This is a genomic window from Paenibacillus sp. N3/727, from assembly GCF_022637315.1.
In the GTDB taxonomy this organism is placed as follows: Bacteria; Bacillota; Bacilli; order Paenibacillales; family Paenibacillaceae; genus Paenibacillus_AQ; species Paenibacillus_AQ uliginis.
Window position 1 is genome coordinate 2,088,701 of the sequence record NZ_CP093336.1, and the last position, 56,684, is coordinate 2,145,384.

General features: G+C 42.7%; 63 protein-coding genes, 1 tRNA gene and 2 pseudogenes (1 of these 66 cut by a window edge). 43 read left to right on the plus strand and 23 right to left on the minus strand.

What is annotated here, in order from left to right:
- The 9 genes from MNQ98_RS09140 to MNQ98_RS09180 form a co-directional block, all read left to right on the plus strand.
- Positions 1-1,724: the 3' portion of an alpha-mannosidase gene (locus tag MNQ98_RS09140; RefSeq protein WP_241932889.1), read on the plus strand. Its footprint begins 1,003 nt before the window's first position; only the last 1,724 of its 2,727 coding nucleotides appear in the window; its start codon lies off the left edge, out of view; the stop codon is at positions 1,722-1,724.
- 154 nt (positions 1,725-1,878) lie between these two features.
- The gene (locus MNQ98_RS09145) at positions 1,879-2,739 is read left to right on the plus strand and encodes an SPFH domain-containing protein (RefSeq protein ID WP_241932890.1); all 861 of its coding nucleotides are present in this window, start codon (positions 1,879-1,881) and stop codon (positions 2,737-2,739) included.
- A gap of 11 nt (positions 2,740-2,750) precedes the next feature.
- Positions 2,751-2,912, plus strand: coding sequence for a type II toxin-antitoxin system antitoxin (locus MNQ98_RS09150; RefSeq protein ID WP_241932891.1), 162 nt, complete (start codon positions 2,751-2,753; stop codon positions 2,910-2,912).
- A 451-nt stretch (positions 2,913-3,363) separates the two neighbouring features.
- Positions 3,364-4,539 carry a Gfo/Idh/MocA family protein gene (locus tag MNQ98_RS09155; protein WP_241932892.1) on the plus strand — a complete coding sequence of 392 codons (1,176 nt, stop codon included), beginning with the start codon at positions 3,364-3,366 and terminating at the stop codon, positions 4,537-4,539.
- A 224-nt stretch (positions 4,540-4,763) separates the two neighbouring features.
- The gene (locus MNQ98_RS09160) at positions 4,764-5,813 is read left to right on the plus strand and encodes an SIS domain-containing protein (protein ID WP_347272246.1); all 1,050 of its coding nucleotides are present in this window, start codon (positions 4,764-4,766) and stop codon (positions 5,811-5,813) included.
- A gap of 70 nt (positions 5,814-5,883) precedes the next feature.
- Positions 5,884-6,669: a DeoR/GlpR family DNA-binding transcription regulator gene (locus tag MNQ98_RS09165; protein WP_241932893.1), complete on the plus strand. Its 786-nt coding sequence runs from the start codon at positions 5,884-5,886 to the stop codon at positions 6,667-6,669.
- An 18-nt stretch (positions 6,670-6,687) separates the two neighbouring features.
- A complete protein-coding gene (locus tag MNQ98_RS09170; protein WP_241932894.1) occupies positions 6,688-7,659 on the plus strand; it encodes an ROK family protein in 972 nt (323 codons plus the stop codon).
- 26 nt (positions 7,660-7,685) lie between these two features.
- The gene (fba, locus tag MNQ98_RS09175) at positions 7,686-8,555 is read left to right on the plus strand and encodes a class II fructose-1,6-bisphosphate aldolase (RefSeq protein ID WP_241932895.1); all 870 of its coding nucleotides are present in this window, start codon (positions 7,686-7,688) and stop codon (positions 8,553-8,555) included.
- Positions 8,552-9,538: a 1-phosphofructokinase family hexose kinase gene (locus MNQ98_RS09180; protein WP_241932896.1), complete on the plus strand. Its 987-nt coding sequence runs from the start codon at positions 8,552-8,554 to the stop codon at positions 9,536-9,538. The genes fba and MNQ98_RS09180 overlap by 4 nt, the downstream gene beginning before the upstream one ends.
- Positions 9,539-9,792: 254 nt before the next feature.
- On the opposite strand, the gene MNQ98_RS09185 is transcribed toward MNQ98_RS09180, so the two are convergent.
- The 4 genes from MNQ98_RS09185 to MNQ98_RS09200 all read right to left on the minus strand — a co-directional run bounded on the left by MNQ98_RS09185 (position 9,793) and on the right by MNQ98_RS09200 (position 12,596).
- Complete coding sequence (locus MNQ98_RS09185) at positions 9,793-10,290, minus strand: L,D-transpeptidase (RefSeq protein WP_241932897.1); 498 nt, start codon at positions 10,288-10,290, stop codon at positions 9,793-9,795.
- 330 nt (positions 10,291-10,620) lie between these two features.
- Complete coding sequence (locus tag MNQ98_RS09190; protein WP_241932898.1) at positions 10,621-10,776, minus strand: hypothetical protein; 156 nt, start codon at positions 10,774-10,776, stop codon at positions 10,621-10,623.
- Positions 10,777-11,008: 232 nt separating this feature from the next.
- A complete protein-coding gene (locus MNQ98_RS09195; protein ID WP_241932899.1) occupies positions 11,009-11,893 on the minus strand; it encodes an alpha/beta fold hydrolase in 885 nt (294 codons plus the stop codon).
- Positions 11,894-11,906: 13 nt separating this feature from the next.
- On the minus strand, positions 11,907-12,596 hold the full coding sequence (locus tag MNQ98_RS09200; protein ID WP_241932900.1) for a TetR/AcrR family transcriptional regulator: 690 nt from the start codon (positions 12,594-12,596) through the stop codon (positions 11,907-11,909).
- A gap of 560 nt (positions 12,597-13,156) precedes the next feature.
- Between MNQ98_RS09200 and MNQ98_RS09205 the strand changes: the two genes are divergently transcribed.
- Positions 13,157-14,518, plus strand: a complete 1,362-nt coding sequence (locus MNQ98_RS09205; protein ID WP_241932901.1) for a copper amine oxidase N-terminal domain-containing protein — start codon at positions 13,157-13,159, stop codon at positions 14,516-14,518.
- 332 nt (positions 14,519-14,850) lie between these two features.
- Here the strand turns inward: MNQ98_RS09205 and MNQ98_RS09210 are convergent, their stop codons facing one another.
- Complete coding sequence (locus MNQ98_RS09210; protein WP_481856735.1) at positions 14,851-15,132, minus strand: DUF2642 domain-containing protein; 282 nt, start codon at positions 15,130-15,132, stop codon at positions 14,851-14,853.
- A gap of 80 nt (positions 15,133-15,212) precedes the next feature.
- Here MNQ98_RS09210 and MNQ98_RS09215 point away from each other — a divergent pair.
- From MNQ98_RS09215 to MNQ98_RS09235, 5 genes and pseudogenes are all read left to right on the plus strand, one after another.
- Positions 15,213-15,305, plus strand: a pseudogene (locus MNQ98_RS09215) (ran-binding protein 10); the annotation flags it as partial.
- A gap of 267 nt (positions 15,306-15,572) precedes the next feature.
- A pseudogene (locus tag MNQ98_RS29830) lies at positions 15,573-15,664 on the plus strand (ATP-binding cassette domain-containing protein); the annotation flags it as partial.
- Between the two features lie 100 nt (positions 15,665-15,764).
- The gene (locus MNQ98_RS09225) at positions 15,765-16,934 is read left to right on the plus strand and encodes a serine hydrolase domain-containing protein (RefSeq protein WP_241932902.1); all 1,170 of its coding nucleotides are present in this window, start codon (positions 15,765-15,767) and stop codon (positions 16,932-16,934) included.
- Positions 16,935-17,136: 202 nt separating this feature from the next.
- Complete coding sequence (locus tag MNQ98_RS09230; protein ID WP_241932903.1) at positions 17,137-17,469, plus strand: PadR family transcriptional regulator; 333 nt, start codon at positions 17,137-17,139, stop codon at positions 17,467-17,469.
- 4 nt (positions 17,470-17,473) lie between these two features.
- Positions 17,474-18,031, plus strand: a complete 558-nt coding sequence (locus MNQ98_RS09235) for a DUF1700 domain-containing protein (RefSeq protein ID WP_241932904.1) — start codon at positions 17,474-17,476, stop codon at positions 18,029-18,031.
- A gap of 221 nt (positions 18,032-18,252) precedes the next feature.
- Here the strand turns inward: MNQ98_RS09235 and MNQ98_RS09240 are convergent, their stop codons facing one another.
- From MNQ98_RS09240 to MNQ98_RS09250, 3 genes are read right to left on the minus strand one after another with little or no spacing between them, the layout of a single operon-like run.
- Entirely contained in the window at positions 18,253-18,561 is a 309-nt protein-coding gene (locus MNQ98_RS09240; RefSeq protein WP_481856736.1) for a cysteine-rich VLP domain-containing protein, read from the minus strand.
- A complete protein-coding gene (locus MNQ98_RS09245; RefSeq protein WP_241932905.1) occupies positions 18,558-18,758 on the minus strand; it encodes a transposon-transfer assisting family protein in 201 nt (66 codons plus the stop codon). The genes MNQ98_RS09240 and MNQ98_RS09245 overlap by 4 nt, the downstream gene beginning before the upstream one ends.
- A 2-nt stretch (positions 18,759-18,760) precedes the next feature.
- Positions 18,761-18,949, minus strand: a complete 189-nt coding sequence (locus MNQ98_RS09250) for a hypothetical protein (RefSeq protein WP_241932906.1) — start codon at positions 18,947-18,949, stop codon at positions 18,761-18,763.
- A gap of 1,091 nt (positions 18,950-20,040) precedes the next feature.
- Here MNQ98_RS09250 and MNQ98_RS09255 point away from each other — a divergent pair.
- From MNQ98_RS09255 to MNQ98_RS09300, 10 genes are all read left to right on the plus strand, one after another.
- On the plus strand, positions 20,041-20,655 hold the full coding sequence (locus MNQ98_RS09255) for a helix-turn-helix domain-containing protein (protein WP_241932907.1): 615 nt from the start codon (positions 20,041-20,043) through the stop codon (positions 20,653-20,655).
- Between the two features lie 319 nt (positions 20,656-20,974).
- Positions 20,975-22,288 (plus strand): NtaA/DmoA family FMN-dependent monooxygenase, encoded by a 1,314-nt coding sequence (locus MNQ98_RS09260; protein ID WP_241932908.1) that lies wholly within the window; start codon positions 20,975-20,977, stop codon positions 22,286-22,288.
- A gap of 125 nt (positions 22,289-22,413) precedes the next feature.
- Complete coding sequence (locus MNQ98_RS09265) at positions 22,414-23,844, plus strand: DHA2 family efflux MFS transporter permease subunit (RefSeq protein ID WP_241932909.1); 1,431 nt, start codon at positions 22,414-22,416, stop codon at positions 23,842-23,844.
- 390 nt (positions 23,845-24,234) lie between these two features.
- Positions 24,235-24,540 carry a hypothetical protein gene (locus MNQ98_RS09270; RefSeq protein ID WP_241932910.1) on the plus strand — a complete coding sequence of 102 codons (306 nt, stop codon included), beginning with the start codon at positions 24,235-24,237 and terminating at the stop codon, positions 24,538-24,540.
- Positions 24,541-24,563: 23 nt separating this feature from the next.
- Positions 24,564-25,193 (plus strand): hypothetical protein, encoded by a 630-nt coding sequence (locus MNQ98_RS09275; protein ID WP_241932911.1) that lies wholly within the window; start codon positions 24,564-24,566, stop codon positions 25,191-25,193.
- Entirely contained in the window at positions 25,183-25,725 is a 543-nt protein-coding gene (locus MNQ98_RS09280) for an accessory gene regulator ArgB-like protein (protein ID WP_241932912.1), read from the plus strand. The genes MNQ98_RS09275 and MNQ98_RS09280 overlap by 11 nt, the downstream gene beginning before the upstream one ends.
- Positions 25,709-25,849, plus strand: a complete 141-nt coding sequence (locus MNQ98_RS09285; protein WP_241932913.1) for a cyclic lactone autoinducer peptide — start codon at positions 25,709-25,711, stop codon at positions 25,847-25,849. The genes MNQ98_RS09280 and MNQ98_RS09285 overlap by 17 nt, the downstream gene beginning before the upstream one ends.
- An 824-nt stretch (positions 25,850-26,673) precedes the next feature.
- The gene (locus MNQ98_RS09290) at positions 26,674-27,390 is read left to right on the plus strand and encodes a LytR/AlgR family response regulator transcription factor (protein ID WP_241932914.1); all 717 of its coding nucleotides are present in this window, start codon (positions 26,674-26,676) and stop codon (positions 27,388-27,390) included.
- Entirely contained in the window at positions 27,387-28,691 is a 1,305-nt protein-coding gene (locus MNQ98_RS09295; RefSeq protein ID WP_241932915.1) for an ATP-binding protein, read from the plus strand. The genes MNQ98_RS09290 and MNQ98_RS09295 overlap by 4 nt, the downstream gene beginning before the upstream one ends.
- A 109-nt stretch (positions 28,692-28,800) precedes the next feature.
- Positions 28,801-29,538 (plus strand): hypothetical protein, encoded by a 738-nt coding sequence (locus tag MNQ98_RS09300; RefSeq protein WP_241932916.1) that lies wholly within the window; start codon positions 28,801-28,803, stop codon positions 29,536-29,538.
- A 501-nt stretch (positions 29,539-30,039) separates the two neighbouring features.
- Here MNQ98_RS09300 and MNQ98_RS09305 read toward each other — a convergent pair.
- The gene (locus MNQ98_RS09305) at positions 30,040-30,765 is read right to left on the minus strand and encodes a stalk domain-containing protein (RefSeq protein WP_241932917.1); all 726 of its coding nucleotides are present in this window, start codon (positions 30,763-30,765) and stop codon (positions 30,040-30,042) included.
- 400 nt (positions 30,766-31,165) lie between these two features.
- Here MNQ98_RS09305 and MNQ98_RS09310 point away from each other — a divergent pair, with 400 nt between their 5' ends.
- Positions 31,166-31,897, plus strand: a complete 732-nt coding sequence (locus MNQ98_RS09310) for an N-acetylmuramoyl-L-alanine amidase (RefSeq protein ID WP_241932918.1) — start codon at positions 31,166-31,168, stop codon at positions 31,895-31,897.
- Positions 31,898-32,386: 489 nt separating this feature from the next.
- Here the strand turns inward: MNQ98_RS09310 and MNQ98_RS09315 are convergent, their stop codons facing one another.
- The 6 genes from MNQ98_RS09315 to MNQ98_RS09340 form a co-directional block, all read right to left on the minus strand.
- Positions 32,387-32,980, minus strand: coding sequence for a DUF6414 family protein (locus MNQ98_RS09315; RefSeq protein WP_241932919.1), 594 nt, complete (start codon positions 32,978-32,980; stop codon positions 32,387-32,389).
- A 792-nt stretch (positions 32,981-33,772) separates the two neighbouring features.
- Positions 33,773-34,816, minus strand: coding sequence for a hypothetical protein (locus MNQ98_RS09320; protein WP_241932920.1), 1,044 nt, complete (start codon positions 34,814-34,816; stop codon positions 33,773-33,775).
- A gap of 99 nt (positions 34,817-34,915) precedes the next feature.
- Positions 34,916-35,095: a hypothetical protein gene (locus MNQ98_RS09325; protein ID WP_241932921.1), complete on the minus strand. Its 180-nt coding sequence runs from the start codon at positions 35,093-35,095 to the stop codon at positions 34,916-34,918.
- Positions 35,096-35,131: 36 nt separating this feature from the next.
- A complete protein-coding gene (locus MNQ98_RS09330) occupies positions 35,132-35,362 on the minus strand; it encodes a hypothetical protein (RefSeq protein ID WP_241932922.1) in 231 nt (76 codons plus the stop codon).
- Positions 35,363-35,613: 251 nt separating this feature from the next.
- Positions 35,614-35,829 carry a hypothetical protein gene (locus MNQ98_RS09335; RefSeq protein WP_241932923.1) on the minus strand — a complete coding sequence of 72 codons (216 nt, stop codon included), beginning with the start codon at positions 35,827-35,829 and terminating at the stop codon, positions 35,614-35,616.
- A gap of 202 nt (positions 35,830-36,031) precedes the next feature.
- Complete coding sequence (locus MNQ98_RS09340) at positions 36,032-36,463, minus strand: hypothetical protein (RefSeq protein WP_241932924.1); 432 nt, start codon at positions 36,461-36,463, stop codon at positions 36,032-36,034.
- 388 nt (positions 36,464-36,851) lie between these two features.
- Between MNQ98_RS09340 and MNQ98_RS09345 the strand changes: the two genes are divergently transcribed.
- The 4 genes from MNQ98_RS09345 (at position 36,852) to MNQ98_RS29610 (ending at position 38,065) form a co-directional block, all read left to right on the plus strand.
- Positions 36,852-37,034: a hypothetical protein gene (locus MNQ98_RS09345; protein ID WP_241932925.1), complete on the plus strand. Its 183-nt coding sequence runs from the start codon at positions 36,852-36,854 to the stop codon at positions 37,032-37,034.
- 248 nt (positions 37,035-37,282) lie between these two features.
- The gene (locus tag MNQ98_RS09350) at positions 37,283-37,672 is read left to right on the plus strand and encodes a helix-turn-helix domain-containing protein (protein ID WP_241932926.1); all 390 of its coding nucleotides are present in this window, start codon (positions 37,283-37,285) and stop codon (positions 37,670-37,672) included.
- Between the two features lie 4 nt (positions 37,673-37,676).
- A complete protein-coding gene (locus MNQ98_RS09355) occupies positions 37,677-37,946 on the plus strand; it encodes a hypothetical protein (RefSeq protein ID WP_241932927.1) in 270 nt (89 codons plus the stop codon).
- A complete protein-coding gene (locus MNQ98_RS29610) occupies positions 37,943-38,065 on the plus strand; it encodes a hypothetical protein (RefSeq protein ID WP_277883736.1) in 123 nt (40 codons plus the stop codon). Before MNQ98_RS09355 ends, MNQ98_RS29610 begins: the two co-directional genes overlap by 4 nt.
- A gap of 161 nt (positions 38,066-38,226) precedes the next feature.
- Here the strand turns inward: MNQ98_RS29610 and MNQ98_RS09360 are convergent.
- Positions 38,227-38,299: transfer RNA gene (locus MNQ98_RS09360), tRNA-Val, on the minus strand.
- A gap of 140 nt (positions 38,300-38,439) precedes the next feature.
- Between MNQ98_RS09360 and MNQ98_RS09365 the strand changes: the two genes are divergently transcribed.
- Positions 38,440-38,706, plus strand: coding sequence for a hypothetical protein (locus MNQ98_RS09365; RefSeq protein WP_241932928.1), 267 nt, complete (start codon positions 38,440-38,442; stop codon positions 38,704-38,706).
- A gap of 320 nt (positions 38,707-39,026) precedes the next feature.
- The gene (locus MNQ98_RS09370; RefSeq protein ID WP_241933884.1) at positions 39,027-39,473 is read left to right on the plus strand and encodes a GNAT family N-acetyltransferase; all 447 of its coding nucleotides are present in this window, start codon (positions 39,027-39,029) and stop codon (positions 39,471-39,473) included.
- Between the two features lie 78 nt (positions 39,474-39,551).
- Here MNQ98_RS09370 and MNQ98_RS09375 read toward each other — a convergent pair whose 3' ends face one another.
- Complete coding sequence (locus MNQ98_RS09375) at positions 39,552-39,788, minus strand: DUF3892 domain-containing protein (protein ID WP_241932929.1); 237 nt, start codon at positions 39,786-39,788, stop codon at positions 39,552-39,554.
- A gap of 85 nt (positions 39,789-39,873) precedes the next feature.
- Complete coding sequence (locus MNQ98_RS09380; protein ID WP_241932930.1) at positions 39,874-40,611, minus strand: MBL fold metallo-hydrolase; 738 nt, start codon at positions 40,609-40,611, stop codon at positions 39,874-39,876.
- 213 nt (positions 40,612-40,824) lie between these two features.
- On the opposite strand from MNQ98_RS09380, the gene MNQ98_RS09385 reads away from it, so the two are divergent.
- Both MNQ98_RS09385 and MNQ98_RS09390 read left to right on the plus strand, forming a co-directional pair.
- Positions 40,825-41,379 (plus strand): copper amine oxidase N-terminal domain-containing protein, encoded by a 555-nt coding sequence (locus MNQ98_RS09385; RefSeq protein ID WP_241933885.1) that lies wholly within the window; start codon positions 40,825-40,827, stop codon positions 41,377-41,379.
- 87 nt (positions 41,380-41,466) lie between these two features.
- On the plus strand, positions 41,467-41,790 hold the full coding sequence (locus MNQ98_RS09390; RefSeq protein WP_208914850.1) for a DUF1292 domain-containing protein: 324 nt from the start codon (positions 41,467-41,469) through the stop codon (positions 41,788-41,790).
- Positions 41,791-41,852: 62 nt separating this feature from the next.
- Here the strand turns inward: MNQ98_RS09390 and MNQ98_RS09395 are convergent, their stop codons facing one another.
- Entirely contained in the window at positions 41,853-43,331 is a 1,479-nt protein-coding gene (locus MNQ98_RS09395; RefSeq protein ID WP_241932931.1) for an aminotransferase class I/II-fold pyridoxal phosphate-dependent enzyme, read from the minus strand.
- 187 nt (positions 43,332-43,518) lie between these two features.
- Between MNQ98_RS09395 and MNQ98_RS09400 the strand changes: the two genes are divergently transcribed.
- Positions 43,519-44,808 (plus strand): MFS transporter, encoded by a 1,290-nt coding sequence (locus tag MNQ98_RS09400; RefSeq protein ID WP_241932932.1) that lies wholly within the window; start codon positions 43,519-43,521, stop codon positions 44,806-44,808.
- Positions 44,809-44,895: 87 nt separating this feature from the next.
- On the opposite strand, the gene MNQ98_RS09405 is transcribed toward MNQ98_RS09400, so the two are convergent.
- The gene (locus MNQ98_RS09405; RefSeq protein WP_241932933.1) at positions 44,896-45,519 is read right to left on the minus strand and encodes a YktB family protein; all 624 of its coding nucleotides are present in this window, start codon (positions 45,517-45,519) and stop codon (positions 44,896-44,898) included.
- Positions 45,520-45,887: 368 nt separating this feature from the next.
- On the opposite strand from MNQ98_RS09405, the gene MNQ98_RS09410 reads away from it, so the two are divergent.
- Together MNQ98_RS09410 and gndA are read left to right on the plus strand one after the other, a co-directional pair.
- Positions 45,888-46,484, plus strand: a complete 597-nt coding sequence (locus tag MNQ98_RS09410; RefSeq protein ID WP_241932934.1) for a hypothetical protein — start codon at positions 45,888-45,890, stop codon at positions 46,482-46,484.
- A 202-nt stretch (positions 46,485-46,686) separates the two neighbouring features.
- The gene (gndA, locus tag MNQ98_RS09415; RefSeq protein WP_241932935.1) at positions 46,687-48,096 is read left to right on the plus strand and encodes an NADP-dependent phosphogluconate dehydrogenase; all 1,410 of its coding nucleotides are present in this window, start codon (positions 46,687-46,689) and stop codon (positions 48,094-48,096) included.
- On the opposite strand, the gene MNQ98_RS09420 is transcribed toward gndA, so the two are convergent.
- Positions 48,080-48,388: a hypothetical protein gene (locus tag MNQ98_RS09420; protein ID WP_241932936.1), complete on the minus strand. Its 309-nt coding sequence runs from the start codon at positions 48,386-48,388 to the stop codon at positions 48,080-48,082. The genes gndA and MNQ98_RS09420 overlap by 17 nt on opposite strands.
- 180 nt (positions 48,389-48,568) lie before the next feature.
- Here MNQ98_RS09420 and MNQ98_RS09425 point away from each other — a divergent pair, with 180 nt between their 5' ends.
- Positions 48,569-49,102: a shikimate kinase gene (locus MNQ98_RS09425; protein WP_241932937.1), complete on the plus strand. Its 534-nt coding sequence runs from the start codon at positions 48,569-48,571 to the stop codon at positions 49,100-49,102.
- A 90-nt stretch (positions 49,103-49,192) separates the two neighbouring features.
- On the opposite strand, the gene MNQ98_RS09430 is transcribed toward MNQ98_RS09425, so the two are convergent.
- Positions 49,193-49,501, minus strand: coding sequence for a rhodanese-like domain-containing protein (locus MNQ98_RS09430; RefSeq protein WP_241932938.1), 309 nt, complete (start codon positions 49,499-49,501; stop codon positions 49,193-49,195).
- 143 nt (positions 49,502-49,644) lie between these two features.
- Here MNQ98_RS09430 and aroA point away from each other — a divergent pair, with 143 nt between their 5' ends.
- From aroA to ptsP, 4 genes are all read left to right on the plus strand, one after another.
- Positions 49,645-50,937: a 3-phosphoshikimate 1-carboxyvinyltransferase gene (aroA, locus tag MNQ98_RS09435; protein WP_241932939.1), complete on the plus strand. Its 1,293-nt coding sequence runs from the start codon at positions 49,645-49,647 to the stop codon at positions 50,935-50,937.
- A gap of 51 nt (positions 50,938-50,988) precedes the next feature.
- Positions 50,989-51,411 carry a CoA-binding protein gene (locus MNQ98_RS09440; protein WP_241932940.1) on the plus strand — a complete coding sequence of 141 codons (423 nt, stop codon included), beginning with the start codon at positions 50,989-50,991 and terminating at the stop codon, positions 51,409-51,411.
- 123 nt (positions 51,412-51,534) lie between these two features.
- Positions 51,535-53,418 (plus strand): glucose PTS transporter subunit IIA, encoded by a 1,884-nt coding sequence (locus MNQ98_RS09445; RefSeq protein ID WP_241932941.1) that lies wholly within the window; start codon positions 51,535-51,537, stop codon positions 53,416-53,418.
- A complete protein-coding gene (gene ptsP, locus MNQ98_RS09450) occupies positions 53,415-55,178 on the plus strand; it encodes a phosphoenolpyruvate--protein phosphotransferase (RefSeq protein WP_241932942.1) in 1,764 nt (587 codons plus the stop codon). The genes MNQ98_RS09445 and ptsP overlap by 4 nt, the downstream gene beginning before the upstream one ends.
- A 162-nt stretch (positions 55,179-55,340) precedes the next feature.
- On the opposite strand, the gene MNQ98_RS09455 is transcribed toward ptsP, so the two are convergent.
- Complete coding sequence (locus MNQ98_RS09455) at positions 55,341-55,874, minus strand: type 1 glutamine amidotransferase domain-containing protein (protein WP_241932943.1); 534 nt, start codon at positions 55,872-55,874, stop codon at positions 55,341-55,343.
- Between the two features lie 299 nt (positions 55,875-56,173).
- On the opposite strand from MNQ98_RS09455, the gene MNQ98_RS09460 reads away from it, so the two are divergent.
- On the plus strand, positions 56,174-56,620 hold the full coding sequence (locus MNQ98_RS09460; protein ID WP_241932944.1) for a hypothetical protein: 447 nt from the start codon (positions 56,174-56,176) through the stop codon (positions 56,618-56,620).
- The last annotated feature ends 64 nt before the right edge of the window (positions 56,621-56,684 follow it).

The following is a 56,684-nucleotide window of genomic DNA, read 5'->3' on the forward strand; positions in this document are numbered from 1 at the left end:
ATCATCTGTTCACGTATGCTTGGAAGACGCTGATGCAGAACCACCCGCATGATAGTATTTGCGGCTGCAGCGTTGACGAGGTGCACCGCGAGATGGTAACTCGTTTCGATAAGAGCCGCCATGTGGCTGAAAGCATTGTGGATGACAGCAAGAAGGCAATCGCTGAAGCTGTCGATACAACGTCTTTTGCTAAATGGGGGGAGAGCGCCGTTCCTTTTGTCGTATTCAACACTACAGGATGGAAGCGTAGCGGTACGGTAACCGTAGAACTGGACGCTGAACGTTTATACTTCCGCGATGGATATTCTCTGGAAGAGACGAGCCGCCGAATGAAAGAAGTTGACCTGTCCGGACGTGCCGTTGTGGATAGCGAAGGAAACAGCGTGGCATTTACGATGGAAGATCTGGGACTCCAGTTCGGATATGATCTGCCGGATGACAAATTCCGTCAGCCTTATATGTGCCGTAGAGTGAAGCTGACTTTGGAAGCTAAAGACTTGTCTGCACTCGGAATTAAAACCTATGCGTTTGTGAAGGGCGATGTAAAGCCAGCTGTCCCTGCGTCTTTGCTCACTGGAGACAGAGTACTGGAGAACGGAATTCTGAAAGTGGAGCTTACATCAGACGGTTCCTTCACTTTGACAGACAAGAGAAGCGGACAAGTCTTCCGCGATCTCGGCGTGTATGAAAACACCGGAGATATCGGTAACGAATACATGTTCAAGCAGCCAGAAGGTGAAGAAACTCTGACAACCAAGGGTCTTGACGCCAAGATCCGTATTGTGGAGGATACACCGTATCGTGCAACTCTGGAAGTGACTCATGAGTGGGAAATACCGGTATCAGCTGACGAGAAGCTTGATGAAGAGCAGATCGAGCTGATCTATTATCCACAGCGTAAAGCTCAGCGGTCAAGTGAGACAGTCATGCTGTCGATCCGTACACTAATTTCCTTGAACCGGGAAGGCAAAGGCATCGAACTGGAAGCAACTTTCAACAATCAGGCTAAAGATCATCGTCTACGGGCATTGTTCCCAACGGATATGGAAACTTCTGTTCATCATGCTGATTCCATGTTCGAAATCGTATCACGAAATAATGTTCCTGCTAAAGAATGGGAGAACCCTAGCAATACAGCACATCAACAAGCATTTGTTGATGTGAGCGGGGAAGGTGCCGGACTTACGGTGGCTAACCTTGGATTGAATGAATATGAAGTTTTGCGCGATGGTCGAAATACGATTGCGGTAACGATGCTGCGTGCTGTTGGCGAGCTTGGTGACTGGGGTTACTTCCCGACACCGGAAGCTCAGTGCCTGGGTGTTCATACCGTTCGTATGGAAATTATTCCGCACAATGGGGATGGAATTGCTTCCGGTGCATATGCAGAAGCTTATCAGTTCCAGATTCCATGGACCGCGTGCCAGACTGGTGTTCATGAAGGAAAGGTATCGCCTAATGGTGCAGCGTTTGAATGGGAAAACGAAGAGCTTGCATTCTCGTCGCTTAAAATCAGCCGTAAATCCGGGGATCTGATGCTCCGCTGGTTTAATATGGGTGCAGCTCCTGCTGAACTGACACTGCAGTCCAAACTTACTGGGGCACAGGCTTACAAGACGACAATTCTGGAAGAAACAGGAGCTCTCCAGCCGTTTAATGATCGTGGAGAATTTTCACTTCCTGTGAAGCCTTATGAAATCTTGACCATCGGTGTGAAAGCTTAAAGGTTATGAACTTATAAAAGAATAGATCACTACTTGACTAAAGTCCGATTCCTGCATTTCTTGCGGGAATCGGACTTTGTTTATTCCTATTGCCAATAATTATATCATCATGATATAATTGTGATATCACATTGATATATAGGGGGAGTCAAACATGCAAGAAAAACCAGCATTAAAGGTAAACGGCTATCTCGGTATTATTGTATCGTTACTGCTTATCGGTCTGGCTGTATTCCAGTTCATTTCCACGGATTCTGTTGGTCCAGCCCTGATAATTCCAGTTCTCTTGATTATTGCAGCTATGCTGATTCTTTCAGGCATAACCATTGTTCAACCGAATGAGGCCAAAGTTCTTACTTTATTCGGAACCTATGTAGGTGTAATAAGAGAGCAGGGGCTATGGGTAGCTATTCCCTTAACCATTAAATCCAGAGTTTCTCTTCGAGTCATCAACTTTAACAGTGAAAAGCTAAAGGTCAATGATCTAGAGGGGAATCCGATTGAAATTGCTGCTGTTGTTGTCTATAAAGTTTCGGACAGCGCAAAAGCAACATTTGATGTAGAGGATTACGAAGAATTTGTTCAGATTCAAAGCGAGACAGGTATTCGCCACATTGCCAGTCAATATGCCTATGATCATTTTGAGAAAGAAACGGATATGTCATTGCGTAAAAATAGTGATGAAATCGCTGACTTTTTAGCGCAAGATCTTCAGAGCCGTCTGGCAGTTGCCGGAGTTGATGTCATTGAGGCTCGTATTATGCACCTTGCCTACGCTTCTGAAGTAGCATCTGCTATGCTGCAGAGACAACAGGCACAGGCTGTATTGTCTGCACGTAAAGTTATTGTAGATGGTGCTGTCGGTTTGGTAAAAAGCGCAATCGAGCAATTAGCGGATGAAGGCGTTGTCGAGCTGGATGATGATAAAAAGGCACAAATGGTAAATAATCTGATGGTTGCCATTGTGTCGGAAAAAGGAACGCAGCCTGTTATTAACACAGGAAGTATCCATTAGGACCTCGTTATATGGCAAAACGAAAAGCTTATCCGCTAAGAATCGATCCCAACCTTTATGATGCTCTTGAAAAATGGGCTGATGATGAGCTGCGAAGCGTTAATGCTCAAATTGAGATTCTTTTGAAAGAAGCAGTGAAGAAATCAGGAAGATGGAAAAAAGATAAAGAGTGAAATGAATGGATAAATGCGTAGAGTTATAGGTGGACTCACAAAAGGTAAAAATGAGTAACCATATAGATTGAACTAAGGAAATAGAAAACTTCAACGAAGAAGGCAGAATTATTCTGGAGAAACGGAGTGGTCGCCTTTGTCCCCGGATTTCAACAATGATATAAATACATCAAAGAAATCTGGGGGCAACAGCGATTGGAAGAATAATCTGTATTCGTAGTGATGCTCGGGCTGAGAATCTTTAGTTCAACTTATATAGAAGGATAGATTCAGCAGATTATTTTCTCTGCTTGCGTCTATCCTTTTTATAATCTCCATTTATTCATACAATTCCTCCAAATAATTGATTCTTTTTGTCAATAATATGATTGAAAAAATCATAATTATGATTTAAAATATCATCGAAACGCTGAGTTCATGATCGTGAAATCACAAAATGAGGTGAGGACTAGTGAATCAGGTTAGAGTAGGTGTGATTGGTGTAGGAGGCAGAAGCTCCATTGTGGAATACTGGCATCAGCCCGGTGGAAAGTCCATTGTAACGGGTGCAGCAGACATTTCTTTGGAAGCACTTTCAAAATTTCGAGAGACGGTTAATCCGGATGCTTTTGTTACGACGGACTACCATGAGCTGTTATCACGAGAGGACATTGACGCAGTGGTTATTCTTTCGCCGGATTACCTACATGAAGAGCAAGCTATTGCCGCATTTCGGGCAGGAAAACATGTATACTGCGATAAACCGCTGGCTATTACTCCGGAAGGGTGTGATCGCATCCTGGACGAATGGAAACAGTCGGGAAAACATCTCATGATCGGGTTCAATATGCGGTACATGAGCATGTACCAGACGATGAAGGAGATAATTGATTCAGGGGTAATCGGTGATATCAAAGCGGTTTGGGTGAGGCATTTTGTCGGGTTGGGCGGATATTATTATTATCATGACTGGCACGGCACAAGGGCAAATACAACTTCACTGCTTCTACAGAAAGCTTCGCATGACATTGATGTCATTCACTGGATCACAGGCAAGTATACGAGAAAGGTGTCTGCATTCGGCAGCCTGGATTACTACGGTGGAAATATGCCTGATGATCTGTATTGTCCTGAATGTGATCGGCAAAAGACCTGTCCTGACGTGAGTCTGGATCGGCTGACCCAATGCGCTTTCCGCGAAGAAATCGATGTTGAAGATAATAATATGGTCATTATGGAGTTGGAGGGCGGCATCAAAGCTTCATATTTGCAGTGCCATTTTACACCGGACTATTCCCGCAATTATACCTTTATTGGAACAAAGGGCCGGATCGAGAACGATGATGTGAATGATAAAATCCATGTCAAAACCAGAAAGTCAGGCTCCTGGCATGAAATGAGCGACATTACCTACGAGATGAAGAAAATGCCCGGAACTCATTCAGGCGCCGACCCGCGGATTTGTGAAGATTTTATTAACCTCGTGTTGGATAACAAGCAGCCTTTAGCTAGCCCGTTTGACGGCAGAATGAGTGTTGCGGTAGGCTGCGCGGCTACGGAATCCATTCGTGCAGGAGGGAAAGTCGTCCAAATCGATCAAGGTAAACATCGTCCGGCCACAGAGCATCAGGAAAAGCTTCCGATCTGAGGGATGATGTACCTGCACTAAATATCCATAAGCTTTTACTTCATACTTCAATATTTCGTAGCTATTAGATAAATGTTACCGAGCGACCGCTTTCTGTTATCGATTCAGGAAACGGTCGTTTTTTAATTCATCAGATTTGAAAAAACCATTCATAATAGTGATTGAAAAAATCATAATATTGATTTAATATATCATTATAACGATGCGAGGGGAGACGTTCTTTTATGATGAAAGGAAAGTTGACTTACCCGGAGATTGGACAACAGGCTGAAGCGATGGCAGCTGCATGGGAGCAGCTAGCCAGACAACAGGATTGGGTTGAGAAATATATTGGCAATCCTGCATACGAAGAAGTTATATTTATTGGTTCGGGTTCATCCTATTATCAGGCCCAGACGATGGCAGCGACTTTCCGTTATTGGATCGCAAGACCGGCGAGCGCATTTCCTTCCTCGGAAATTTTCTTGTTCAGGGACCAGTCTTCGGCAAAACAAGGTAAAAAATTGCTTGTCGGCGTATCGCGTTCCGGTGAATCTACTGAAGTAATTTTGGCCATTGGCTCGGTTAAAGGTCTCGAAAACTGGGATACTTGCGGAATCACTTGTTATGAAGACAGTGGTATGGCTAAGCAAACGGAATGTCTCGTATCACCGTTCGGTAAAGAAAAAAGCACAGTCATGACGAAATCATTTGTAAGTATGACATTTATGATGCAAGCGGCTATAGCAGCAGCTGCAGGCGGCGGTTACTCAAATGAAATTAGAACGGTGATGGATCAGGCCGGGACAAAAATAGCAGAAGCCGATGCTTTTGCCAAAGGGCTGATCGAGAACAACGATTTTATTAAAACGATATACCTCGGCATGGGCAGTTATTTTGGTATTGCGCAAGAGGCATGCCTCAAACTGAAGGAAATGTCTTATACTTGGACTGAAAGCTACGGCACCCTTGAATTCAGACACGGTCCAAAATCGATTATCGAACAGGGCTCGCTCGTTGTATTACTGCTCTCGGAGACGGCAAGATCTTATGAGTTGAAAGTCGCTGAGGAGATGAAGGTTTACGGGGCTTACGTACTCGTAATTACAGCCTGCGCGGGCGACGACACCGCTTTCGCGGACGCCGTGTTTGAGATTGGGGCAACTGATGTGAGCGATGAAGCTCGTGCCGTTATGTATTTGCCGCTTCTTCAATATATCGGCTTCTGGACAGCTGTTAACAAAGACGTTGATCCTGATGAACCACGTAATTTGACGCAAGTAGTCAAGATTTAACAAGCGTTCGCCAGGCTGAAATAGTTGAAGCGGCACTTCAAAATCCCCAGCTAGGAGGAAATAATAGCAAATGGCACGTATCGGAATGAAAGCAGAACGACAAAACCAAATCCTGAGTGCGCTGGAGATGAAGGGAGAAATGTCACTTCAAGAGCTGATGACGGCGTTTAATTGTTCGGAGGCTACAGTTAGAAGGGATCTTGAGGAATTGGAGCAAAGCGGAAACGTCATCAGACGTGTCGGCGGCGGAGCAATGTATGTGAAGCCGGCTTCGGTATACGAGGTTCCGTTCATTGAGAAGCAGCACGTATTATACCCGGAAAAATTGGAGATCGCCCGATTGGCGGCTTCATTAGTTCAAGAAGGAGATGTCATCGGATTAACCGGGGGCACAACCACTTTCCTGATTTCCCAGCAGTTAAAACATAGAAAAAATATTACGGTCGTTACTAATGCCGTAAATATTGCGATGGAGCTGTCCGAGAACAGCGACCTTCAGGTGGTTCTGACCGGCGGTGTACTGCGCAACAAAAGCTTTGAACTATGCGGCCCGCTGGCAGAGCAGACCGTCAATGCTGTCAACATCAACACGATGTTTATGGGGATTGACGGGTTTACAACTTCCGGTGTGAGTACTTACTCGGAGCTGGAAGCGAACATAGCACGCATGCTTATGCGCCGTGCGGATAAAACGATTGCGGTATTCGATCATACCAAAATCGGCCGTGCTTCCTTGTTTACGGTGGCCCAGCTAGAAGAGCTATATGGCTGTATCACGGATGAGCAACCGTCTGACGCATTGGTCAAAGCTTTAAAGGAAGCCGGAACTTCACTATATGTAGCCGAGAGCGAATAATCCTTAGGAGGAGAAACGATGAGTTTCTGGATCGGTGTAGATGTCGGAGGAACAAACATTGTTTGCGGTATCGTGGATGAGAAAGGTGAAGTGCTGGACTCTATAAAAAAGCCTACACAGGCTTTTCTCGGCACTTCGTCCGTTCTGGATCATATGGCTCAAATGGTTTCCGAAGTTACTGCCAGAGCAGGACTCTTCGGTAAGGTGGCCGGCATCGGCATCGGTATTCCGGGATTGGTGAACCCTTGGGATGGGATTGCTCTGTATTCCGCCAATTTGAATTGGCGTGATGTTCCCTTGAGTTCGGAATTGTCCAGGCGCACATCTTTGCCGGTTTATATCGATAATGATGTGCGGATGTATGTTTATGGTGAAGCGGTGTATGGTGCGGGCTTGGGTGTTGATTACGTCCTTGGACTGACCGTGGGAACCGGAATCGCATCGGCTATGGTCAGTCGGGGACAGCTTTATTACGGGTACCGTGATCTAGCCGGCGAAATTGGTCACGGAACGATGGACGGCGAATCCGCTCCATGCGGGTGCGGCTTTGATGGCTGTTTGGAAGCAGCCGCCTCAGCCTCCGGCATGGTGCGTGAGGCCAAACGTTTTATAGCCGAGGAGAGACCGACCCTATTGTCACAGTGGTTTCCTGGAGACGATCTACAACGCCTATCGGCGGCCGATATTTCGAAAGCGATGGATGCGGGAGATTCCTTGGCTTCCGATATTATGAATCACGCCGGAGAACTTCTTGGTAAAGCGCTTGTACCAGCCGTGCATATACTCAGTCCGCAGGTGATTATTATTGGCGGTGGCGGGGCAATGGCTGGAGAAAGACTGCTAACACCGCTGCGTCAAACATTAATGTCACGGTTGCTGCCGGATTTCAGGCACCACGTCACCATCAAGACAGCAGTGCTTGGAGATGATGCCGGCGTGATCGGAAGTGCCATGCAGGCGAAGCAGCGTCATGAGATAAAGCAATCATAATCTTTGATCTTGGGGAGGATTTTACAATGACCATTATATCATCTACGCCATTATTAGAGGCTGCTCGCAGTGGGGGATACTGCATCGGCGCTTTCAACGTACACACACTGGAAATGCTTCAGGCTGTTGTCGAGGCTGCCGAAGAAACGCAGTCTCCGTTAATTATTCAATCCACGGTAGGAACCGTGAAGCATCTTGGGCCGGATTATATTGCAAAGGCCGCGAAGGTAGCTTCCGAAAGATCAAGCATTCCGATTGCACTTCATTTGGATCATTGTTCCGATTTTAATATCATTATGCAGTGTATCCGGGCCGGATACAGCTCCGTAATGATCGATGCCTCTCATGAAGCATTTGATGTCAACGTGGCCATGACTAAGAAGGTTGTTGAAGCAGCGAATGCGGTAGGAATTAACGTGGAAGCTGAACTTGGGAGAGTTGGCGGCGTAGAAGATGATATCGTTGTAGACGAACAGCATGCCCTGCTTGCAGATCCGGATGAATGCGCCCGGTTTGTAGAGTTAACCGGAGTGCATACGCTCGCTCCTGCCATTGGTACCGCTCATGGGATTTACAAGGGAGAGCCCAACATTGACTTTGAACGCATTCGGAACATCGCCTCAAAAGTTTCGGTTCCGCTTGTGCTTCATGGCGGGTCCGGCATTCCCGATGAACAAGTCAGACGCTGCGTAGCGGAAGGGATGTCCAAAATGAACGTTGCGACTGAGCTTCGTATCGTGTTTTCCAATGCGATTAAAGAAGTGTTTGATCAGAATCCGGAGGAAAACGATCCTCGTAAATACATGGTTCCGGCGAAACAGGCTTTGAAAAAGGCTACGATCGAAAAGATGCGTCTGTGCGGCTCTTTTGGGAAAGCTAAGGATTATTACCAATGAATCAAGGTATTGTCACCGTAACTTTAAATGCCGCTATCGATAAAACATATTACATGAACGGCTGGTCGTCAGGAACCGTCATGCGTGTGGACCGCGTTCATGCCATTGCTGGCGGCAAAGGACTTAATGTCTCAAGAGTACTGCATCAGCTTGGACATCCGGAGTTAACTGCGACAGGCTTTACGGCCGGGTATAACGGGCAGTTTATTGTCCGTGCAGCTGAGAGTGAGGGATTTGGGACAGATTTCGTATCCATCGAAGGTGAATCGAGAGTTTGCCTTAGTATTGTGGACGAGGTAAACCATACCTTTACGGAAGCTTTGGAACCGGGCCCACTGGTGACTCCGGAAGACGAGGAGAGAATGAAGTCCAAAATCGGAGATTTGGCGCAAAAGGCCGGTCTTATCATTATTTCCGGGAGTCTGCCGAAAGGGTGCAGGCCGGAGCTTTACACCGAATTGATTGAGATTTGCTCCTCCCACGGTTCGGAGGTATTCCTTGATACGAGCGGGGCTGCGCTTATAGAAGGGATGAAAGGCAAGCCTGGATTCATCAAACCGAATGAGGATGAAATAAAACCATGGCTACACGACACCATTGTTGCTGATCGCAATATGGACTCGGAATCGGATGCTGAAGTTTCTCTGCATAACTATGGGGCAGCCATCCAAAAACTTGCCAAGGATACCAGAATTTCGAGAGTGATTGTCACTTTGGGCGCACTGGGTGCATTGGCTTGTATTGGTGACACTGTTTATCGGGTGCATATCCCCCGGATGAACATAGTTAATCCGGTAGGCAGTGGGGATTCCTTTGTGGCGGGATATGCATTTGCACATGTCCGCAACATGTCAGCTATGGAATGCCTGCGTTATGCCGCTGCTGCGGGAAGTGCGAATGCACTCAATCCGACTGCAGGGTGCGTAGTACCGACTGATTTTGGGCGGTTGCTAGAGCAAATTAAGGTTGAACCATGGGGTTGATTGCAGGTCAGGAAGTGCGGATATATATTCAGGGATTCAAAAGCTAATTATATATTTGGCCAAACATCCCCTTCAAATCGACAAGGGAAAAAGGACATCTGAACAGATGTACCTCTTCTTGTTGAACGGAAGGGGTTTTTCTCTTTTTCTGAGTTTAAAGGATTCGAATTAGAGAGTAGTAGGAAGAAAACTTCATGAAGGCAGCAAAAAAGCCAAACACATGAAAAGTGCTTAGCTTCTGTATATGATCGTATTTATTTTTGAATGAGTACAGGGGTGTTCATTTTGACCTTATCAAACAGCCAACGGACTTCTTTGTTATGCATTCGAATACATCCTTCAGAGATATATTTACCGATCGAGGATGGATTGTTGTTTCCGTGAATAGCGTAGGCATAACTTGTTCTGCCGTTGATTTTTACGTTAATGCCCAACCAGCGATCACCGAGTGGATTTTTTGGGTCACCGCCTTTAATGCGTTCTTTATAGTAAGGTCTGTTTTTTGTTTTTTCATGAATTTTAAACAGGCCTTCGGGCGTGTAGGAAGGTTTCTTTCCTGTGGCGACTGAGAACGTCTTGATTGCTTTGCCTTTTTCATAGTAGGTCATCTTGTTGCTGGATTTGTCGATCACAATAAACTGCGCATATTTGGCGTATTTACTGTCCAGCTTCTTGCTGGCAGCGTCGGATTGGTTGACAACGGGGATGACGAACAAAAGGAGCAAAGCAAAGATGAGTGTACGATAAAACATTTTGAAGATGTAAATCACCTCTTTCCGCTTTTCCAGTATATGAGAGAGAACTCGAATGTTGCCGCTTTTTAATAAGAATGTGCAATAGACCAAGTTGTTTTTTGTAGAAGGCAAGTACTGGTTAGTTAATAATGTCGTTGGGCCGATATTTATTGGATGTATAGACGGCGACAATTATTATACGTTCCATCCTGTGAAAAGGAAACATTTTCTTTCTGAAATTTCGCGCAAAAAAAATCCCTTCAGGTGTAGAAGCAGTCAGGCCATCGACATGAATGGTCCTGCGACTTGTTTACACTCAAAGGGATTTACTTGTTCTAAAAAAGGAGACTATTGCTCTTGCATAGTCGTCTTCTCATATGCAATTAACGTAACTTCTTTGCCCGTAAGGTCGGCTATAGCCGCTTCCGCAGCTTTTATAGCGCTTACTGTCTGTTCATCACCGCTAAGCGAAGCAATTTGGTATTCATCAGTTTTAATATTCATTCTGTTTCACCTCCCTAATTTCAGGGTTTAGATACAGGATAGGTTTCCCATTTGAATGACATTGAATGCATAGATGTGAACCATTCTATAGCATCGATTGCGCTGCTAGCCTGCATGTTCTCTTAGTGAATACCGTCGATGAAATTGGAAAAAACCCTGAGTTAACCGATGAATTCTAAGGAGGCGAAGTGAACAGGGATCTGACAAAACTCTTGTATCTTCATCCAAACGATTACTTCGTTAGAAATCGTACTATTTCTGAATTTATCAAATCGGCTTGTTCGTGATTTATGGAATGTCCGGCCCCTTTTACGATCTTATAATTTAAATTTAACTCTTCGAATGCTTTAATCGATTCGGGGTAATAAGAAAGTCTATCCTGATCTCCCAGCATAAAGAGACCTTCTTCTCTAGATATTTTGAAGTCGGGTTTACTTATTGAAGACGTTTTATGTAACATCATAGAAGTATTATTAAATGATTTCAATAATATATGCCAATGTGAAAAAAGAGCAGGTTTGCGAATAAACGACTCCCCACCATCGCCCGATAATTTTTTCAAAAGTTTTGATACGTTTTTTGGGGTTGGGAATAACGCTTCCGGCAAAAATATTGGCATTTTTCTCAAATTATTTGTCTTGTATCCTTCAACAGATGGGCCGCCTGCAAGTCCAACAATTTTATCAAAACGGTTAGGCAATTTACATTTGAACAGTTGCACTAAATAGCAACCATATGAAACTCCAATAGCGTACACTCTATCTAACTTAAGAGCATCTAGCAACTCTTCAATCCATAACACTTGATTAAAGCCTTTTGAGTAATTTTCATTTGGCTGACTTTTACCAGCACCACCGATAGCGTCGACTGCTATTACATGAAACTCTTTTGAAAGATCCTTTATATTATATATCCACATAATTGCTGAATTGTCACCCACACCGTGAAACAAAAGTACAGGTATATGGTCTGGATTTCCAGCAATAATCAGATGCGTTTTTCCATAAGAGCCCTCTACAACTTTTTCTTCATAAGCTACATCCCACTCAGCTAGCAAATGATTATAGGATTCATACACTGCCTTTTGCTTTGTCTCACTTTTAAAGACTTTAGGCATCGGGTAGCCCCCCTTATGAGTTTTCAGCAATCACTTTTTCTAGACAAGCATTCCAAAGAGAATATTCAATGCCTAGCCCCTGAAAACAAAACTGAACAATCTCTTTTAATGCAATGGAATCGTCAGCTTGGTCTATCGTGTTTGATCCCTGGATAAGTTTTGAATATTCAAAGAGATTTGCTACAAAAACAGACCAAAAGCTATTGGCTGCACGACTCGGATCGGTTGCTGGAATCATCTCTTGTGAAATTCCATTTTCAATCATACTGGACAGCGCTTTTCGATGTATATCCGATTTCGAAGCACCCTCTTTCCATTTATCTGGGCCAAATACTGCATAAGCGTCAAAAGGTACTCGAATAAAGAACTGCATCATACGTGGATTGTCTTTGTTTGCACCAAATATCCCATAGACGTAATACATTAACTGCTCAATGGGATTTCTCCCATTTTCATTTGTGAGCAAGCGGTTTGAAAATGTATAGCCTTCTTCAAACATCCAGGAATACAATTCAATAAATAAGTCTTTTTTTGTTTTGTAATAATAATAGATTAAACCCTTTGCAAGCTGAGCTTCGTTTGCCACGATATCCATATCCGTGCCATGATAACCGAATCGTACATACACAGAAAGGGTAGCGGTTAGGATTTGCCTTTTTCTAGCCTCTCGGACTAAGGCATTTTTCTCTTGATTTTTCCCCATATATTCCTCCGCAATATTATTGACTTAATTTTAAGTCAATAATATTTGATCTTCAGATAACTGTCAATTGCAATGGACTTAGAGCTGGAAATCTTCAAAAAACTACTCTCTTTTATAAAGAAACACATTCGAGTAGCATTTTATCAGTTGGATTGGGAGGAAGTTGATCCAAACGGGATATATAAGTTGGGGTTTTTAAATATAAATGCGTATCGAAGGGAAACGTCAATGTAACAGTAGGTTTAATGATTGCAACCATAATTATGAGTGAATAGCGATAATACAAAATCATGCTCGTCCCAGAATTTACGATGCAGAAAAAATAGACAAACCAGAAGGCGCTATCGTGAGAACAAGGGAGGAGAAACATTTTGTGAAAATTAGGTGTCCTAAATGCCATCAAGATAATTTAATTGAACATTATAGAGTGTAGCACTCTTCACAGGGTTCATTTTTTATGTCTTTTAGACCACTATCCAAGTATTATTCTAATTCTATATACCTATGTTGATCTATGATGATATTATTATATGAAACAATATCATTGGAGGAATATGGAATTGAAAAGGATAATAAGTTTCTTGGTAATCATCTTTACACTCTGTAATTTTGGAGCGGTTCATGCTCAATCAAATGGTGATCAGGAAGCAATTAGGAAACTGATCGATAGTGCATCAATTAAAACAATGGATGGATTTGATGACAAAACCTCAGGTCTTATGTACGATGAAGGCGCTATAAGAATTACATTAAAATCTCAATCAGATTATGATATGTTTAACGGTCTGTCTGTTGATGGAAAAAGGAAAGTAATGAATACTCTTGCTCAATCATATTGGGGGGATTATTTAGGTGTTGATGTATGTTACGTTTTAATCGTTTTTAACAATAAATTATACGCAATTGCAGAAACTTCATATGATGCAGCGGATTCGACTATTACATTGCAGTATTTTGAACAAGGAAGCACGGACTTAACTCCGTGGAAAAATAAATCGGCTACTCCTAATAAATCAACAAACAATCAGGAAAGTAATTCTGTTAAGAAGTCAAAAACAAAAGTTAAATCGGTTACTATTAAAGAAACAGGAGTAATAATAAAGAACAATACCATGCTCCCAGCGGCGCAAGTGTTCAATAATTTAGGGGGCAATGTCCAACTAAATAGTAAAGCCAATGATATTATAATGACTTATGGAAGCACTACAATGAAAGCGAAATTAAATTCTCGATACGTGCAAATTAATGGTACTAAGATTTCTTACTCAGCACCTCTTCAAATTATAAATGGGAAATTAATGGTTCCAGTTCAATTAATTAAGAATTTATTCAAAGCAGACATTAAAGTTGAACATGATACTTACAGTTTTAATTCGAAGTATATTAAATCTATTACCGTTGTTACTGATAGTAAGAAAGTCACCGTTCCAATTAATGATTTGTATGAATCGTACCAAAAATATTTTGGCAAAACGGCATGGATAATCAAGCCTCAAGTGATAATCACTGATTTAAGCAGTAACTTTGTTTCGGAAAAGGTGAAAAACCTAGCTCAAATTAAAATAATAAATGTCAAAAGAGATAGCACCATCGGTGACTGGATAGATGTATATTTTATTTACAAAGGGAAAACTTATATCGCTAATCTTAAAGAAACAAGTTTTCAGTTTGGTATCTATACAGTAAGCCCATATAAGCAATATAACTTTTCGCAGAAATATTGGAATCAAATAGAGAATATGAGTATCAGTATTGGAATGACATCAGACATGGTTTACTTGTCTTGGGGATTATCTGATCGTCATTCAAAAGATACTTACTCATGGGGAACAACTGATATACGGGTATACGAACGGTCTTATAGCGGCGATAAATATCTTTACTTCTTCAATAATATTTTACAATCTATTTCTACCTATTAAAGATCAATTAAGATTAATATATTTACCAATAGTTTACAAAAACCCTCTGATTTATGATTAGAGGGTTTTACTATGTCAAAAATAAAAGGAGCAATCAAAAATGAATTATTCAGAACGGCTACAACTTGAAATAAAGGGGATCACATTAAAACCTGATGAATTATCCGTTATCTAGCCGAAGAGGGAATAACTGATCATGGTGTAGAATATAATGCTTCTTCAAACGCTGTTAATCCGGTACAGGTATATCCCATCTTAGCAGCTATTAAAGCAATAAGTCATCAACTTTAACCCTAGGGGAGGGTAATCCTCCCCAACCTTTGATTCGCAAATTATTCTGGCATTATCCAAACGATTTCGGCAATGCGTACAAGAAACTTCTTATGTCTTTGTTCAAGCACAACATGGTCTGGTTTGACAGCAACGACACATCCGTCGATTCTACCACGTGTGGTTTCCAGAATAACGACTTTTCCAATTTGGGACATTAAAGCTTCAACAACGCAAGGATCTACAGGATTGACCACAATCGTTTGAGGCATGTGATGCATATGTGGCTTGTGCTCCATGTGAGGCATGTGATGCATGTGAGGCATCATTGGATAACTATTCAAAAAATTCCCTCCCAATTAATTTATACAGCATTCTATGCAGATGCCTACAAAATGAATTGGGCGAATGCCCAGAAATCAAAAATACAAACAAAGGAACTTTCAGCAAACGGACAGATTATGTAATATTTGATAAGATTTTAACGTTTAAAGTAAGTGAATATACAACGAAGTAAACTATTAAAAACTGGAGCCGCTGAAAAGCAGCTTTTTTGTCGTACGCTTGCTACCTATATATTTGGTGAGGTGAAATGCCGTCTCTTTTTGAGACGGTACTTTTACTTAAGAGTAATATTCTTTTTGGAACTTCTGATATACTATTGATAATTGAGGTACTGTGTTGTACGATGTATATGCAGGAGGTAGGCGGGAAAGGCGGAACAGATATGTCGTATATATGAAAAACAAACCAGTTAACAAGAGTATTTCAAGGAAAAGAAGTAATTTCTGTGTGAAAAAAAGAGGGATTTACCGATTGTTAGGACAGAATGGCGTTGGTAAAACAACAATTATGAAGATGATTACAAACTTAATGATGACATTTTGTCATTGGTGGAGATGATAGCTGTGTGATTAATATGGAACAACAAGCAACCAACCACCTATACAATATTAATAGAGGAGAGGAATGCCTTATGAAAATACGTAGTCAAATTACATTTGCAAGTCTGGCCCTTTTAATAACTGGAAGTTCCCTGCTATACACATCGCCAAACTCAATTGTAAAAGCAGAGCCCACTCAAAATGTATCTAGTTCGTTACAAACAAGCACTCAACGAGATCATAATTCCGTCAAGCAAGCAATGCGGGATACATTGCAACTTGGATTCCCGGGGATACTTGCTAAAACTTCTGAGGATGGAAAAACGTGGGGTTATGCCGCTGGGGTAGCGAATCTGAGCACCAAGAAACCAATGAAAACAGATTTTCGCTTTCGCATTGGCAGCGTGACGAAGACGTTCACCGCAACGGTTGTACTTCAATTAGCTGGAGAGAACCGCTTGAATCTAGACGACTCCATCGAAAAATGGTTGCCTGGTGTCATTCAAGGAAACGGATATAATGGTAAACAGATTACCATCCGGCAGATATTGAACCATACAAGTGGTATCGCTGAATACTCAAGGTCAAAAGACGCTGATTTTATGGATACAAAAAAATCGTATACGGCTGAAGAAATAGTGAAGATGGGGATTTCTCTGCCCCCAGACTTTGTCCCAGGAAAGGGCTGGTCTTATTCAAACACAGGATACGTATTATTGGGTATTCTTATTGAAAAAGTAACCGGAAACAGCTACGCGGAAGAGATTGAAAATCGGATTATTGAACCGCTTGAATTGTCGGATACATTCTTACCTGGCAATTCAAGCGTTATTCCAGGCACCAAGCATGCTCGGGGATATTCCCAACCAGACGAAGCAAGTGAGATAAAAGACGTTACTTATTATAACCCAAGTGCAGGTAGCTCGGCTGGAGATATGATTTCTACTGCTGACGACTTAAATATATTCTTCTCTTCCTTGCTCGGTGGCAAATTACTGAAGGAACAGCAACTAAAACAAATGCTTACTACAGTTCCTACAGGAAGAGCAGGAATCGATGGATATGGTCTTGGTATCTTTGAAACTAAGCTTCCAAACGGCGTCTCGATATGGGGACACACAGGTGGCATTCTAGGGTTTTCTACTATTGCTGGAGGTACACTTGGAGGCAAGCATACGTTGGTCGTCAGTTTGAACAGCTTGGGTAGAGATAACAGTCCTAATCCTTTTAAAAATATTTTACTTGCTGAATTTAGCAAGTAGGCAAAAAGGAAAAACGGAAGAACGTTATTCTTTCTGTAGAACCATTGGAAACGATGGCGCATGAGATTTGGCTGCTCTATGTATTTGGATCAGTCGATATGTAGCAAGCGATTCCCTCTATTACGTTGAATAAAAAAAACTGATGTACTATTGATATTTGATGTACTGTGTTGTACGATGTAACCGCAGGAGGTAAAATATCATGAATGTCGAAGATTGGAAATCACAAATTAAGCGAGGAACACTCGAATTTTGTATTCTATTGCTAATAAAGCAGCGACCATATTATGGGTATGAAATCATAAGTAAGTTAGAGCAGTATCCTATTGTTTCTGCAAAAGAAAATACAATTTATCCTCTGCTTAGAAGATTATTGAAAGAAGAATATGTTTCTTCATCTTGGCAAGAAAGTACAGAGGGTTTGCCACCGAGAAAATATTATTCCATTACAGAAAAAGGAAACGAATACTTAAACGCTATGTCCTTAGAATGGGATAATTTATTAATTGCTATAGCAGAAATTAAAGGAGTGTGAAATTTTGGATAAAATTACGAATGACTATCTTGAAAAAATTGAAAAGTATTTGAAATCTATGTCCGATTCCGAACGTATGGACATTGTAAAAGAAATCAAAAGTGTAATGCTTGAATTGCAAAATAATGGTGTATCTTCTGAGCAAATCATCGAGCGGTTAGGAAACCCAAAAGAATTAGCGAAAGCATACTTAGGTGAAGCCATTTCAAAGAACAATAAATTTAGTTGGCGTAAATTCGGCGCTGTATTTGCATTTTGTAGCAGCTTTGCAGGCGTCAGCGGTATGTTTCTTCTACCTCTTATCAGTACTCTTTCCATCGCTTTAATGATTAGTGGAGTTATTACACCAATAGGCGGAATTATTAAATTTGTTGGGTATCTTATGGGATATGATATTGCCGGAATAACAATCGAAATGGGAGCATATACACCAAGCCCAATGCTGTTCTTACCTATTTCTATTGTGATTGGTGTGTTGATGTTTTGGCTCGGGAAAGTGTTATGGAAACTTACAATTAAATACATACACGCCATTAGTCAGAAAAAGAAAACATTGTATTAATAAAAAAGAACGGGGCGCGGCGGTCATTCATAGACCAACCGCACCCCGTTTTTACTAAAGCGTGTGTCACGCAGTAGAACGCTGATTTTGAGGGAAAAGGTATAAAACCTTTACCCCTCTCAAAACGCGCCCGGAAACCCGCGCTATACAGGGGCTTATGCACCCCTATCGCGTAACAATGCCCGCTGTTTCCGCTTGCGCTCGGCGGCTTGCTGCCGCTGTTACCCGTTCCCGGCAGTCCGGGCAGTATTTGACGCTGTTGGAAGCAGACGCAAAGGGCGCATGACAGATCGTGCAGTGTCGTTTGTCCTCCTGGCGAAAAGCTCCTCATAGAGCTGTGTATCTATCGGCAGTACGGCAGCGCGAAACCATGTGCAGAGCAGCGAATAGGAAATGAGCTGCGGGCAGATACATTCCTCGCCGTCGTCCAGTAGAATACAATGCCCGTCAATGCAGTTGCAGCACTCCTTTTTCACAAGCCCGTTTATGCGCCGGCTTTGGGGCGGCGTCAACCGCCTTATGCCGTTCATACCTCGTCAGCGGCAGAAATGGAAAGCTCGGCGTACTCCGCTTCGGTCAGCTTTTCAAGTTTTGTTACCGTGCGCTTTGGAAGCTCCAGCATATCTGCGTCCATGTAGGGCAGCGCGGCGTTGATATTGCCGACAAGCTCCTGTCTGCCGCCCTCGTTGTAAATAAGGTTTGTTTCCTCAACGGTAAATCTGTTCATGCTCATACCTCCAAATCTTGATTTTTCTTTCTTCCTGCCGCCTTTTTCGGGGTGGCTTTTTCTTTGTCCGTTTTAAGCTGCTCACGGATAGTGGGCTTGCGCTCCGGCTTCTCTGCCTTGCCGCGCTTTTTGTCGGCTTTGACTGCCGCCGCAAGGTCAATCTTTTGCAGATAATCGGTCGCGTGCTGCACATCAAACGCCGGGGCGGGCTTCTGTGCTGCGTCCCGTGCCTGTTCAAATTCATCAAGGGAAAGCGTTTCAATCTTGAACGGCTTTAGCTCATGCAGCGCCGGATCGCAGTCTCTGATGTTGTAACTACTACGGAACTGCCAACTGAGTTGAAAGATGACCTTAACTCACTTGCTAGTTGCATATCTGGTGCATCAGCCGCTGCAGAAGTCAAAGACATGTTGAGGAAGAGTGGTTTTAGTGAAATAGTAGTTGAATCTAAGGATGAGTCCCGTGAATTCATCAAGAACTGGATACCTGGGACTAATTTAGATGATTACATTCAATCGGCTATTATTAAAGCAATTAAGCCTTCACATAGAATTAGTCTTTAGAGATTAAGTTAACGGGAAACGATAGCTCAATAAAGCTATTGAAGGCAGTCGGATTCTTGTGATCGGCTGCCTTTTCTCAACTAACGAGCAGTTTAGTTGAAGATGAAGTGCGGTGAACCGTATCACAAATAGTGGTAAAGCAGAGAATGATGATAAAGGTTGAAGCGGCGTTGATCAATATGCTGTTGGGAGCATAAGTTGCTGGATTAAATTTATGTGGAATGTCCAATACGGATGGTTCGAAAATAAGATGTGGCAGGTTCGCTTAACCAAATATTTGAGTACTTTTTTGCGTTGTTCGTAAGACCTAAACGCTTATTCTGGTCCTATGATAAAATACTACTGTGAAATTGCCATTTATATAATGACTGAATGCTCTGTTAAGTGAATGTTTAATCTTGTGTATAGCCTGACTGATCCCCAACAAATAGCGGCCAGGCTGACACCTCGAGAAATAGATTTGTTGTTTGGCATTAATGAAAGTAGCCCAAATGTACAATGTTTGGATAGGGAGCAGGTGCATTAGCCGAGATTTTTGCTAGCGGTTTCTATGATATAGAAGGTGTCCACCGTTTAGTCATCCAGCCGAAAAGTATATTAAGTGAATTTAGGACCGTCAGGCATGGATTTCTTTTTGTAATTCGTGGAGAGGCTAGAATGTGTGTGAATGGAACGTCTATGAATTACATCCAGGATCAGTATTTCATGGGGCTCCAGGCATGCAACTGGACGCGCAAGTTATAGGTCAATCAGAGTACGAGTACTATTTACTGTTTTCTAGATTTGACAAGTTAGACGAAGTATATAGCGGTCATGAATGCGACTCTCATTTCAAACTGGAAGCGGGAGCAAATCCGAGAGTGCTAGAATTACTTATCATGCTCCATCAGAATGCCAATACACTTAGAGGTATTGGGAAGCTTCGTGTCAAGGAATTATTTTTTAGCGTCATGCATCATGTTCTGGTGAGTTACAAGCATCGAGAGAGTGGCAGTTCTCCAAGTGAAAGGGTGATAGAGGAGGCTCTTGCATACATAAACAGGCATTATATGAATCCGTTGACAATCGACGAGTTGGCTGAGCTGCATGCAATGAGTCCCAAGCGCTTCTCATACTTCTTTCACAAATATACTGGGCTTTATCCAATCGACTATGTTATCAATTATCGTATGGAAAGAGCTAGTGACTTACTTAAAGTAGGCAATTTCCCCATCCGCGATATTGCTATCAGTGTCGGTTATGCCAATCCGCTATATTTCAGTAGAGTGTTTAAAAAGAAGTTTGGTGTGTCTCCCTCCGCATACACACATAAATTAGATAATCATACATATTGAGTTTCTGATTTATGTATTACGCCTGCAATCTGGTGATGAACCTGGAGTGCAGGCTTCTTCCCTTTTGTTTCATTCTTTCCTTCCTGTTTCACCGTAGCCCTATCCTACATGTCGGCTAAATCATCATTCAGTAAACCTGGATTAGATAATAATGCATATAGCATTTGTGATTTGTTCATTTGCATTTGTTGCAGACCTTGCTACACTATATTTTGATAATGAGAATCATTATTAACTAGTCGCCTTCTAGAGCCAGCATCTGATCAGAGTATTTCCTGGGCGCAAAACTATTTTTACTATATAGGAAGGGTTGGTAGTATTGACTGTAAATAGACAATTATGTATTGGATTAGTCTTATCTGCTTGGTTGAAAGGAGGCGACTGGCGGCGCCCAGACAGCGGTGTGGAAAAAATGGGTTCAATTGATCCTTACATTGATTTGGCAAAGATGGCGGAGAAGTCAAAGCTCGATTTTCTTTTCAGGGCGGATTATCTTTATGTTAGCCCACAGATGCTCGGCGATTCCGCTAATTTTGGTAGCCCTGACCCTACTATGATATTTGCAGCGATTGCTCGTGAAACCGAGCGGATCGGGCTAGTTACGACTATTTCTACGACTTTTAATCCACCGTATGTTGTTGCTAGACAGCTTCAGTCTTTGCATTGGCTGAGCAATGGACGTGCTGGCTGGAATATTGTCACTTCTATTGAAGGTGCCGAAAATTTCGGTGAGTCACCTATGCCTTCACCCCAAGAAAGATATGCGAAAGCAATTGAATTTACTGATGTCGTACGCAAACTCTGGGAGAGTTTTCCGAGTGAAGCCATTGTTATTGACCGTGAGTCAGGCATGTTTTCTGATAAGGATAAGGTTTCCCCAATTAATCATTCAGGTGAGTTTTTTAGTGTTAAGGGACCACTTACTTTGCCTGCCCATAAATCGGGACCAATTCCTTTATTTCAAGCAGGTGCGTCGGATACAGGACGAAATTTTGCCTCTTCAATAGCAGATGCTATTTTTGCAGCGATGCCAGACCTTGAATCGGGAGTGGAATTGCGAAATGATCTGAGAAGAAGAGCTATGGAGCATGGGCGTGATCCGGACGCCATAAGAGTTTTGCCAGGTTTATATTTTTTCTTGGCCGAAACTCGCGAGGAAGCCCATGAATTACATAAGGCTGCACATGCACATTTGACTATTGAGCGCAGACATGCATCGCTTAAATCTGTGCTGGGTCTTGATTTGAGCAGCTTTGCTTTGGATCGTCACGTAACTTCCGATATGCTTCCCGATCCGAATCAGCCAGTCCGCAGCCGAACACATGCTGAGCTGTTGCGCCGATATATTACAAAACATCAGCCTACAGTGGAAGAGGTATTGGCAAGGCCGGAGGTTGTCGGGTCTGCTCACTGGGTTTCCGTTGGAACGGTTGAGGACGTATTGAACGATATTATTGAGCGGTTTGAGGCTGGAGCTATTGACGGATTTATAGCTATTCCGGGCGGTTCAGAAAAATCTTTGAAAATATTTTTTGAAAAGCTGATGCCGCAGTTGGTTGAAAGAGGTTTGTTCAGAAGTGTATATACGGGTGTCACCCTGCGTGAGCATTTAGGGATTAATATTACTGATTGAAGCCAGACGTTATTTTAGGTTCAACCAAGTTCCCAAAAGAAGTGCTGAAAAAGTTGCAATTAAAGATTAATCTGCTCGGACTAACGACACGCTTATAACAAAATAAAATTTGAGGTGGATTATTCATGTCTTCAACAGCAGAAACACAGCAAACAAAAGTGATTAAAACTACTCCAATATTAATTTCTTTCTTAATTGCTGGTTTCATTGGATTGTTCAGTGAAACGGCTTTAAACATGGCTCTCGGGGATTTAATTCAATTATTTTCTATTAGTTCTTCCACGGTTCAATGGCTGACAACAGGTTATTTATTAACCTTGGGGATATTAGTTCCTGTCTCGGGTCTCTTACTTCAATGGTTTAGTACACGTCAAATATTTATTGTGTCATTGATTTTTTCAATTATTGGGACACTAGTCGCAGCTCTTGCACCAAGCTTCGAAGTATTAATGTTTTCTCGAGTGATTCAGGCTATAGGTACGGGATTATTGCTGCCCCTGATGTTTAATTCGATCTTATTGATTTTTCCCATCAATAAGAGAGGTGCAACAATGGGACTAATAGGGTTAGTCATTATGTTTGCACCCGCAGTTGGACCCTCAGTCTCAGGATTAATTCTTGAAAAACTAACTTGGCATTGGATTTTCTGGGTTTGTTTACCGTTTCTAATTCTTGCGTTGGTATCGGGTATATTGTATATGCAGAATGTTTCGACCATAACTAAACCCAAAATTGATATATTATCTATTATCCTATCTTCGATTGGTTTTGGCGGAATCGTCTATGGCTTTAGCAGCGCGGGTGAGAATGGCTGGGGAAGCACGATTGTGATTACGATGATTATTATAGGCCTTGCTGCACTTACCTTGTTTTCTTTGCGACAATTAAAAATGGATGAACCGATGCTTGATTTACGTGTATTAAAATATCCAATGTTTACTCTAGGTTTATTGGCCGTATTTATTTGCTTCACGGTAATAATGTCCACGATGATTTTGTTGCCATTATATTTGCAAACAGGGCTAGCATTGACTGCATTTACCGCGGGGCTTGTTTTGTTGCCAGGTGGTGTGCTGAATGGATTAATGTCCCCGATCACAGGTCGTATCTTTGACAAATTCGGACCAAGAGGACTTGTTATACCTGGATTTGCGATCATGTCTATCATGTTATGGATCATGTCAAACGTCACCATTGAAACGCCGGTTAGTATGGTGATTGTGATGCACTCCATTCTATTTATAGGTGTATCGATGGTTTTGATGCCTGCTCAGACAAATGGACTAAATCAATTACCGAAAAATCTTTACCCAGATGGTACTGCTTTAATGAATACATTACAGCAAATGTCGGGAGCAATTGGCACTGCAGTTGCGATTACGATTATGTCCGCTTCTCAGAAAAGATATATGAACAATATGACTGATCTATCTGACCCTTCTTCAATTGGAGCTTCATTAACAGCGGGAGTACAGGACTCCTTTATATTCACTCTAATTATAGCTATGGTTGGTTTAATTATTTCCTTCTTCATCAAATCTTCTCGCGTTAAATAGGGCTTACTGAATAATTTAAAACTCTTATTTCACGGCTCAAAACAAAAACCAGTGGTTGACATCATAATGCGAGGATTATTTAAATGAAATTCCTGGGTATTTATTTACAACATATCCCAAATATATTATGCTTGTCTCAACATTAACGGTAGTACCATAGTGCAATCCGATGGCATCGATGACAAAGACCTTACTGGCTTAGCTGGTGAGGTCTTTCTTTAGGCGGGAATGGATTGAAGTTTTCACAAAGAATAGGTAAAACTTTGTTTTGAGGTTTTGTTTTTTTGATAAAAAATGTAAGATGAAGACTTGTTTTTTATACGATAATATCATACATTTATGTCAACGTCAAAATATAACAATACGTAAATCACGAGGAGATGGTTGAACTTGACCTTGAATCAGTACCGTATATTGGCTGATGAGATAGGGGGAGAGAATGGACAGAAGATATTAGAGCTTGTTAACCAGTTGGAAGAGGCGAGGGGAATTATTGCAGGTATGAAGTTCCCGCGTGTTCTTGGTAATAAAGAAGTTGCAGACGCCCTCGGAGTTGACCCTAAGAATATGCATCATACACGAAAAACTCGCTTCTTCCCTGATCCCGACTTTATTGTTGGATCTCGTCCATTTTGGTTCGAGACCACAATTCAGGTCTATCAGGACAAGATTGAGGAGTGGCGCAACAAAAAGTAGATAAAAGGTCTAGGGGGAATTTGGTGGAAGCATTTTGGTTTATGCTTTGTTCAATGATTGAAACGCTGGCCATTTATTCATTGATAATGTCGTTGTTTAGATTTAAAACATCCGAGTACATATGGCAAGCATTATTCGTGATGCTGTTTGCAAATTTACAAAGTTTTATTTTACGTAATGAACTTTCACTAGCTTTTGTTGCACCATTAATTACCATCGTAATATTCATCTTTTTGTTTACGACGGTCATTAAAGTACCAGTATTATGGTCAGCGACTTGTACAATACTTGGTTATGTATTGTACGCATTAATTCAAACCGTTTATGTTATGGCCCTCTTTGAGTCAGTCGAGGAGGTTCAAACACCAGGAATCGATGCATACGTGCTTCAACTAATTTCAGGTGCCACAGCCTTATTATTATCTTGGTTAATGTATAGGTTTGGAATTGGATTCTCGTTTGATTTTGAAAAGTTGCGATTCAAATTCGAGCATATTGTAATGACGGTTCTCATTGTTACAGTTCTACTTCTGGTTAGTGTGGTTTTCTATTACAACCGAATTTGGATTAATATCATTTTTTTCGCTACTACTTTTGGGCTGTTCATTTATTACATGATCCGAACAGAGGAGAGTGTTACGAATGATGATTGAAACCGCAGCTCTTAAGATCGCAGAGGGAATCAAAAGACAAGTCCCAGAACATAAATCCTCAGTAAATGTTCTTAAGCATGCCATAGCTATTGTACTAAACATCGTACTAATAATCTCTTTTACATTGATCGCTTCATCTATAACTGGAAACACAAAACAGGCATTAACCGCATTACTGGGATTTGCACTTCTCAGACAGTTCTCGGGCGGGGTTCATTTAAAAACGGGGGCTTGGTGCATTATTGTTACAACAGTTTTGTTTACGGGGATATCGTTCATCGAACTGCCAGTGTTGTATATTCAGATATTTAATATTATCAGTCTCTTGCTTGTCGGCATCTTTGCTCCCAGCAGGATTGAAAAGCAGTCCAGAATACCGAAGGTTCATTACTCTAAACTAAGAGTCATCAGTAGTCTGATTGTTGTTTCAAATATTTTGATTCAATCTCCAACGCTTGCAGTTTGTTTTTTTATCCAAGCTTTGAGCTTGATTCACTGGAAAGGAGGTGAACTTCATGACACTGATCAATAAAGCTAAACGCAGCACTTTTGCTGCTATTGCTTCCGCTTTGACGTTGGTTGCAGTATTTTTCGTAAATGTCGCTAGCCCTGTTTATGTCTATAGCGGTGATACACCTGAAGAGTTGTTGAAATAAATTTAGAATGGGGCTGATTCAATGCAATATCTGTCTGTTACACGGGATATTGATGGAGAATCAGGAATTGTAAATCTCAGTATTGTTAAGCAGGATAAATGCACCAATTAAGTTTTCAGCACCAAATAACCATTACATAAAAAGAAGAAACCTCCTTGATGTACAGAGGCCACTGAAGAACCTGTGGTTTTGACAGAACAGCTAAGAGAGCACGAAACAAAAGACGGCCCTTATCCCGATTTTTGGGGATGGGGTCGTCTTTTGCTGTTTAGGAGGGCTTTATCCGTTCCTCGGTCATGGCAAGATGCGTTTTGTATCAAAAGAACGATGTATCCGCGCTCTTGTGACCGACTTTTGCATCTTGGTCCTCTGAAATTCGCAACTGTTCAAGGTCTTGTAAATCCTGATCCAATGTGCAGACATAAAAAAAACGCGGCATCCTTGGGTGTCCCGTAGTGGTACAATGAGTATTGGCCGGTTACCCGGTCTGATGGACGCGCAGAAAGACAAGGAAATGGCGCAGTAGCGGCATGACGTAACCATCCGGCGGTACGCCGGGACTTGTGGACATTTTGTCCACAAGTGGCGCGGGTTTTGGGGAACCCCAACAAGCAATTTTGTGCACATTTGAATTGCTTGCGGGTACAGTGGTAAGCGGATAATGATATCTACATATCAGTCAGAAGGTGTAGTCGTTTTGCTTGCCAGGCTCTTAATTATCCGAATATACTTAAAAACAGTAGATCACCGAATAATCAGATTGGTTGATGATAAATTTACGCACAGACTGTATTCAATAACTATTTATACATAGCGAGGACAAAATGATTAAGTTAGCAATTTGCGACGATGACATTTCGGTGTGCAATTCAATTGAAGATATGATATGGAAAATGGAGCTCGGCAACCTATCTCTGGACGTATTCGGTAGTGGTGCTGAGTTAATGGACTATATGAATACAACCGAAGAGCGATTCAATATCTATTTGTTGGATATTGAAATGCCGCACACCAGCGGAATTGAAACCGCCGCCTGTATTCGGAAAGCAGACCGGGACGCCCTTATTGTATTTGTTACCAGTCACAAGGAGTATGTTTATGAGGTTTTTAAGGTGCTTCCGTTCCGATTTTTGTGCAAGCCAGTGCAATTTGATGCTCTGAAAGTCGTATTGCAGGACGCAGTTGAGCACATCCGGCGAGAAAACCAGATTTTCTTTTTTCAGATAGGCCATGAAAAGCGGCAATTGCCGTACCGGGAAATTTCCTATTTTGAGGGAGCCGGGCGAAAAGTGCGCATTCACAGCATAGGGGGAACCGTGGAATACTATGAGCGAATTTCAAAGGTCGCGGACACGCTGGACGCAAATCTGTTCACCCAAATTCACGCATCTTATATTGTAAATATGGAGTGTATCCGCGTAATCAGACAAGACGAGGTGGAACTTGCCGGAGGTGTAGAGCTGCCGGTGAGCCGTAAATACCAAATAGTATTGAAACAGGGTCATATATCCTTTCTCAAACGGCGGGGAGGTTTCCAATGAACATTTTTCCGTCAATTGATTTCGTATATCTGTTTTTGCTGCAATTCATGTTTGGACTTGTGGATATGGTATTAGTCGCTCGTTTGTACGAACGTATTTATGGCCGACCTGCCATTAGCAGAAACAAAATATTTGCTCTGGCTCTTGGATTAGGAGCAATAACCGCCATCGTGTGGCGGCTCATTTTGGCGCATCATCGGCCGACCTCCACGCCGCCTGCAACATTGATCAGTAGTCTCCTTTTGTTGCCTCTTTTTCGTGAAACAAACCGAAGAAAAAAAGTCCTGTTCAGCCTTGTGTTGTTTGTGGTGGCCTGTCTTTGGCTTTCCGCCTATGATTTGGTTGTAACGCCAATGCCCAATAAAAACAATTGGCTTATAGAGGTTATGTACCACATGGGCTTCTGGCTTATACTTGAGGCAACAGGATATATTGGCCGCAAGAGGCGGCAAGTGGTTCCGCCCTCTATATGGGCACTTCTCACAGCTATCTCGGTCATCAGTATTCTGGTATACTTTGGGATGTTTGATCACATTATGAGCCGTGAAGGGCCTTATGCTTACACGATTGAGATCGTGGTCATGTTGGCTTTATTGTTTATTAACATTGCGCTGTTTGTGCTATTCGACCGCTTTGCCGCTTTTACCGAGTCCGACCGTGAACGGCACTTACTGGAGCAGCAGTTACAACTGCAAAACAAGCACTATCAACAGTTGGAGCGGCTCCACAGCCAAATACGCACCATACATCACGATGTGCGAAACCACCTAAACGCTGCGGCGACACTCGCCACGCAAGGGGATCAGGGAGCTTTGGAGCATTATCTGTGGGAGGCTTCCTGTCAGATCGGTCACTACGAACAAGCGGTGATGACCGGCAATCCCACCTTAGATACGATTCTGAACATAAAAATTGCAGAATTGAAGCAGTCCAATATCACCATGGAAACAGATGTCCATGTGCCTGCGGATTTGAAGCTCACGTTTGATCAGGCGTCTACTATTTTTGGCAATTTGCTTGACAATGTACGAGAGGCTTGTGAAAAATTACCGAAAGAGAGGCGTTGGGTGCGTATTGTCTTGGCCTATGTCAATCAGTCGTTGGTCATCAGTATCGTAAATGCAACAGCAGAAGAAGTCGGCGCGTGGGAAGGGAAATTTCCGGTATCAAGCAAGACTGACCGGACGAGTCACGGCTTGGGGCTTAAAAGTGTGCTGCAAAAGGTGGAACCGAACGGATCATTGTGTATTAAAAGTCAACCTGAGTCTTTTACGATAGAAATAGTGCTTTATGGCCTATAAACCAATTTTAACGAGTACAGTGTTCAATTTTGACAACATCAATAAATCCTCCTTGTGGTGGCGCTATACTGTTTATAACAAAAACAGGCGACGCAAGGAGGATATTTTAATGAAAAAATTAGCTATATCAATATTGGTTATTTTCATGGTAGCAACAACATCAGGCTGTTCACTTAGCGCACAAAGGATTGTTGAGCGATCAGTTCAAAAAGCTGTGTCTGAGAGTATCAATGAGGCGACAGATGGGGCCATATCAGATTCTATCAGTCAAATTACAAGTCAGGCTGTCGCAGAAGCAATAGCCGCCAGTGATTTTGGAGCAATGGTTGAATTTGTTACGGCCACAGTCAATGAGGCCATGAATGAAGCCATGAGTGAGATGAATTCCGATTCCATGCGAAATATAATGGCCGAGGACATTCGTGAAGCAATGGCAGATGTTGACTATGATGATTTTGACATGACCAAAAAACAGAAAATTGAGATATGGTCGGCAGATGAAAGTCAGTTGCTCCGCACGATTACCGACAACCGTGAAATTATAGACTATGTTAGAAATGAACACATGGAAGATTGGCGGTTTTTCAGCGAAATTCCTAAAGATGCAGAAGTTCAATATAAAATCGTATATTGGCGGGAGACTACAAAAACGGCTGTGAACCCAAATAGCAAATTAGTCATCAGTGCCCGCGATACCTTATATAAAACTTCCGATGGCAATTACTACATTCATACCGAAGTTGCTGGTATAGACATTGTACAATTGGTAGCATATATTCCAAAAGAAGTAGGCCAATTTTTAATTGGCGTTGCAGAAGGAAACGAGATTTTACTCCCTACTGAATAATAATGACCGAACTTGTAGAGCGTTAAGAAGTTGGGTCATATCTCCGCCGCGCAAGCGGAAAAGAAAAAAAACGTGCGGCGGCGGATGTTTCTCCATGCTGGTGATACCTTTATCATCTGCACAGGCAATGTAAATCTTCTAAATAGACGCGTCCCGCAGTTCTTTTGCGTGGTCGCGTTTTGTGCTGCCCTTTTTTCAGACAAGCCCTGCTACGTGTGGACATTTTGTCCAGAAGTGCGGTACTGTCCCGGCTGCCGATCCCCGCTATACTCCATTTCGATTTTGCGCGTTTTCCCAAAGAATCGAGATGGAGACTTTATCATGGTGAAAATCAATCTGCTTTTTTTATGTCCTCGGTTATCCGGGGGGTTCTTATATATAAAGAGAGACAGGGCTCCAACGAGGATGGCATGAAATTATAATAACGCCCAATGGACTTGGGCGTATAGTTGCCAACCTATTCTCTCAGTTGTTCCCACAATCGAGAGGTGGAGGAGATTATTAAAGATCTAGGGTTCCAAAAATCGAGTTATTACTAGGGTTTCTAAAAGTGACAGAGGTAATATCCAAGTTTTCTGGCAGAGAAAGCGAAACTTGAATAATCTTAGTCTCACCGGCGAACAAATTGTTATGGTTGTAGGAAGTGGCTGAACTTATTTTCTTACTACCGATAACAGCATGATCAAAAAAATCTAATGCACCCCATGCGAATCTGTCCGTAGGCTCTGCGTTAAGTGTTGCTTCATATTGGATTATGGCGAACTTGTGTCCTGATTCTGCAAGCATACCGGACGTTTCTCCAGGCTTTGAAGGGATGAAATCCGTGTAACTTACACTATTCACTTTTATTGTCATATCACCTTTCGTAGCAGTTTCATTGAGCTTGAGTTTCAATGGTGTTTGTGGTGCGCTTGATTGATTAGAACCTAATTGGGGATTTGATGTTGTTTGTAATCCTTTTGTCTTTAATTCTATTTTCTTAGCCTTGTTATCGAATGAAGACACTTCAGCATTTAACATCTCAGCAACCTCACGAACCGGAAGGTATGTGGTGCCTTTATATACAATCGGGTCTGATTTGAGGGTTTGTTTTTGACCATCCACCACAAACGAGAATTTGGATAGGACGGCTTGAATAGTTCCAGGGGCAGCTGCTGCAATTGTTACGGATCCGATCATCATACCGAGCGCTAAAGTGGCGACGGTTTTAATGATTTTTTTGTTCAAAATGATACATCTCCTTTTTTAGTCAAGTATAACACTTATTACGGAAGATTTTGGATGGGGTTTTATATTTTGGGAGTAGTTTTTATATAGAGAGAGTGGGAAGGGTCATGCACTTCATAGATTAGACAAAATTGAGAACCGCTCAAACATGGCTCTGGCGTATATTTGCCGGGGCTTTTGTTTTGGGAGTAGCTGCTTTTATTATGTCTGCTGGGCTTATGCGAACACCGAAAATACCAGACTAGAGTATCTTATATATTATCCTTGTCCTTGCGGTAGGACTAACAACCGGTTTGCTAGTTTGGACCGTAGAGGCAATTCTACAAGGCATCCTTGTTAAAGCCCTTTGCTGTATTGGGTCAATAAGCTGTAAAGCAACCTGTAAAGGCGGTGAGTGATCGTGAAAAAGGTATGGATTGATGCAGGTCATGGCGGTAAAGATTCCGGCGCGGTCGGAAATGGGTTGAAAGAAAAGGATATTGCGCTGGATGTATCCTTGGGTGTAAAGAAACGTCTGGAAGATAATTATGACGGTGTGCAGGTGCTGCTAACCAGATCCACAGATGTTTTCTTGGAGTTATCTGAACGAACCAAAGCGGCAGATAAAGCTGGAGCTGATATTCTTGTTTCTGTCCATTGTAACGCTGGGGGTGGAGCCGGTGGTTTTGAGACTTTTAGATATATCAATTCACAGCCGGCATCTGTAGCTTTACAGAATGTTCTTCACAAGGAGATCATGGTCGCATTAAAACCATTTGGCGTGATCGATCGGGGGCAGAAAGCAAAGAACCTGCACATGGTTCGCGAGAGCAAAATGCCAGCCGTATTGACAGAGAACCTGTTTATCGATGTGGCTTCGGATGCTGCCAAGCTTAAGCGTCAGGAAGTCATTGACGCACTGATTGAGGGGCATGTACAAGGTATAGCTAAGTATCTCGGACTAAATAAAAAGGAGGGGAAACCAGTGACAAAGGAAAGAGATATTAATATTGTGAGTCCTTGGGCCGAAGCAGTGTGGAAAGACATGACTGATAAAAAATATTTTGATGGTAGTCGTCCAGGCGCTCCGATCACACGGGAAGAAATGGCGATTGTGCTAAGTCGAGTTATAAATAACCTTTCTCATAAATAAAACATAGACTCTGCTGGCTTAGGCTGGTGGGGTTATTTTATACATAAATCATCCTGAAACCATCCCTAAAACCGCCTTCATAAATGTTAGGATGTATTACCATAATTAAAGAACATACATTATTGATTGCGGTGAAGGGTTTATGCAAACGCGAAAAGAAAAAGAACTCTTTGATAAAGAGTTCAAGAATGTATCTGATCGTATAGCTGCGACTAAAGCAGAAATGAAAGAGAAGTCAAAAAACAGGACCCTTATTCGAAATAAATAGCGATGGGAGATACGATAGCATCTCCTTTTTTTATTGATTTCATTTCACAAAGCACTAACTCGACCACTTCATTAACTCCTCGAGATAATTCAATGAAATTTCCGTCCTCTTTAAAAATATTAGTTTCGAATGATTTAAATATTTTAGTTACCCTACCTATTAAAGTTACCTGTATACTGGAGCCCTCGCCATATTTGAAATTAAGCTCACTGCTACTTTCTCTAAGATAATCGGACTAAAGGAGCGATGTAACCACCTTGCTTTAGATACAACTGAGTAGGGAGTATAGAAGTCAAATATTTTAATATAGTATCAATGGCTCTGATACCTCGTTCTACTGCAGGTTCGAGGCGTTGATTTTGCTTACCTTTGCTCTGTTTTGGTGTGGTAAGGTTTTCGGTAGTAAGCGAAATTATAGCTCGCATAGAATCGGAATTTGTTAAATTTTTTAAATAATCTAAATCAAACAAATTGAAAGTCGACTTTATTTTCACATAATTACCTATTTGTTCTTCTCCGCTTGTAGCATCGGTTATAATATTTAATAGCTGTTTTTTGTTAAGGTATTCTACAAAATCATCAAGGGCGTTATCATGTAACTGTTTAGAGATGATTTCTTTTCCAGCGTCGGTTTGGGTTAAAGAAACTGTTTCCTCATAATGATTGTTACCATTATATTTGTACAGTAATTTAGCACTTGGTGATGAAATGATAAATGGGATATCGACACTACCACTATTAGTTGATTTTGAGGTTGGTAGTGGTAATATAAGGTTAAAAGATGCATCACCAGAAGCAATTACAGAAATGAACAATATACTTAACTCGCAGTTGCAAACCAGAGCTACTTCTTATCCAACACCTTACACATACATGAAGAACGAAGATCGGTCTTTGAGTGAAAAATTCAACGCAGCAACTAAAGCAGCTTTTGCAGCATCCTTTGCCGCTTGGGCGCAAAACTGGACAATAGGTTAGCAAAAAGTTGTTGCTGCTGGTGTAGCTGGATACGGAGCGTATTATTTTCTGAATTCTACTACAGAAGATATATATACGTTTCTTAAATACTATTATAGAGAATTGGGTCCTGGTTTTTTTGATAATAACGGTAATTTTGTTGGAGATTACGAAATCAAAAAAACAATTAGAGTCACAACAAACAGCAACGGAACTGGCGGATCGTATGATGAGGATATTAGACCCTCTTCAATAGTAATACCGATTTGGTATTGAAATGAGATGATTTGATGTGAGAGCATACTTTATTTATGAACAATCGAGTTTTGTTAAACCTTTACTACATTCGTTTGTCTTATTGATCGTGGTTTTTATAGGTGACTTAATCACACGGATTAAGGGTGTAAGAGGAAAGGTTAATAACAAAAAGGAATGAATTACCTACAGTTTTTAATGAAAATTTAAGTAGATAGTGCAATAGGAACTGACCACACGGTGTAAGACAAATCAAAAAACAGCCCCTACCGGCTTATATGCTGGTAGGGTCTTTGATTGTTATAGATGGTTACCACCTTGCAATAACTATGCCTATTGTAATTAAGCTGATACGATTGATACCACAGAAATCCACGATTAGTGGCTAATGAATTTTAATTATTTTCTTTTATTCGCGAAACACTTTGGATCCAATCTTTCCAGGCAGCCGGATCAGCAGTAATTCCATCATCTAAGATTATTAAACTGCTAAGAAGACCCCCGATTTCATCGGCTTTTGTTCTCTTATAATACTCTTCCAAGAAATCAACCATTGCATTAAAAGCCTCTAATTCTGATAGCGACATTACTTCTTCACCTGCAATATTTAATATTTTTTGTGGTGGTTTTGTAGGTTTGCTGAGACCACTCATATCATTATAGGGTCTTGGAGTAGGGTTAAGTCCACCATTTATAATTTTATTATTTCTTGCTTGTACCCATATTTGTGACCCATCGTCTCTATTTTTCGCGTACCAATCGTTACCATACTGATCTTCACCTAAATAATTATCCTCATTTGCTGTATTTAATAATTCTTCGCGATTCTCGGCTGTATCCTCAGTAAAATGTCCATCACTATCTCTAAAAATATGACCTACTCTTTTTTCATCAATTTCAATATCATTGTTTATAACCGATACACCAGTACCGTCCCAAGTGTAATCATTTATTTTTGTATTTGTTATAATGCCATCGGCATTTGGCAATGGCACAACAACTGTTTTATCCTTAATCGTTGGCTTAGGGATATCCCAATCTATCGGGCCAGTGTAAACGTCTTTGCCTAGCTTATATTGCGTACCGTCCCACTGTAACGCTTGCCCCGCATTTGGTACACCTTGAGCTACTTTGGGTACAAATGTAGGTGTTGGTATAAGTATCTGCGGATTGCCTGCCCGATCACGTTGTAACATGCTATCAATCGACGGATCAATCCATGTGTTTTGTGCCTGTGTAGATGCAGGTATTACTGCTTTAAATTCAATTTTGTCATTAGGCCAATACGGATTTATAGCACCATTCATTAATGCAACTAAAGCAGTCAATGAATTATTAGATCCTAAATCTACATTTTTTCTAATTTGCCATTCAGATACCGCAGGTGCTGATAATCCTATATATCTAAAAACCCCAGCATTATCGTACACTCTAGACAAAGTAACTTGTCTCGAACCGTTATAACCTTGCCAATCTCCTCCGTTAGACCTCAGTACAATATATCCGCCTACATAACTACTGCCGTTATAACTTGCATTCTATTCCAACCTTTCAGACCCAGAGTATTTAAAAGTGCCTGTAGGAGTATTAACCACATAATTTACATTTGCATTAGCTGTATCAATCATCTCTGGAAACACAGACTTCCAAAAATTAACCACATCCTGAGACAAAGAAACAGCATAACTACCCGCTGCATTAGCAGCTTCTATCGACAATCTAAATGACTCTTTAACTGTTTCTTGTGCACCATCCTATACCCTCTGTGCATGTGCATGGATCTCATCACTATACTCTGTGTAACCCAATACACCTGCAGTACCTGCCAATACCAACGCAACGCCCACGTATGCACCTGCGCCGATTTCAATTCCTGCAGGTATGGCCAAACCCGGATTTGCTTTTGCTTTGGGTTGGAAACTAGCTGAAAAAAGTAGAATGAACAAGCAGAAGATAGTGAGAATTTTTTTGAAAATAGAATTCATGTATCTATTACCTCCCATAACATGTAAATAATTACTTGATTTTAACTTTTTATAGTGCTTAAGTCTAGGTGTTTATTTACACTTCATATGGGGCCTTAAGACAGGTGCTCAAGATATTATTTGAAGGTAGAGTTGATTTGTGGAATAGTGTTATAAATTGATTGTTTTTACAATATTCCCGTTTGCCGGTGCAGATTGTTTTTTCACAGGATCTCCTCAATGTACTTTATTTTAAAAAATGCTGAAACAGCTTATTTGTTAAAAGAGTTTGTTTTACATTTTAACTCTATTACACGACTCACATGCTTTATATCCGCAAGAGGTATATATATCACACCATTATCATTTCGCAGCTTCACCCGATCCGTGCAAGCCTCTGGTATTCCCTCATGTACTTCTCCGTCAATCAGGCGGATTGTTAGCTGCTGCTTCTTCTGTATGGCTACCTTTATTTCTTTATTCCACATTAGTATTTCTCCCTTAAATGCTCTGAAGCGAAAATAAACAACCAGTCACCGGTGGATTTCCGACGACTGGCTGCTTAAACTTGCAAGGTGTTTTGATCCCTGTCTCACAAACCGGGGTCAGTCCCGTATTCCTGCGGCTCTTTATTATCTTATTCTTACTAAGACAGGCTTACTCCGGAAAAAAATTAGAGTTTGTATCCAACTACCATATCACAGTATATGTTCCAGAAAGCCAAGGATAATTGTAATTAAAAACCTTTACATAAAAGGTTCCTGTAAGATTCTTAAAGGTTGCGGAATCAGATTTGGTTCCGCTCAATACCTTATTGGCATATAGACCTTCATCTTTATATAATTCGACTGCCACAAAATTATCAATACTAGGTTCATCATTCACTCCAGGGTTAGAGTATACAGTAATTGTACCATTTGAGAGCGTAAAAGCACTAGAACGTATATTAAAATTCCAACTTCCTGTTCCAAACGGTAGAACTTGACCAAATGAAACACCATCTTGATTGCTAGGTTGTCCGCTATTTGTGGCAATGCTTTCTGAAGCACCTGCAATACTACTGATGCTTGACAACATGACAGTAGAGATCAATAAGCACTTTAGTGTATTATGTAGTCTCAAAATCAAAAAACCTCCTTAAAAGGAATTATTTCTCAGTAATTATATCATCATTTTGCAGACTAATGAAGTTAAAATTCTACATAAAAATAGAGATTTATATAATACTTAAGTGGATAAAAATAGTCTTGATATGAATCAAGTGCCTTTGAAGATGAAGGTTGAAATAATAGCAGTGTTGGATAAGGTACATATGTTTGCATAGGGGGATAAAATGCTTCCTGATCTTGAGCGCAAGCTGCTGCGAATTTTGGTCAACTGATTTTACGATAATAAAATTGAATGTTGTAGGAAGGGAAGCTTAATTGGAACGCGAACTTATAAACAACACTCTTCTCATAGCCTAGAGAGTATTAAAGCTTAATTATTATTCAATAGGAGAAAAATAAGGATGAAAATTAATAGACTCGAACCGTATGAGGATCAGGCTTTAGATTTGATAGTAAAAGGAATAAAACTTGTTCTCGAAAAGCGAGAAAATAAGACTATACTGAATTTTTCCTCATCGATTGAAGAAACGAATACTGAAGTATCAGTTAATACAAAAATGAGTTCTGCTGATAGCGACTATTGATGCAAATAAGATTGTAAAATCAATGTATCGTGATTACAGGACGTCATTAAACACCACTCAAATTCATAGGTAGAAGTGATTAATATGACTTATTAAAAAATGAATTTCAATAGAAATCCATCATGATAAAGTTGCATCCTCGTAGGTGAATACCTATGGGGTTTTTATTTATTTGAGTAGCAGCATTTCATTGGTAATTCATTTAGCTTTTTTTGGATCACTATATTATATGGAAAGGTAGACTTGTCATGACTAAGAATAGAAAACTGGAACCATATGAAGAAGAGTTTTTAAAACTTATTGCGAAAGGATTTCAATTATTAATGGAAGAGAGGGAGCAGGAGTTAAAGAATGAGATTGCACAACAAGTTACAATCAATATCAAAGAAGATATTACTAATTCCTCTATTAAAAACGAGCACAATAATGAAGCAGAAATTCTTCCTCCTGTTTGTACAATTTCAGATGTAATGAGTTATTTTAGGCTAAGTAGATCAACTGTATCTAAGTTGATCAGTACTGGAAAGTTAAAAAGCTTCAAATATGGAAATAAACCACGTATCAAACGTGAATGGATATTGGAATATGAAGAAAGTCTTATAAAAGCTTCATTAAATAATGAAAAAGGGAGGAGATGATTATATGAAAAATGATCATTCATCTGAGCAAGCAATGAATAACTTGTATCATTTCTTGAACAGAGCTTTACTTAAGTATTTGGCTGGGCTAAATGAAGAAAGCGAAAGGAAGATAGCAACAAGAGAGCCAATCAGTAGTACTAAAGATACCTTATCGCATGAAGAGTTGCCTAACAACCTTACAGCAAAGAATATTCATCAATTTACAAGTATTAAGTTGAGAACAGTCTATGATCTCATGAATAAAAATCTTGAAATAGGAGGTATGAAATGACTCACGAACCATCTGACACTGTCACTGTGAAAGAAGAAGGGTTCATATTTAGGAAGCAAGATGAGAAGGAGACTGTGATTAGGTATTTTGATGAAGATGATATTATAAATATGAAGTAATGACTAAGACATTGATTTCAAACAAAGCCAATGATTTATGCTAAATTGCATAGGTTATCGGCTTTTTTTTGCGTCAGTTTTGCGTCAATCGCTAAAATTATAAAGAGAAGAAGTGCTTATGAAACAAGAAAGAACCCTTGCTACGCAAGGGTTCTTAGTGATGATCTGTAGTGGGCTCGAACCACTGACCCCCACCCTGTCAAGATGGTGCTCTCCCAGCTGAGCTAACAGATCATGAAAAATATGCAATTTCGAAAGACAATTTATATATTATCAGCTGTCTTCACAGGTGTCAATTGTTTTCTCGTTATAAAATCTGATAATCCGGTTCAGACTAAAGGAAAGCATGATTTTTCCAGAAGGAGAGAGGGTGCATGATGGTAAGAAAGCATCTGAGATTAAGTGGGATTGGAATTTGCACCGTGCTTTTGGCTGTCCCAATGCTCGGTGGGTGCAGTATTTCCTCAAGATCGTCCGTAGAGATGGAAAACCTACAAGCGCCAGCCGTACCTGTACTGCAAAATGTCTATGACCGTTCAGTCGATAAAGATGTTTATTCGTCTGGCCGGGGACGGGGAGAGAGACTGATTCCTGAACCGTCTCTAAAGCGGCAGGATAGTCTTCGAGATTCAGTGAAATAGTCGAGATTACCTCAACGGTAACAGCATGACAAAAAACCGTCGCCCGGAAAGAGCTGACGGTTTTGTGGTCTGCTTTCTATTCATCATCCCATTTGCGGGAATAACCTTTTTTGATGGTATAAAACATGGGGTAAATCAACAGTACTGAAATGACGACAGCCCAAAAAATAGTCCATCCCATATCCATGCCTGCTCGCCCGCTCCCTTCCAATAGTATACATTTCACTCTACTATACAGGAAAACAAAAATTTTGTATAATAATTCATCTATATCCGGCGAAGTGATGCAGGAAATTCCCCATATAAAAGAGGTGTTTGTATTGGCAGCAGAAATCATCAATGTTACAACAGAGGAGCAACTGCGTGAAGCGCTGGACATTCGTAAGGAAGTATTTGTGATTGAGCAGAAGGTACCGTTAGATATTGAGATCGACGAACTTGATAGTTTGGATGCCGACGCGCATCATATCCTGATTAAATACGAAGGGGAATATGCGGCAACAGGCAGGGTAACATATTACAATAAAGATTCAGCCAAAATGCAGCGTATTGCCGTACGGAAACCATTTCGTTCCAAAGGTCTGGGTCGTGTGCTATTAATGGCTATGGAGACTCAAGCTCGTGAACTAAAGCTGTTACATTCCGTGCTCGATGCACAATGCCAGGCGGAAGCTTTTTACAGTAAGCTCGGTTACGTTACCATTTCGGACGAGCCTTTTGACGATGCCGGGATACCCCATGTACGGATGAAAAAACAACTTCAATAAACGTAAAATTATAGCCATTCTAACTAAAAGACCCCGAATCAATGTTCGGGGTCTTTGTTAAGTCGATAGACGTTTTTCTTAAAATATCGGCATATTATCAAGGTTGTTGCTCGGGTCGCCATCGGCATTGGAACGAAGATGCATCTCATTGTCCCGCCCACGAAATACGTTCAGGTTCTTAATTTCATTGTTCTGAACCATTTGTTGAGCTGTCTTGTAGTCTACGACAGAGCCTGTATCGAGCTTCAGCTGTACAATGTCACCGTCACCGTTCTTACGTACGGCTATTACTTCTGCTTGTTGATCATTGTTCATTTGATATCGCCTCCCACACCTAGCTTCCCCGCTACACCCAGCATTCTATTCATGAACGGACTGGAATAAAGATATCTATCTGCTGTTACAACTCGTAAATACGTTGCTGTTCGAGAAATTGCATTGTATCCGTACGGCCCTCATAACTTCTCATTTCGTCGCCGTAATGCATGAGATAGATCTGTTTACGGATATGCTCCGGCAGGCTCAGCAGCTCTTCTAGTGTGGTGTGAACCGCACCATGGCCTTCGAGCTGACACTCATGCAATATAACTTCGCAACCGCGTTCGTTCACCAATCGATTTAGCAGTTCCGGATCAAAAATCATATCTGCGCTGTAAAAAATGCGGTCATTGAAATAGATGGAGAAACTGTCCTTCCCCGGGATATGCCGTGTCTGGATAAGCTCGGCCCGAATGCCCGGTGATATATCAACTGCTGTCCCTGGTTGAAGTGGACGGACATCAAATACATCATTCAGAGACGTGATTGATCCTTCCTGATACAATCCTCCACGCAAAGTGTTTTCCCATAACGGCATAACGAGCGCTTCAGCTATGTATAACGGTATTTTGCGGTTGTATTGCATTTTCATTCTGAACGCCAGTTCTTCTAGACCGCCAACGTGATCCGCATGAATATGCGTAATGAGCACAGCGTCCACAGACTCAAAGGATTGACCGAGACGATGAAGTGCCATAGGCGCTGTAACACCGCAGTCGAGAAGAAGGGTAAAGTCTTCGTCAATGATAAGTGCATTGTTATTAAAAAAAGACTTTGCGAAAGCACCACCGGTACCGAGCATTTGTAGTTTTAGTGTCAATAAACTCAACCTCCAGGCGATAATGATAATAGAGTAAGCTAATAGGTATATTTTAACGAATTCTCTGTATATTTACACGGATTATTATGTGTTTATCCTTAACTTAAAAAAATTGACCATTAATTACCTGTATCTGCGCAACTTTGTTTTTTACCTTGTAGTATACACATATAACAACTAGAAAAAGTAGCGGAGGGATGCGTTTATATGAAATTGAAATGGAAAAAACTAATGGCCTGCACACTTGTCCTTTCATTAATGGGCGGAAGCTCTTTGTTGTTTGCGGATTCCTTTAAAGAACATGTACGAGTATGGATGAATGGCCAGGAGCTGAAAGACGGGGGCTATCTGATTGAAGGCAAAACATACATTCCGGTCCGTGATATTAATGGTGCGGTACATTGGGACAAGGATAGCGGAAAAGTGATTATTATCCAGCCCAATGTGCATATTTTCCTGTTCAAAGGAAATACTGTTTTCGGGAACGTAAATAGAGGCAAACTGAAATTTAATGTGTTCAGCCAAATCGATACATTAAATGATAACATCCATTCGGTTAAAGTTGCGATCTCGGATCCGGCCGGAAAAGTGACGGATATACAGACCCAGGAAGTCAAGAATAGTAAAGATAATTTCTGGTTCCGTACGGATGACTTCACTTATGATTTCAACACAGTCGGTAAGTATTCCGTCGGCTTTTACATCAAGACTTCAGCTGAATCCAGCTTTGTAAAAGTGGCTGAAAAAGTAATTACAGTTTTGAATTAATGTGTTGGTGTTGGTAAATTGACCTAGTTATTTTTCCATGTTACCATACGGGAGTAGATAATTTTAACTGAAGTGAGGTATTACTCAATGAGCGATCACAAACATGAACACGGAGATGCATGTGGCTGCGGTCACGATCACGATCATGAGCACGACCACGACCATGAAGAGTTTGTGCTTACTTTGACGGACGAGCATGGCAAAGAAGTGGAAATGGTACTCGTAGAGACATTTGATGTTAACGAGAAACTGTATGCACTTCTTCTTGAGCGTGAAAATCCGGGAGCAGACGGCGTCATTCTTCGTATGGAAGAAGAGAATGAAGAAATGGTTCTTTACAATATCGAAGATGAAGAAGAATGGAATGCGGTTGAAGCAGCTTATAACGAGCTGGTAGCAGCTCAGGAATAGTATATGTTAGACGTAAAGACCCCAGTGCAACGCACTGGGGTCTTTGATCTCTCCCGCCTTTTTTAGAAGATCGGGTCGGCCTCAACAATGACCTTAACGTTTTGAATGCTGCGGTCCTCTGGTCCTTTAACCGGAAGTCCGACATCTACGTGGTCAATAATATAATCGATGTTATCTTGGGAAATAACCTCGCCCGGCAGGAGAATAGGAATACCCGGCGGATATACATAAATGAACTCCGCAATAATCCGTCCTGCAGATTCCTTGAACGGAACAACTTCTGTATCGCCATAAAACGCGTCCCGAGGGATTAGAGAAAGCTGAGGAATTTCCGGGATTTTAACGATCAGCTCATTAATTTCGTTTACGTTATTATAAGTCTTGGACATATGCCGGAGAGCGGTGACTAATGTTTCAATGGACTCCGTTGTGTCTCCAGGTGTGATCAAACACAAAATGTTGTACATATCACTGAGTTCGACCTCTATGTTGTAGTGCTCACGAAGCCAGTTCTCGGTCTCATATCCGGTAATACCTAAATGGCGTACGTGAATAGTCAGTTTAGTGGGGTCAAAGCTATAGGTCGCTTCGCCACCGTCCAAAATGTCCTCCCCAAAGCAGTACAAGCCTTCGATCTCATTGATCGACTGTCTGGCATACTGGGCCATATCAATCGTTTTTTGGGCCATTTCACGTCCATTCAGTGCCAGATTGCGCCGGGACGTATCGAGTGATGCAAGCAAAATGTAAGAGGTTGACGTCGTGGTTAGCATACTGATAATCGTTTGGATTCTAAACGGATTCACATAACCATTCTTCGTGTTGACATTGAGTACAGAGCTTTGAGTCATCGATCCGCCAAGCTTATGGACACTCGTTGCGGCCATATCGGCACCGACCTGCATCGCTGACATCGGCAGTTCTTCATGGAAATGAATCAGTACACCGTGTGCCTCATCAACCAAGACAGGTACGTTGTAACTGTGTGCCAGATCTACGATTTCTTTCAGGTTTGCACTGACCCCAAAATAGGTTGGGTTGATGACAAGAACCGCTTTGGCATCAGGGTGTCTTTTTAACGCTTTGCGCACGGAGCTAATTGTAATTCCATGATCGATCCCTACATTGGAGTCCTGTGCAGGCGATACAAATACAGGCTTGGCTCCGGAATAGATAATGGCAGACAATACGGATTTGTGAACATTGCGGGGAACGATGATTTTGTCTCCAGGATTGCAGACAGACATGATCATTGTCATGATCGCTCCGCTTGTACCCTGAACGCTAAAGAAGGTATAGTCCGCTCCAAAGGCATCTGCCGCAAGCTTCTGTGCTTCTTCGATCACACCGGTAGGCTGATGAAGATCATCTAGCGGAGCGATGTTAATCAAATCTATCGAGAGGGCATTATCCCCTATAAATTCCCGGAATTCTGCATCAGTACCGAGACCCTTCTTATGCCCCGGAATGTGAAATTGCACCGGGTTTTTGGCCGCGTGTTCTTTCAATGCGGTGAAGAGCGGTGTACGGCTATGGTCCATGGACGCTGTCACAACCTTTCTGTGTGTGAAATTGTTTATGATTGTCTATTTGTGTTTCATATAAACAAAATTGAGTATAGCAAAATGGAGGGGGAATGCAAGCAAAGGATATAGGAGGCATGTCTTCCCGAGAACAGGCAAGAATAGAGATATCGCTGTAACAGTATGAACGATGGGATGTGAAAATATGTCGCAAGTCATTTCCCCGGTGAAAAAGCGCCGATTATTGTCTCCTTTTTTCTTTGAGCTGCTCGCGATTATTTTTTTGGTCGAGTTTATTAAGGGATCATTACTCGTGGCGGTTCTGCCGGTATATATGAAAAATGTTCTGGGTGTATCGGGAACCGTTATTGGCGTTGCCTTTGCCCTACAGTATTTGGGGGACAATCTGTTCCGCAGTCCTGCAGGCTGGATCGCGGAACGTCTTGGATTCCGGGCAACCATGTCCGTAGCATTGTCGATGGTTGTCATCGGCGTGGTGATTATTGCGTTTACCGACGGGCCGTTTTGGCTGTCGCTAGCATGCCTTATCCTTGGAACGGGAACAGCTCCTCTATGGCCTTGCGCCATGACCGGAGCCACGGAAATATCCGGCCCGAACAACAGCAACGGGACGGCGATGGGAGCCCTGGAGACTGCGGCACTGGCAGGAACGGGAGTCGGGCCGATCACGATGAACTTTGTTATGGAGCATACGAACAAAAATTATCAGACAACTTTCTTAATTATGATTGGAGCGGGCATTGTTCTTGTCCTGACCGCGCTGCTGCTTCCAGGCAGAGTAAAGTCAAAGGTGAAGTCCGAAGTTTCTTCTTCTGCAGCAGCTGCTGGAAAGGGATTAAAATATGGGTTTAACAAACTACGGACAAGCGTCAAGGCTACACTTCATCAGATAAAGACGACTTTGAATGTCAGCTGGCTGGTGTACCCAGCGTTATTTTTACAGTCCTCTGTCATCGGGCTCCTCAGTCCGGTACTGACGCTGTATGTCAGCAACGAGCTTGGGGCTTCACCAAACCAATATAGTCTGATGCTCATTGTCGGGGGAGGAATTACGGTGCTTGCACTTATTCCGGCAGGTAAACTGATTGACCGTTTTGGAACGAAATGGTTTCTGAACGCCGGATTTCTGCTTTGCGCGTTTACACTGAGTATTTTTACTTTGTTTACATCACTACCGATTGTATTTGGTCTGGTGTCCGTTGTCGGTATCGCGTATGCCATGATTTTACCGGCCTGGAACACCTTTGTTGCCAGTATGGTCCCGAAAGGCGAGAGAGGTACCGTCTGGGGCTTCTTCTTAACTCTGCAGGGCTCAGGCATGGTGTTTGGACCCATCGTATCTGGCTGGCTGTGGGACGGTGTTGGTCACGGTGCACCATTTATAGCGAGTGGAATCGTTATGGGGATACTGTTCTTCATCCATCTTTTCCTTAGTCGCCGTCAGAGACCATCTGTTCATCCGAGCCGTGCCTAGGCTTGAGTCATAAGAAAGGTACAACAAAATATAGCCTTCGCTCGCATAATGCGAATGAAGGCTATATTTTGTTTTTAAACCCGAAATTTAAAATGCTATCCGGTACAGTGGAAGCAGGGTCTCAAAGGTATCCTGAATGGTTTCGACCAGCTTATCACCTTCAATGCTTGCAGCTTCCTCTCGAGGAATGCGAAGGCCACACATAACTTCGGCTTTTTTCACCTGCTTCAGTTTGTTGATGAGAACGCCGAAGCTTTCTTTATCCATCTCGGCATGTGGTATGCCATCAGGGTTCATATGATCCGTTGACCAGTAATATGACTTGGGTAGCTTGGAATTGATTTTGGATAACTGCTTTTCAAGGTTGCCAGCGAACACGGTTTTGTTCGGACTTTCATATATAATCGCAAAAATGATGAACAGATGCGATTCGAACATGCCAACCTCGAAATGGGGAAGCGCCTTGTAACCGCGTTTATTGGCTGCCCAGGCAACCCAAGTATCGATAGGTGGATTGACGGTACGGCGCGCGTGTTTGGCAACATGGACGAACATTTCTTCGCCGCATAAGGCGGATATGTATGGAGCAATCTCTGCGCCAAGCGTCTCCAGCTTTGGACGGACACGTTCAATCAACACTTCCATACGGTTTTCCAGACCTGGAACAAGGAATACATCGAAATCGTCTGCGGTAAATCCCGTGAAATTCATATATATACAGCCTCCCTGTATCTAGTTATAACGTGTGTTTGTGGACAACCCACGAGACCCTTTGTTGAGGCGGACCGGGCAATAACCGGACATAAGCCGAGTATAAGGTTTGGGCCCCTTTTTTGAAATATAAGAAAGTATAAATTTCATGTTACATACTTGACTTATATTTCTCGAAGAAACGCCGCCATCCTTTATAAAGGACGCCGAAGGCGTTTCTTCTTGGAGGGTAAAAATAGTCAATAAACCAAGTTACCGTTACATAAGATGAAGTATAAGATATAGATAAGACAACGTCAAAGCAGTCCATCGGGGTAAAACATCTCAGCCGCGTAAGATAGGAGAAGGAGTACCGGGGAGGGAGTGCCGTGAATAAGAGCGAGGAAGTGGAGTATTGCAATCTGGAGCTCCGGTTTGACCGCCGGCATATCCAGGACTTGATTAAGGAACTGATTCAGGAAGGGTATTCGCTTTATTGGAGTGAGAACGAGGTCCAATTCGTTATTTCGATCAGGACGGGTCGAAAGCTTGTGAAACTGCGCTTCCAACGTACGGGCAGCGGCTATAAACTGGTCGGTGATTATATGATCAGGGATCCGAAACTTGCGGAGTGGATGGAGAAGTTGATCGAGAACACGCGCGGTCATGCGGTCGTTAAACGGTTTAAAGACCGGCAGATTTTGATTGAAAATATTTTGTTTGGCGAAGTTATCCGGCTTGTAGAGATCTCAGGCTATCGGCAGCGTGTGCTCTACCAGAAAGGAACGCCAATGACGGAGCAAGAGATGGTTCGTCTGTTCGAATCGAAGGAAGGGGAACGCCGATTGCTGCTGTGCAGGCTGGAGACCGATGACGAGCTGGAGAAACTGCACGAGGCGATACAAGCGGGAAATGTAAGCGCCGCTGACGACTGCAAAAAAAGACTTCAGGAGCTATCTCTGGAATTGTTTCGTCTTGAATGGTAACAGGATTCTTGCACAAACTAAAAAAGCACGAACAACACCTCAAGCATCCAGGGGTGTTTTCGCGCGGCCTATTTTCTTTTTGGAGGGGTTCACTTCTCCAATGAAAAACGTTAATATAAGAGTATTGATACAAATCTCTCATTTTGACAGTATGGGATGAATATGTACAAAAATATATTGGAGTAAAGGATGGAGAAACCAGATGGCAAAACAACAAATTGGTGTGATTGGCCTTGCTGTAATGGGTAAAAATTTGGCTCTTAACATCGAGAGCAAAGGCTTCACCGTATCCGTATATAATCGCTCTCCGCAAAAGACTGAGGATTTGCTGAAGGAAGCGGAAGGAAAAAACCTTACTGGAACCTTTTCCATCGAGGAATTTGTGGAGTCGCTTGAAACTCCGCGCAAAATTCTAATCATGGTTCAAGCTGGACAAGCTACTGATGGTACGATTGAGCAGCTTCTGCCTCATCTGGACCAAGGTGACATTATTATCGACGGAGGTAATGCTTACTTCCCGGATACCGTTCGCCGTAGCAAAGAGCTTGAAGCCAAAGGCTTCCGTTTCATCGGTGCCGGTGTATCAGGCGGAGAAGAAGGAGCGCTTAAAGGGCCTTCCATCATGCCTGGTGGACAAAAGAGTGCATATGAACTGGTTCAACCGATCTTAACGGCGATTTCTGCTAAAATAAACGAAGAACCTTGCTGTACATATATCGGCCCGGATGGTGCTGGGCATTATGTAAAAATGGTCCACAACGGCATTGAATACGGCGACATGCAGCTGATTTGCGAAGCCTACCATCTCCTTAAGGATGTGCTGGGACTGGATGCCAAAGAACTGCATGCCATTTTCTCGGAATGGAACAAAGGCGAGCTCGACAGCTACCTGATTGAAATCACTGCTGATATCTTCTCGAAATACGATGAAGAGACTGGTAAACCGATGGTTGAAGTCATCCTGGATACCGCTGGTCAAAAAGGTACCGGTAAATGGACAAGCCAAAGTTCCTTGGATCTTGGCGTTCCATTGTCGATGATTACCGAATCCGTATTTTCCCGCTTCCTGTCAGCTATGAAAGAAGAGCGTGTGGAAGCAAGCAAAATTTTGAACGGTCCAAAAACGGAAAGCTTCTCTGGCGACAAAGCGGAATTTATCGAAAATGTCCGCAAAGCGCTGTTCGCGAGCAAAATCGTGTCCTACGCTCAAGGCTTTGCACAGCTTCGCGTAGCTTCCGATGAATACAACTGGGATCTTCAATTCGGAGAACTGGCTAAAATTTGGCGTGGTGGTTGCATCATCCGTTCCCGTTTCCTGCAAAATATTACCGACGCATACAATAATAATCCTGAACTGAAAAACTTGCTCTTGGATCCGTTCTTTAAAGAGATCATTGAAAATTATCAGGATGCATGGCGTAAGGTCATCACTTCCGCTGTGACTTTGGGAATTCCGGTACCAGGCTTCGCAAGTGCGTTGGCATATTACGACAGCTACCGTACAGCGAATCTTCCGGCCAACCTGCTTCAGGCGCAGCGTGACTACTTCGGAGCGCATACCTTTAAACGTGTGGATAAAGAAGGCGTATTCCACTTCAACTGGATGGATTAATATCGGTTAGTCCATGCACGATATCCAATAGACAGGCGCGAATGTTGTCATTATCGGCATGAAAGTGCGCTTTACTGTTGAGCAGTAGCATAGCTGCCTCACAGTAACTGTTGAAGCTTTGCAATAACCGTGGCTTTGAGAGGTCCAGCAGCGCTGGGTCTTTCGAAGCCACTTTTTTTTGTACGTAGTGCAGGACCCATATAATGTCCTCACGACAGAGAGGATGCGAAGGGTCCAAAATCTGGCTGAGTCTCTTTGGTGGTTCCGGTCGGGTGAAATGGTCGTGAGACATAGTCTTGGTATCACTCCTGACAATCTTAATCTTTGAAATGGGTATTATTATTTATATGACAAATGGGCAAAACATAGACTCGTAAAATATAAATATATGAAATGCTCTCATCAGGCTAGGTTGCTGGATTGTCCAAACTTTTCGGCCTGTGGTATGATATGAAAAAGTTTAATAGGATGAATGCGTAAATGGGGTGAGGAATTGAATCAAACAGACCGCAATATCATTCTGATCGGTATGATGGGGACGGGGAAGAGCACGGTCGGCCATCTAATATCACAGCAATTGAATTATACCCTCGTTGATCTGGACTCTGAAATTGAGAAGGCGGTGGGTAAGTCGATACCGGCCATGTTTGAGTCTGAAGGTGAACCTTTTTTTCGCAATGCAGAAGCTGATGTATTAGAGAAAGTTCTCGGACGACAAAGACTTGTTATTGCCACTGGTGGAGGAGCTGTGCTTCGGAAAGAAAATTGTGAGCTTATGAGCAGCAAAGGCTGGGTAGCAGCGCTTACGGCTGATGAAGCGGCTATAGCCCAGCGTGTCCGGGGAGATGTGGGTCGTCCGCTGCTGGCCGGGAACTTGGAGGAACGAGTACGGCAGATTATGAAGGAACGCAAGGAATGTTACAGGTTTGCGGATGTTACCGTGGACACAACGGGAAAATCTGCTCAAGAAGTAGCCCTTGATATTTTAATGCATTACCGCGGCTAAGCCTCAAGGATTATAATCCGGCGTATAAGAGGCGGGAAACCATTCCCGCCCAGCTCAGTAACCACATAATGAGGGACCCTGTCCGCGGGATTATTCCTCATCCGCATACCACTGGAGCATACCGCCACTCATATTGACAATATTGTCGATACCCTGATGGCTCAAAAAATTACACACATGCTCGCTGCGTCTGCCGCTGCGGCAGATGAAAATAACTTCGGTGTTCCGGGGGATTTCGTCCAGCCGGCTAGGGATGTCACCCATCGGTATATGCTTGGCGCCGGCAATCATGCCTTGCGCAATTTCATCGTCTTCACGCACGTCGATCATGTAAATGTTTTCTCCACTTTGGAGTCTGCTTTTTAATTCGGAAGGTTCAATTTGAGAAATCGGCTTCATTATGTGACCTCTTTTCTGAAGATTATTGTGCATATAATTATGCCTTTATGATACCGAAGCAGAGAATTACATGTCAATTTTTCCATTTTGTGAAAAGAGAATAAAGATAGAACGATGCTTAATAAAAAAGGAGAGAATACATAATGGACGTTATTGTCAGACCGACACCCGAGTTAAAAGGGGAGATTGGAGCGTTGTCCTCCAAAAATTATACCACTCGTTATTTGCTTGTCGCGGCGCTTGCCGAAGGGGAAAGTACGATTTACTATCCGGCCCACAGTGAAGATAGCGATGCGATGAGACGCTGCATTCAGGACCTCGGAGCAACGCTGGTTGAAGATGACGAGAAGGCGGTTATTACTGGCTTTGGACGCTCTCCGAAAGATGTGACAGAACTGAATGTTGGAAATGCAGGAGCCGTACTCCGCTTTTTGATGGGAATTACTGCATTGTCCAAGGAAGTTACATTTGTAAATACTTATCCGGATTCACTTGGCAAACGTCCCCACGATGACCTTATCGACGCGCTTGGTCAGCTAGGGGTTGAGGTGGATCACAACAATGGACGGCTGCCGATTACAATCCGTGGTGGCCAGCCGAAAGGCGGAAATATTTCGGTTTCGGGTTCGGTCAGCTCCCAGTACCTCAGTGCGCTGCTGTTCGTTACGCCATTGCTAGCGGAAGACAGTGAAATTACGGTTACAGGTGATCTAAAGTCTAAGGTCGTGATCGGCCAGACGCTTGAAGTACTTGAACAGGCAGGCATCGTCATTCATGCAACTGATGACTATATGCATTTCCGTGTTCCGGGAGGTCAGAGCTATCAAGCTAAAACATATACCGTGCAGGGGGACTATCCTGGGTCGGCAGCCGTTCTTGCCGCTGCCGCGGTTACACAATCGGATGTGACGATTCGAAATTTGTCCGAGGACAGCAAGCAGGGTGAACGAGCGATTATCGATGTGCTGAAGATGATGCAGACTCCTCTGACACATAAGAATGGGGATGTTCGTGTACAAGGAAACGGCAAACTGCAGGCGCTGGAATTTGACGGGGATACGGCAACGGACGCTGTTCTGGCCATGGTTGCTGCCGCAGTGTTCGCGGAAGGAACTTCACGTTTTTATAACGTGGAGAATCTTCGCTATAAGGAATGTGACCGGATTACGGATTATTTGAACGAACTTCGCAAAGCAGGAGCAAATGTTGAGGAAAAGCTGGCCGAAATCATCGTTCACGGTCGTCCGGAAGGTGTGGAAGGCGGCGTAGAAATTAATGCGCATTATGATCATCGGGTTATTATGGCTCTGACCGTAGTTGGACTTCGTTCTGAGAAACCCTTGCTCATTAAGGACGCGCACCATGTTGCTAAGTCATATCCTCAATACTTCGATCATTTAAAAGCGCTTGGCGCCGATGTGGAATGGGTAGAATAGATTAGCGGTATAAGAAATCTTCGGGAAACTCCGGAAAGGTAGGTATTCAAGATGGCGTTTGAGAATCCCTCACGTGAACAAATAGCCGACATTTTACGGAATGCCGGCAACATTGCGGTCGTTGGTTTGTCAGACCGAACGGATCGTACGTCATATATGGTCTCGCAGGCAATGCAAAACCGAGGCTATCGGATTATCCCTGTGAATCCAAAAGCGTCCGAAATTCTGGGTGAGAAGTGTTACGCATCACTTCAGGACATCCCTGAGCCGGTTGATATTGTGAATGTGTTCAGAAGAAGTGAATACTGTGCTGACGTGGCGCGTGAGGCAGCTGAGATCGGTGCTAAGGTACTATGGCTTCAGCAAGGTGTAGTTAGTAGCGAGGCTGCAGCAATTGCCGATGAGCACGGTATGATCGCGATCATGGATCGGTGTATAAAGGTAGAGGATTCCATCGCAGTGAGGGGGAAATAATCATTCATGACTAAAGTGTTAGGCAGGTCCCAGCATTGGGGCTTGTCCTTTTTTTCATAGGCCATATCTTTTGACAAAATCCAGATCAGCGCTTACCATCTAGAATAGAAAGGAGGGCTCGCCTTGAACTGGTTGGGATCATTACAGCAATTGGGCAGAGCGGTCATGCTCCCTACGATGGCTCTTCCTGCGGCAGCTCTCCTGCTTAGTGTAGGGAGTTTGCCATGGGCTTCATGGGGATTTGAAAATTTGGGCGAGATCGCTTCTGCGGCCGGCCACGGTGTGTTCTATTATATGCCCTATTTATTCGCGATTGGAGTCGCTTGGGGACTGTCTAATCAGGGAGGTCCTGCGGGATTAGCGGCGCTGGCAGGTATGTTCATCTATGCTCAGGTCACCTCGATCGCCGGTGACGGAAGCGTTCAGCCATCAACCTTGATCGGTATTATATTCGGAGTTGTTTCGAGTATAGTTTACAATCGTTTTAAACATATAAAGCTTCCGGAGGCGATACAATTTTTCGGAGGCTCTCGTTTTGTTCTGCTCACTATGGGATTTTTCTCCGCCCTTTTTGCCTGGGGAATGATAAGTGTTGCCCCATTCATACAGAACGGGTTTGAAGCCTTTTATACGCTGACCGTACACATGGGTGGATTCGGATTGTTTTTATACGGGATTTTGTACCGGGTTCTGACGGCTTTTGGGCTTCACCATATATTAAACAATGTTTACTGGTTTCAGCTTGGTACATATGAAACAGCGGACGGTACGATCGTTCAAGGTGATCTGCCCCGATTTTTTGCAGGTGACCCGACAGCGGGGGATTTTATGGCCGGATTGTTTCCGATCATGATGTTTGCCCTGCCTGCTATTGCATTCGCAATTATTGGGGAAGCACGGGAGGATCTGAAACCAAAGGTCAAAAAGACGTTTATGCGTTCGGCTCTCGTATGTTTTTTGACAGGGGTATCAGAGCAGATAGAGTTCGCCTTTTTGTTTGCTTCACCATATTTGTATGTCCTGCATGCGTTGATGGCCGGGTTTGCCATGGTTTTGACGTATACATTTGATATTCATCATGGCTTTTCTTATTCCGCAGGGTTTATCGATTTTGTGATCAACTATCATCTGTCCCAAAATGCGTGGATACTCATTCCGATTGGTATTGCCTACGGATTAATTTATTATTTTCTGTTCAGGTGGGCGATCCGCAGGTTCGGGATTCCAACACCGGGACGTGAGGAAGGGTCTGCGCTGGAAGGATGGGCCGGGAATATCCCGTATCAGGCTCCGCTAATTTTGGATGCGCTGGGTGGCAAGGACAATATCGTACAGGTGGAATCCTGTATGACTCGGTTAAGGTTGACCGTATACAACGATCGTCAGATTGATACGAATGCACTTAAGCTTCTCGGTTCGGCAGGCATTATTAAGCTGGGCGGCGGCAACGTGCAGGTTGTATTCGGTACGTATTCCGAGCTGATCCGCGAGGAGATCAACAAGCTGATGCAGCGGGATCTGCCACGGGTATTGTTCAGTGCTCCAGTCCAAGGCCGGATGCTGCCGATTGAGGAAGTGCCGGATGATATTTTTGCAGCCAAGCTGGTGGGCAGCGGTGTGGCCTTTATTCCGGAAAAGGGTGAGTTGGTATCGCCTGTATACGGAACGGTTATGCATATATATCCTACAATGCACGCTATCGGTATTTCGACGCCAGAAGGCTTGGAGGTTCTAATACACATTGGTATCGATACTTCGCAGCTGAAGGGGCCGTTTACGGCCGTCGTAAGCGAAGGAGACGCGGTGGAGCCAGGACAATTACTGGTAAAATTTGATCTTGGTTATCTAAAGACACACGCGGCCTCACTTGCAACACCAATGGTTATTACGAATCCGGATAAAGTAAGGTCATGGAGTTTTGCACCGTTCAAATCGGTCAAAAAAGGGCAATCATCGGTCATGTCAGTTGTATTAAATGAAAGTAACGCTGGGGGTAGAGAATCATGATTCAAGGCATTGGCGCAGCAGCGGGCGTTGCGTTCGGCAAGGCGTTTGTGCTTCCTCATTGGGAGCTTGATCTGCCAGATTCTGAAATCGACGCCGTCGATTTGGCCAAAGAGTTCGAGCGCCTTTATGAAGGCATACGGACCTCCAAGGATGAAATTGAATATATCAAGAACGAATTCAAAGAAATGGTGGGGGATGAAGAGTCGCATATTTTTGATGCACACCTCGCTATTTTGGAGGATCCGGTGTTCATGAATGAAATTCAGGGTCTGATTGAGCGTCAATACAAAGCGGCCGAAGTTGCTGTTAAGGAAGCTATTGACCATTTTGTATCGATGTTCGATCTGCTCGATGATGAATATATGAAAGAGCGGGCGCTTGATATCAAGGATGTCGGAAACCGTCTTCTCAAACATTTGCTTGGTGCTCCTGAAGTGACGCTGCCATCGGATACTCAGCCGTATATTCTGGTGGCTAAGGAGCTGTCTCCGTCGCAGCTTGCTCACCTCAACCCATCTCATGTTTTGGGCATTGTAACGATGACGGGAGGCAAGACTTCACATTCCGCTATTATGGCCAGGGCCATCGGGATTCCGCTAGTATCTGGTGTTGAGAACCGTTTGGAGAAGCCGATCCAGACAGGAGAGTTCCTTGTGTTGGACGGAGATGAGGGTTATCTGTACATTAATCCCAATCAGATGATATTGGACCGTTATAAGGCTATCTCGGATGAGCAGCGAAAGAAGAAGGAACAGCTTCAGCTGCTTTCATCTGTAGAAGCTGTGACAAAAGATGGAGCGTATTTCCATCTGGCTGCAAACATGAATTCCTTGAAGGATCTGGATACAGCCTTGAGAAATGGTGCTGAGGGCGTAGGTTTGTTCCGTACGGAATTTCTCTTCATGGATCGTAGTACATTTCCTACGGAAAATGAACAGTTCGAGGTATACCGGCAGGCTGCTGAAAAAGCAGGGGATTCATCGGTTGTGATCCGCACACTAGATATCGGTGCTGACAAGCAGCTAGATTATTTTTCATTGCCTGAGGAAGAAAACCCGGTGCTCGGATATCGTGCAATTCGGATCAGTTTGGATCAGACGGATATGCTTCAAACGCAGTTGACCGCGATTTTAAGAGCCAGTGCTTACGGAAATGTTAAGATTTTATATCCGATGATCTCTTCCGTTGAAGAGGTACGCCAGGCTAATGCAATTTTGAAACGTTCCATGGCCGATCTTGACCGCCGCGGCATTTCTTATAATCCTGACATCAAGGCTGGTATTATGATAGAAATACCTGCTGCGGTGATCATTGCCGATCTCCTTGCTGAGGAGAGTGACTTTTTCAGTATTGGAACGAACGATTTAGTGCAGTATGTACTGGCGGTGGATCGTATGAACGAGCAGATTGCTCATATGTACCATCCGTTCCACCCGGCGGTGCTTCGTATGCTTCGGTCTACTGTAGAGGCCGCCAAGCAAGCTGGAATACCTGTCAGTGTATGTGGAGAACTCGCCGGCGATGAACGTGCAGTTCCACTCTGGCTTGAGCTCGGTGTGCAGGATCTGAGTATGTCTCCGCTTTCTTTGCTTAAGGTGAAGCACCGTGTTCTTAATACGAATTCGGAGGAGGCCAAGAAGGAGGCGATAGCCTGTTTCAAGCTTCGTACGAGTGCTGAGGTTGAAGAACGTCTTACCAATTTCGCGGAACGGAACAGTTTTTTTAACGATGGTAACGGTACGGATATTTCGGCTTCGTAATGGTGCCTTTAGTCTAACTCTGAGTATATTATGATCGTTTTTTTGAGAGGACAAGCCTTCTCCAAACCAGATAAATTTGAACAAAGCCGTCACGGATGAGATTGAACTCAGTCGTAGACGGCTTTTTCGTTAGAAGCATATATTCAGGCTATAAAAATAGTCTTAAGATTGTTGCCCACCCGCCAGTGCATCGCAAAACGCTTTGCCGTAAGGAGGGAGATCCGGAGGCCGCCGTGCAGATATAATGTGCCCGTCGGTGACTACCGCTTCATCTATCCAGACAGCCCCTCCGTTTTCCATGTCATCACGGATTCCGGGTGTGGAAGTGACGGTGACGCCGTTTAAAATTTTGGCTGAAATCAGCACCCATCCTGCATGACATATTTGCCCGATAGGCTTTTTATCCTCGTGCATTTCACGTACGAATTGAAGTACTTTGTCATAACGGCGAAGCTTATCGGGCGCCCATCCACCCGGCACGAGAATTCCGTCATAATCTTTGCTGTCAAGCTCATCAAACGAATATTCTGCAGTGGCTGGAACACCGTACTTGCCGATATAAGTTTTCCCTTTCTCCAGCCCGGCCAGATGAACTTCAGCACCTTCCTCACGAACCCGGTAAACGGGATACCATAATTCCAAATCCTCAAACTCTTCGTCAACAAGAGCAATTACTTTTTTACCAGTTAGTCTCATAGGTACAGAGCTCCTTTCGGTGAACAAATCCCGGCATGATCTAGTAAATCTAAAATAATCCGCTGCCGAATAAATTTATTGTAACAAAAAGTTTACGAGGATTCATTCTTTCGCCATATTTTAAACATTTAGATACATAAATGGTAATAAAAGCATCATCACAAATTTGAAGAGATCTCTGATATGATAGTCGAATAGGACTATTCATATCGAAGAGTAATATTTATTGTAATCGATTGAGAGACCCAGAATTCAGATTTACTAGACATTATGATATAGGATTTGAGGTGGCCCATTTGTTGAAGCTTTGCAACTGCGGACAAATTATGAGAATGGAACTGAGAAAGTTAGTATATGCACGAAAGGCATGCATCTGTCATGTCCCTGTTTATGCTTGTCAGAATTGTTCAACATATGAACTCATGCCTCTGGTAAAGCCGGATTTGCTGGACTACATAAACTCGTTGGGAGATGTAAAGAGCCAAACCTGGGTTTCATTTGCTGATATTTATGAACCCGTATCTGTGTTGCGGGAAGTATTGTCGTCATCCAGTGATTCACTCCAGGAATTTCAGCAGCGTTACAAGGCTGCGTTTGAAGATCGCGTTAATATGCTGCTTGATCTTTACCGCTTTGCTAAAATGAAGGATGACTCGGTATGGATGGATGAAATCATGACCCGTCTGGAGAAGGTAAATGCTTTTTCACAGTTAAAAATGGAAAATTCAGATTTTTGTGCAAGTTAATCGACATATTTTGTCGAGGTTGTTGGATTTTTCACGAACATTTTGTTAGGATATAAGTTAGGAA

Excerpts from the sequence above, each read along its gene's own strand:
- MNQ98_RS09145 (WP_241932890.1), top strand. The coding sequence starts at position 1,879 with ATGCAAGAAAAACCAGCATTAAAGGTAAACGGCTATCTCGGTATTATT.
- MNQ98_RS09150 (WP_241932891.1), top strand. The coding sequence starts at position 2,751 with ATGGCAAAACGAAAAGCTTATCCGCTAAGAATCGATCCCAACCTTTAT.
- MNQ98_RS09160 (WP_347272246.1), top strand. The coding sequence starts at position 4,764 with ATGATGAAAGGAAAGTTGACTTACCCGGAGATTGGACAACAGGCTGAA.
- MNQ98_RS09165 (WP_241932893.1), top strand. The coding sequence starts at position 5,884 with ATGGCACGTATCGGAATGAAAGCAGAACGACAAAACCAAATCCTGAGT.
- MNQ98_RS09170 (WP_241932894.1), top strand. The coding sequence starts at position 6,688 with ATGAGTTTCTGGATCGGTGTAGATGTCGGAGGAACAAACATTGTTTGC.
- fba (WP_241932895.1), top strand. The coding sequence starts at position 7,686 with ATGACCATTATATCATCTACGCCATTATTAGAGGCTGCTCGCAGTGGG.
- MNQ98_RS09180 (WP_241932896.1), top strand. The coding sequence starts at position 8,552 with ATGAATCAAGGTATTGTCACCGTAACTTTAAATGCCGCTATCGATAAA.
- MNQ98_RS09185 (WP_241932897.1), bottom strand. The coding sequence starts at position 10,290 with ATGTTTTATCGTACACTCATCTTTGCTTTGCTCCTTTTGTTCGTCATC.
- MNQ98_RS09190 (WP_241932898.1), bottom strand. The coding sequence starts at position 10,776 with ATGAATATTAAAACTGATGAATACCAAATTGCTTCGCTTAGCGGTGAT.
- MNQ98_RS09195 (WP_241932899.1), bottom strand. The coding sequence starts at position 11,893 with ATGCCTAAAGTCTTTAAAAGTGAGACAAAGCAAAAGGCAGTGTATGAA.
- MNQ98_RS09200 (WP_241932900.1), bottom strand. The coding sequence starts at position 12,596 with ATGGGGAAAAATCAAGAGAAAAATGCCTTAGTCCGAGAGGCTAGAAAA.
- MNQ98_RS09225 (WP_241932902.1), top strand. The coding sequence starts at position 15,765 with ATGAAAATACGTAGTCAAATTACATTTGCAAGTCTGGCCCTTTTAATA.
- MNQ98_RS09230 (WP_241932903.1), top strand. The coding sequence starts at position 17,137 with ATGAATGTCGAAGATTGGAAATCACAAATTAAGCGAGGAACACTCGAA.
- MNQ98_RS09240 (WP_481856736.1), bottom strand. The coding sequence starts at position 18,561 with ATGAACGGCATAAGGCGGTTGACGCCGCCCCAAAGCCGGCGCATAAAC.
- MNQ98_RS09245 (WP_241932905.1), bottom strand. The coding sequence starts at position 18,758 with ATGAACAGATTTACCGTTGAGGAAACAAACCTTATTTACAACGAGGGC.
- MNQ98_RS09255 (WP_241932907.1), top strand. The coding sequence starts at position 20,041 with ATGCAACTGGACGCGCAAGTTATAGGTCAATCAGAGTACGAGTACTAT.
- MNQ98_RS09265 (WP_241932909.1), top strand. The coding sequence starts at position 22,414 with ATGTCTTCAACAGCAGAAACACAGCAAACAAAAGTGATTAAAACTACT.
- MNQ98_RS09280 (WP_241932912.1), top strand. The coding sequence starts at position 25,183 with ATGATGATTGAAACCGCAGCTCTTAAGATCGCAGAGGGAATCAAAAGA.
- MNQ98_RS09285 (WP_241932913.1), top strand. The coding sequence starts at position 25,709 with ATGACACTGATCAATAAAGCTAAACGCAGCACTTTTGCTGCTATTGCT.
- MNQ98_RS09290 (WP_241932914.1), top strand. The coding sequence starts at position 26,674 with ATGATTAAGTTAGCAATTTGCGACGATGACATTTCGGTGTGCAATTCA.
- MNQ98_RS09295 (WP_241932915.1), top strand. The coding sequence starts at position 27,387 with ATGAACATTTTTCCGTCAATTGATTTCGTATATCTGTTTTTGCTGCAA.
- MNQ98_RS09300 (WP_241932916.1), top strand. The coding sequence starts at position 28,801 with ATGAAAAAATTAGCTATATCAATATTGGTTATTTTCATGGTAGCAACA.
- MNQ98_RS09330 (WP_241932922.1), bottom strand. The coding sequence starts at position 35,362 with ATGAATTCTATTTTCAAAAAAATTCTCACTATCTTCTGCTTGTTCATT.
- MNQ98_RS09335 (WP_241932923.1), bottom strand. The coding sequence starts at position 35,829 with ATGTGGAATAAAGAAATAAAGGTAGCCATACAGAAGAAGCAGCAGCTA.
- MNQ98_RS09345 (WP_241932925.1), top strand. The coding sequence starts at position 36,852 with ATGAAAATTAATAGACTCGAACCGTATGAGGATCAGGCTTTAGATTTG.
- MNQ98_RS09350 (WP_241932926.1), top strand. The coding sequence starts at position 37,283 with ATGACTAAGAATAGAAAACTGGAACCATATGAAGAAGAGTTTTTAAAA.
- MNQ98_RS09355 (WP_241932927.1), top strand. The coding sequence starts at position 37,677 with ATGAAAAATGATCATTCATCTGAGCAAGCAATGAATAACTTGTATCAT.
- MNQ98_RS29610 (WP_277883736.1), top strand. The coding sequence starts at position 37,943 with ATGACTCACGAACCATCTGACACTGTCACTGTGAAAGAAGAAGGGTTC.
- MNQ98_RS09365 (WP_241932928.1), top strand. The coding sequence starts at position 38,440 with ATGATGGTAAGAAAGCATCTGAGATTAAGTGGGATTGGAATTTGCACC.
- MNQ98_RS09375 (WP_241932929.1), bottom strand. The coding sequence starts at position 39,788 with ATGAACAATGATCAACAAGCAGAAGTAATAGCCGTACGTAAGAACGGT.
- MNQ98_RS09390 (WP_208914850.1), top strand. The coding sequence starts at position 41,467 with ATGAGCGATCACAAACATGAACACGGAGATGCATGTGGCTGCGGTCAC.
- MNQ98_RS09395 (WP_241932931.1), bottom strand. The coding sequence starts at position 43,331 with ATGGACCATAGCCGTACACCGCTCTTCACCGCATTGAAAGAACACGCG.
- MNQ98_RS09400 (WP_241932932.1), top strand. The coding sequence starts at position 43,519 with ATGTCGCAAGTCATTTCCCCGGTGAAAAAGCGCCGATTATTGTCTCCT.
- MNQ98_RS09405 (WP_241932933.1), bottom strand. The coding sequence starts at position 45,519 with ATGAATTTCACGGGATTTACCGCAGACGATTTCGATGTATTCCTTGTT.
- gndA (WP_241932935.1), top strand. The coding sequence starts at position 46,687 with ATGGCAAAACAACAAATTGGTGTGATTGGCCTTGCTGTAATGGGTAAA.
- MNQ98_RS09420 (WP_241932936.1), bottom strand. The coding sequence starts at position 48,388 with ATGTCTCACGACCATTTCACCCGACCGGAACCACCAAAGAGACTCAGC.
- MNQ98_RS09425 (WP_241932937.1), top strand. The coding sequence starts at position 48,569 with ATGCGTAAATGGGGTGAGGAATTGAATCAAACAGACCGCAATATCATT.
- MNQ98_RS09430 (WP_241932938.1), bottom strand. The coding sequence starts at position 49,501 with ATGAAGCCGATTTCTCAAATTGAACCTTCCGAATTAAAAAGCAGACTC.
- aroA (WP_241932939.1), top strand. The coding sequence starts at position 49,645 with ATGGACGTTATTGTCAGACCGACACCCGAGTTAAAAGGGGAGATTGGA.
- MNQ98_RS09440 (WP_241932940.1), top strand. The coding sequence starts at position 50,989 with ATGGCGTTTGAGAATCCCTCACGTGAACAAATAGCCGACATTTTACGG.
- ptsP (WP_241932942.1), top strand. The coding sequence starts at position 53,415 with ATGATTCAAGGCATTGGCGCAGCAGCGGGCGTTGCGTTCGGCAAGGCG.
- MNQ98_RS09455 (WP_241932943.1), bottom strand. The coding sequence starts at position 55,874 with ATGAGACTAACTGGTAAAAAAGTAATTGCTCTTGTTGACGAAGAGTTT.